Source organism: Streptantibioticus ferralitis, assembly GCF_029223525.1.
Classification (GTDB): domain Bacteria; phylum Actinomycetota; class Actinomycetes; order Streptomycetales; family Streptomycetaceae; genus Streptantibioticus_A; species Streptantibioticus_A ferralitis.
In genome coordinates, this window is sequence record NZ_JARHTQ010000001.1 from 572169 (window position 1) to 622548 (window position 50380).

Sequence of the window (50380 nt, forward strand, 5' to 3'; positions counted from 1 at the left end):
CCAGCACTTCCCGGGCAAGCTGGAGCTCTACCTGGCCCTGCTCGACCAGCACTGCGAGGCCCTGGTGCAGGCCGTACGGGCCGCACTCGCCTCGACCACGGACAACAAGAAGCGCGTCGAGGCGACCATGCACGCCTACTTCGCCTACGTCGAGGACGAGGGCGGCGCCTTCCGGCTGGTCTTCGAGTCCGACCTGACCAACGAGCCGGCCGTACGGGAGCGCGTGGACAAGGTGGCGCTGGACTGCGCCGAGGCGATCAGCGAGGTGATCGCCGAGGACACCGGTCTCGCTGAGGAGCAGTCGATGCTGCTGGCGGTGGGCCTCGGCGGCGTCTCGCAGGTCGTCGCCCGCTACTGGCTGTCCAGCGGCAGCCCCATCCCGCGCGACCAGGCGGTGCAGCTGCTGACCTCGCTGGCCTGGCGCGGCATCGCGGGCTTCCCGCTGCACGGGGCCGAGGGCCAGCACTGACACCCCGTTCCGGGCAGTAATGTTGGCCGCGTACGGCGCGGTTGTCGCGCACACCGCCAGACCATCGGAGGGAAAAAGCCGTGGAGGTCAAGATCGGCGTGCAGAACGCGCCGCGCGAGATCAACATCGAGAGCGCGCAGTCTCCCGAGGAGATCGAGAAGGCCGTAGCCGCGGCCCTGGGCGGCACCGAGAAGCTGCTGGTGCTGTCCGACGAGCACGGCCGGAAGGTCCTCGTACCGGCCGAGCGGCTGGCATACGTGGAGATCGGCGAGCCCTCGAAGCACAAGGTGGGATTCGGCGCACTGTAACAGCGCGTCTCGCGGTCTGACGGCGGCCGACCCGGCGATGTGACCGGGTCGGCCGCCGTTCGTTTGGGCACCCCGTCCCCGTGGGTAGTACCGGAAGCGTCTGATTTACGACTGGTTACGACGTTGTGCCGGACGTAAGGGCCGCGGGAGGACGCATGGTCTGGGAAGCACTGGGCAGCGCGATCGTCGGGCTGGGCGCGGGCTGGGCGGCGCTCCGGCTGTTCCCGCTGCGCTTCCCGTCCCGCGCCCTCACCCTGGTGACCGGCCTGGTGGCTGCCCTGCTCGGCTGTCTGATCACGCGCTTCGTGGTCGGGCCCGACAACGCCGCGGTGACCCTGCTGGCCGCCCTCGGTGTAGCCGTCGCCCTGCTGTCGCTACTGGTCCGCGACCCCCGGCAACGCCGATCAGCCATTCCGCGGGCGGCGTGACGGCGGTTCCGGCCGCCACGCGACCCCGACGAAGATCCCGCCCAGCGTGCCGCTAGGCGGCCAGGCCGAGCGCCGCCATGCGCTTGGTGTGCGCCTCCGTGATCCGGGTGAACATCCGGCCCACCTCCGCGAGGTCGAAGCCGTCCGCCACACCGCCCACCAGCATCGTCGACAGCGCGTCGCGCTCGGCGACCACCCGCTGCGCCTGCGACAGGGCCTCGCCCATCAGCCGCCGCGCCCACAGCGCCAGTCGGCCGCCCACCCGCGGTTCGGCCTCGATGGCGGCCCGTACCTTCTCCACCGCGAAACTGGCGTGCCCGGTGTCGTCCAGCACACCCAGAACCAGGCCGCGGGTGTCGGAATCGAGCCGGGCGGCGACCTCACGGTAGAAGTCACTGGCGATCGAGTCGCCCACATACGCCTTGACCAGGCCCTCCAGCCAGTCCGAGGGGGCGGTCTGCCGGTGGAAGCCGTCCAGCGCGGCGGCGAACGGCTCCATCGCGCCCGTCGGGTCCTCGCCAATCTCCGCGAGGCGGTTGCGCAGCCGTTCGAAATGGCCGAACTCGGCCGACGCCATTTTCGCCAGCTCCGCCTTGTCCGCGAGGGTCGGCGCGAGTTTGGCGTCCTCCGCAAGCCGTTCGAACGCGGCCAGCTCGCCGTAGGCCAGGGCGCCCAGCAGGTCGACGACCGCGGCCCGGTACTGCGGGTCGGCGGCGGCGGTGGCCCAGTCCTGGGCGGCGATCCCGGTGGCGGGGGTCTGGGCGGTTGTGGTGCTCTCGTCAGGCGTCTCCATGATGGGCACAATAGTCCGCCTGCGGGAACGAGAAACCCCCTGTCAGGCGCGTTCCGGCCGGACCGCGCCGGTCGGATCCGCCAGTCGCGCCGGTCGGCCGGGGCCGTGCGGCATGGGCTGGGCGGCGGTGCTGGGCGCGGCAGGACCGGTCGCGGCGAACGTTTTCCCGAATCCGAGCCAAATCCGTCCTCGGCGGCTGGGCGTTTCCCGGGGTACAGTGGTAGTGGCCCGCCGAGTCTTCGCGGATACGGCAGGCTTTCGCATGAATGCGGATGCCCGGTCGGTGGCCCGATCGGCTCCGAACCGACCGTCCTGCCCACCTCCCGGTGGGAGGGGCCCGCTCGCGGCACGTGTGAGGGCCGCGGTCCCGCGCTCCCGGCCATCTAGGGCCAGTCCTTCGGCCCTGAGGCCGTACGACAGCTCCGGCGCGGTCAGCATCCGATGGACGGATGCTCGACCCCCCTCACCGCACAGTGCCGCGCTCATAGAAGAGGCAAGCATCCTGTCCACCACGACTTTCCGTGATCTGGGGATTCTCCCCGAAACCGCCGAGGCGCTCGAAGCCGTCGGCATCACCACTCCGTTCCCCATCCAAGAGATGACGCTCCCGGTCGCGCTGGCCGGCAACGACGTCATCGGCCAGGCCAAGACCGGTACCGGCAAGACGCTCGGCTTCGGCCTGCCGCTGCTTGAGCGCGTCACCGTGCCCGTCGATGTCGAGGCCGGCCGGGCGAAGCCCGAGGCGCTGTCCGACAGCCCGCAGGCGCTGGTCGTCGTCCCCACCCGCGAGTTGTGCACGCAGGTCACCAACGACCTGCTGACCGCGGGCAAGGTCCGCAACGTCCGGGTGCTGGCGATCTACGGCGGCCGGGCCTACGAGCCGCAGGTCGAGGCGCTCAGGAACGGTGTCGACGTGGTCGTCGGCACCCCTGGCCGACTGCTGGACCTCGCGGGCCAGCGCAAGCTCGACCTCGCGTCGGTCCGGGCGCTGGTGCTCGACGAGGCCGACGAGATGCTCGACCTGGGCTTCCTGCCCGATGTCGAGAAGATCATGGACATGCTGCCGAAGAAGCGGCAGACCATGCTGTTCTCGGCCACCATGCCCGGTCAGGTCATCTCGCTCGCCCGCCGCTACATGTCGCAGCCCACGCACATCCGCGCCACCGCGCCGGACGACGAGGGCGCGACCGTGGCCAACATCACCCAGCACGTCTTCCGTGCGCACTCGCTCGACAAGCCCGAGCTGGTGGCCCGCGTGCTGCAGGCCGAAGGTCGCGGGCTGGCGATGATCTTCTGCCGCACCAAGCGCACCGCCGCTGACATCGCCGAGCAGTTGTCCCGCCGCGGCTTCGCCTCCGGCGCCGTGCACGGCGACCTCGGGCAGGGCGCGCGCGAGCAGGCGCTGCGCGCGTTCCGCAACGGCAAGGTCGACGTGCTGGTGTGTACGGACGTCGCGGCGCGCGGTATCGACGTCGACGGCGTGACGCATGTCATCAACTACCAGACGCCCGAGGATGAGAAAACGTACCTGCACCGGGTCGGCCGCACCGGCCGCGCGGGCGCGTCCGGTACCGCGATCACCCTGGTCGACTGGGATGACATCCCGCGCTGGCAGCTGATCAACAAGGCGCTTGACCTGCCGTTCAACGAGCCGGAGGAGACGTACTCCACCTCCCCGCACCTGTACGAGGCGCTGGGCATCCCGGCCGGAACCACCGGCGTGCTGCCGCGCTCCTCGCGCACCCGGGCCGGACTGGCCGCCGAGGAGCTCGAGGACCTCGGCGAGACCGGCGGTCGCACCCGCGGCCGTAAGCCCAACGCCGACACCGACCGCCCGAAGCGCGAGCGCACCCCCCGCCAGCGCCGCCGTACCCGCGGCGGCCAGCCGGCGGAGGCGGCGGTGGCCACCACCGAGGCCGCCACTCCGGCGGCCGAGGAGTCGCGCCCGGCCCCGCGCCGTCGTCGCCGCACCCGCGTCGGCGCGGCCGTCGCGACGGCCGCGCCGACGGTGGAGTCGACGCTGTCCGACGCCGAGCCGGCCGAAGCGGCGAGCGTCGCGGCGCAGACGCCCGTCGAGGAGGCCGCACCGGCACCCCGCCGCCGCACCCGCAAGGCCGCAGCCGCCCCCGAAGCGACCACCGTCGAAACCGTCACCGAGGAAGCGGCACCGGCACCCCGCCGCCGCACCCGCAAGGCCACCGCAGCCCCCGAAGCGACCACCGTCGAGACGGTCACCGAGGAGGCCGCACCGGCACCCCGCCGCCGCACCCGCAAGGCCGCAGCCGCCCCCGAGGTGACGGACGCGACCGAAACCGTCACCGAGGAAGCCGCACCGGCACCCCGCCGCCGCACCCGCAAGACCGCGGCAGTCAAGGTGACGGACGCAGCCGAAGCCGTCGCCGAGGAAGCCGCACCGGCGGCCCGGCGCGCCCGCAAGGCGACCGCGGCCAAGGCGGTCGACGGCGAGGAGGCCGCGCCCCGGCGCCGTACCCGCAAGGCCGCGGCCGTCGTGGTGGAGGCTGCCGCGGAGGACGCCGCACCGGCGCCCCGGCGTCGTACCCGCAAGGCGACCGAGGCCACCGAGGCGGCCGCTGAGGTGTGACGTTCACTCATGACGTGTGCCGGTTCCCGCAAGGGAGCCGGCACACGTCTTTCGGCTCGTTCGGCACCGGCGTGGCCGTTGGCTCACTCAGTGTTTTTCCGCACGCCGTCTGCCCCACGTAGTCTCGCCGCATGAGTCGACCGCCCATGCTCGAACTGCCGCAATCCGTGCGCGCGTACCGTCTTCCGACCGCCCGTGGGTCGTTCGCCGTGTTGGACGCGGGGGACGCGCGGCGTGGCACGGCCTTGCTGGTGCCGGGGTTCACCGGCAGCAAGGAGGACTTCAACGGGCTGCTTGAGCCACTGGCCGATGCGGGCTGGCGAGTTGTCGCGGTGGACGGCCGTGGCCAGCACGAGACCGGCGGGCCGGGCGACGAAAGCGCCTACGCACTGCGGGAGTTGGCGGCCGATGTGGTCGCGCAGGCCGAGGCGCTGGGCACGGGCCGGGTGCATCTGGTGGGGCATTCGTTCGGCGGGCTGGTGAGCCGGGCGGCCGTGCTCGGCGGGGCCGGGCCATGGGCATCGCTGACGCTGATGAGCTCCGGACCGGCCGCGATCGACACCGGCCAGCAGGAGCGGACGAAGATGCTGCTCGACGCGCTCGCGGTGATGGACATGGAGGGCATCTGGCGGGCCATGCAGGAGCTCGACGTCCAGGAGGCGGGCCCGGCCGGAGCCACTGCCACCGACCCGACCGCGGGCCCGGCCGCCACCGCACCGCGCACCGTGCAGCCGGGTCTCGATGAGTTCCTGCACCGGCGCTGGCTGGCGAACGTTCCGGAACTGCTGCTCGTGACCGGCCGCCAGATGCTGTCTGAGCCGGACCGGGTGGCGGAGCTGGCGGCGGTGGAGCTGCCGAAGCTGGTGGTCTCCGGTGAGGTCGACTACGCCTGGCCCACCGCGTGGCTGGACGCGATGGCGGAACGGCTCGGTGCCCGCCGCGAGGTGATCGCGGGCGCCGAACACTCCCCCAACGCCGAGCAGCCCGCGGCGACCGCGGCCGTGCTCGATGACTTCTGGGGCTCCGTCGAGCGCCCGTAGCAACCGGTAGAGCGGCGCTGACCAGGCATAATCCGCTGTCGCCCGTGCTGTCGTTAGGCCGGGAAAAAATTTCGTTAGCGTAGGGAATGTTTTCCCCAGTACATTCGTTGTACCCAGATGTAACGGGCACGACATCGCGTCGAAGCAGCCGCGACCTTCAATGAGGGAGTGTCCGCTTGTCAGAACCCCGTGGTCGACGCGGGACGGACGAAAGGGAGAAGCCCATGCGCTTCGAGATCATGCGACTCGACGATGCGAACGGCACCGCCGTGGACAGCACCGTGGTGGACGCCGCCTCCGTCAAGACGATTGTGCAACAGGCCGCCGCTACCGGCCAGCGCCTCTACATCCGCCCCGCGGAATAGGACGAACGACGAGCGCCCCGTACATCGCGGTACGGGGCGCTCTCGCGTATCTGCCGGCGGGTCAGCTTCCGCCGTGTACGAAGCCCATCACACCGTTGGCTACCTGCTGCACCGCGATCGCGGACAGCAGCATGCCGGACAGCCGGGTCACCAGCACCACACCGCCGTCCTTGATCAGCCGGATGATCGCCAGCGAGTAGCGCATCGTCAGCCAGAGCACCAGGTGCATGGCGATGATCGCCGCCCACACCGACAGCTGCTGGCCCGCGCCCTTGGCGTGCTGCACGGCGAGGATCACCGTGACGATGGCGCCGGGGCCGGCCAGCAGCGGCATGCCGAGCGGCACCAGCGCGACGTTCACGTCCTTGGTCTGGGTCGGCTCGTCCGCCTTGCCGGTCAGCAGGTCCAAGGCGATCAGCAGCAGCAGCAGTCCGCCGGAGATCCGCAGCGCGGGCACCGAGACATGCAGATAGTTGAGGATCTGCTGACCGCAGACGGCGAAGACCGCGATCACACCGAAGGCCACCAGCACGGCCTGCAGTGCCATCCGGCGCTGGACCTTGACGGCGCGCCCGCCGGTGAGGGCGATGAAGATCGGAGTGATTCCGGGTGGGTCCATGATCACGAATAGCGTGACAAATACTGACCCGAAGAGGGTGACGTCGAACATGTTGAGTGGTGCTTTCCGCGATCGGAGGTTGTGCGGCGGCGCGGCAGGACGCGACGGGACGCTTCGGGTACGGGGAAGAGAGGAGCCGAGGTCAGGTAAGCGGCGCTAGATGGCGCTGATGGGAACGGCGCCGGTCGCCCGGCGGAAGATCTCCCGGTAGACCTCGGGGTCCGTGGTGTACTCGCCCAGGCGACAGCTCTTGCGGCTGCCGTGGTAGTCGCTCGACCCGGTGATCAGCAGATCCAGCTCGTCGGCGAGCGAGCGGAGCCGGGCGCGGGTGGGTTCGTCGTGGTCCATGTGGTCGACTTCAAGGCCGTCGAGACCGGCCGCGGCGAGTTCGGCTATGACGCTCTCGGGCACGGTCTGCCCCCGCTTCGCGGCGCCGGGGTGCGCGAACACCGCGACTCCGCCCGCGCCCTTGACCAGCCGGATGGCGTCGAACGGGTCGAACTCGTGCTTCTCGACGTACGCCCGTCCGCCGTTCGCCAGCCACTCGTCGGTGAAGGCGTCGCTGACGGTGGGTACGACGCCGAGTTCGACCATCGCGGTCGCCACATGCGGCCGCCCCACGGCGCCGTCACCGGCGATCTCGGCGACCCGCTCCCAGGTCACCGGCACGCCGAGTTCGCGCAGCTTGGCGACCATGCCCTGGGCGCGCGGTACCCGGTCGTCACGGACCAGTTCACGCTCGCGGGCCAACTCGGGCTCAGCGCGGTCGAACAGGTAGGCCAGCATGTGCATGCTGACGCCACCGATCCGGCAGGACAACTCGGCGCCGGTGACCAGGGTGAAGGGCGTGTCCAGCGCGCGTACCGCGGCCGTCGCCTCGTCGTGTCCGCCGACCGTGTCGTGATCGGTCAGCGCGACGACGTCAAGACCGGTCGCTACGGCGTTGCGTACCAGCTCAGTGGGGGTGTCCGTACCGTCTGAGGCGGTGGAGTGGGTGTGCAGGTCGATGCGCACGGCGCTGACTCCTTACTGCCTCGATCACGGACACGGCCGCCGCGGACTTCAGTCGGCCTAGGTCACCTTGAAAAGCCAAGGATAACGGCCATGGCAACCCTTGAATCCCAGGAGTCCAAGCAGTGGGACAGACTCAGTCCAGCAGCCGCGGCGACAGCGCTCCGCAGGGCAGCAGATCGATCTCCGCTCCCGCCTCGCGTAGATCGGTCAGTATCAGCTCGTCGTACATCAGCAGCCCCGACTGTTCGGGCCAGACGATCGCCCACAGCCACAGGCCGAACGCCTCGCCCGCGAAGACCGCGCGGTCGGCGGGCGAGTTGGCGACATGCCACAGCGGCGTCGGGCGGCCCGCGGCCAGCACCTTGGCGTGCGGCGGCTGGTCCACCGGCATCCCCGGCCCCGGATCGGGCCCGGGAATGCCCGCGTAGCGGGCGCCGAGCCCGACCCCCAGTTCCTCCGCCACGAGCAGCAGTTCTCCCGGGCCCCCGAGCGGCCCGGGCCCTGAGCACGCGACGGCGGTGGCCCGGCCGCCGCTGCGGTCGTCCCCGGCGCAGGCGACCCCGGTGAACAGCCAGCCGACGGGCAGCGGCCACGGCATCCACACCGGCACCCGCGCACGGCGCACCACCACACTGAGCGCCTCGACGCTCGGCGGTACGACAGGTTGCAGCGGGTGCACACTGCCGTGAACGTCACACTGCCAGGAATCCGCGAAGAGGCCGGGCGCCCGCACCCGGCGCCCGCACTTTGGGCAACTGGGTTCGCCCCTCATAGCGCCCCACGGTCCTCTTCCCTTCGGCCTCGCGTCAAGGACGATCACCCGTCCGCAGCGGGTCGCCGGGAATCCGGGCCGGGTACCCGGGCGCTAATCCCCCAACTGGACGGTCCCGCGCACCGGGTCGCGTAGATCCGTACCGGCGGACAGCCAGCGGTCGTGCAGAGCGGCCGCGCCGTGCACGCGCTTCCACGCGGCCTCGTTCGGGGTCATCGGAAGCAACGGGAAGAAACGCACCGGATCCATGGGCGGATCCAGCGGCAGGTCTTCGACCAGGCCGCCGGGCTCGGCGACCAGCACGGCGGAGAACGGCGCGCCCGGCCAGAGGGGGTCACCGACGTCCAGGGACGCGCCCGGTGCCACCACGATGCCCTCGACCTGCGGGGAGGCGGCCAGTGTCGCAAGCGGGCGGAGCAGCTTGTCGGTGTCTGCGTATCCCGTCCGCACCGTCAGGATCAGCTCGGCGCGCGGGCCGCGTACCGGGTCTGAGGTGACGGATGTGGGGTCGCTCATCGGCTGCCGGGACATCCCGAGGGTCGCGTAACGCACCACGCCCGTCTCCGCGTCGGAGAACCGCAGCACCTCGATGCGCTCGGTGCCGAGGAAGGTCACCGCCGCCCGGGCGTCCGGCTCGCCGAACGCCGTACGCAGTCGTGCCTCCGTCAACTCCAGCACATCAGACATACCGCGAGCATAGATCGCGGTGCGGGCGCACCGGCCCCAGGCCCTGGCGGACACCGGCCGGAAGGGCCGCTTGGTAGTGTTTGGGCGCTTGTCGCCGGGAAACCTGACGGCGGCGCGATCGCTGGACAGCGGTGCCCCCATGGGGACCGGCCGGAGGAGGTGGGGCTGCGATGGATCCCGGTCGACCGTGCAGTACCAGCAGCCCTTCCGCACAGCGCCCGGCGTACCCGCGCGTCAACACGTCCGCGCACGCACTCATCTGACGGCCGCTCCCCGGCCGCGTACCGCTCCCCCGCCGTCCGCGGGGCGGCGGTCCCGCTGTTCCGGAAGGGCTGCGATCCGGTAGCCGATCGGAACAGCCTCGGGCGGTCCGCCCGTGAAGGAGCCCCAGATGCCGATGATCCGCGACCTGCGTTCGGCGGTACGTCCCAGCACCCGCGAGAGCGCCGACCGCGCACCGCTGAGCGCACCCGGCGCGGCCAGCCCGGTGGTCGACTGCGCGGTGTACCGAGCGGGCCGCCGCCGCACCGGGCAGGTCACCCCGCGCGAGGCGCTGGACCTGGTGCGCGAGACCGGCGAGGGGTTCGTATGGATCGGGCTGCACGAGCCCGGCGAGCGGGAACTCGCCGGAATCGCGGGCGAGTTCGGGCTGCACCCGCTGGCCGTCGAGGACGCGGTGCACGCCCACCAGCGGCCGAAGCTGGAGCGCTACGACGAGACGCTGTTCACCGTCTTCAAGACCATCGACTACGTCGAGCACGCCGAGCTCACCGCGACCAGCGACATCGTGCGGACCGGTGAGGTGATGGCCTTCACCGGCCAGGACTTCGTGATCACCGTCCGGCACGGGGGCCACGGCGCCCTGGGTTCGCTGCGCCAGCGGCTGGAGTCCGAGCCCGAGTTGCTGGCCAAAGGTCCGGGGACGGTGCTGCACGCGATCGCCGACCAGGTGGTGGACGACTACCTCCTGGTCGCCGAATCCCTACGGCAGGACATCGACGACATGGAGATCGACGTCTTCTCCGACCCCGGCACCCGACCCGCGAACCGCGGCGGCGGCGACCCGGCCGGGCGGATCTACCAGCTCAAGCGCGAGGTACTGGAGTTCAAGCGCGCCGTCACCCCGCTGCTGCGCCCCCTGCGGCTGCTGTGCGAGCGGCCGATGCCGTCGATCGCCCCGGACGCCCGGGAGTACTTCCGTGATGTGGCCGACCACTTGGCGCGCGTACATGAGCAGGTGACCGCCTTCGACGATCTGCTCAACTCGATCCTGCAGGCGAACCTGGCGCAGGCGACCGTCGCGCAGAACGAGGACATGCGCAAGATCACCGCCTGGGCGGCCATCCTCGCCGTTCCGACGATGATCACCGGTGTGTACGGCATGAACTTCGAGCACATGCCGGAACTGCGCACCCGCTACGGCTACTACGTGGTACTCGCCGCCACCGTGCTGATCTGCGCGGTCGTCCACCGCGGCTTCCGGCGCAACGGCTGGCTGTGACCGTCCGCCTCAGACCCCCGGCTCCGGCGGCAGCGGCGCCGGGGTGCTCCGCTCGGACCGGATGACCAGCGCGAGCCCGGCGAGGATCACCAGCAGCGCCGGATACGCGGCCGCGGGCGGCGTCTGGCCGAGCCACAGCGCGGCGATCAGCGCCGCGCCGGGCGTCTCCAGCAGGATCGCGGTGGAGGTGACGGAGGGTCCGAGGCCGCGCACCACCCGGTTGATCAGCGAATGCCCGAGCAGTTGCGCGGCGATGGTCAGCGCGGCCAGCTTCAGCCAGGTCTGCGCGCCGTATCCGCTGCCCAGCGACGCCCCCGACACCAGACACACCACCAGCAGCACCACCGCGGTCGTGGCGTAGCAGACGAAGGTGTACGCGGAGGTGCTGACGGTACGCCGCACTTCCGCGCCGAGCAGTACGTACCCGGCCGCCGCGATGCCGCCGCCGAGCGCGAGCGCGTCGCCCGCGAGCGCCCGTGTCGACAGCGACAGGTCCACCCCGGAGACCATCAGCACACCGGTGAACGCCAGCGCCGCCCCCGCCCACACCAGGCCCGGCTGGTGCCGCCCGCGCAGCCTGAGGATCACTGTGGTCCAGATCGGGGTGGTGGTGGCCAGTGCGGTGGACGACGCCACCGAGGTCATCGACAGACTCGGCAGCCACAGCCCGAAGTGCAGCGCCAGGATCACTCCGGCCGCCATCGACATGAGCACCGCCCGCCGTCCCATGCGCCGCAACTCCCCGCGCCCGCGCAGCAGGACGAACGGGCTGAGCGCGCCGACGGCCATCGCGTTGCGCCAGAAGGCGATGGCGAGCGCGGGGGCGGCGGTGGCCGCGATCAGTGGCGCGGACAGCGACACCCCGGATATCGCCACCGCCAGCAGCAGTAGGTCGATCCGCCGCGCCCCGGCGGCAGTCGGGGCCACGTCCTGCCGAACCGACGAGCGATCGGGCGTGACACGGGATCCAGCGGACACGAGGCGTGACTCTCTTCGGAGGAAGTGGATGCGCGGAACCGTTTCAGATTAGGGCCTGTCCTGCGGATCCGCCGATCCCCAGCGGGACGTCGGCTGGTTCTCGCAGCCGCCGGTCCGAGCCGGACGGCTGCCGCAGTACCGGGGCCGACAGGCATACTTCTGGCATGACGGAGACGGGACAGACCGGGCAGCCGGGTGAGCACCTCCTGCTGGATCGGGCGTTGATCGAGGAGGCCGCCAAGAAGTCCGGGCTGCTCTGGGTGCGCGGCACCGAGGGCGCCGTGGCGCTGTGGCACCTGTGGCACGACGGCGCCGTGTGCCTGGTCGGCGGCGGCCCCGGAGAGCAGCCGCTGCCCGGGCTCGCCGAGGGCGGTACGGCCACCGTGACCGTCCGCAGCAAGGACAAGGGCGGCCGGCTCGTCTCCTTCGACGCGCACGTCAGCGAACTGGCACCGCACAGCGAGGCCTGGCAGTCGGCCGTGGAGGAGCTGAAGGGCAAGCGGCTCAACGCACCGGACGCCGACACCATGACGGAGCGCTGGGCACGGGAGTGCCGGGTGCTGCGGCTGGAACCGTCCGGGTCGGCCACCGAACGGCCCGGCGCGATGCCGGACGACAGCGGCGCCGCCGCGCCGGTACCCACCCCGGCGACCACCCGCCGACCGATCCCGGCCGCGCTGCCCCGGCTGCTGTTCGGCAGGCGGGGGCCCAAGCGGGCACTCAGGAACCGTTGACCTTCCCGTAGTCCAGCACCCGGCCGCTGTCCGGCGCCCGCAGGGTGAACTCCTCGCCCCAGCCGGTGAGCTGGAGCGATCCCGCCCCGCCGGACCGCTCGTACCGCAGCGGGTACGGGCGGCCTCTGAGTGAAACGTCCAGCGTTCCACCGGGCGAGGTGACGGCGATGGTGGGAGTGCCGCCGACCGAACGGTGCGCGCCGCGGGCCGGGTTCGGCCCCAGCGCGAACAGTCCGTCGAGCAGCTCCCTTTTGTCGGTGAAGCAGGACAGCCGCTGGTACGCGGGATCGCCGGTGGGCACCTTGACGTACTTGTCGCCCAGCTTGCCGGTCAGCCGTGCGTCCTTGAGGTAGAGGTCGGTGCCGACCCGCAGCAGCTCGTAGTGGTCGCGGTCGGTGCTGACCTGGCCGCTTCCGGCGTCGGTGGCGAGGCGCATGTCGAGCCGGTAGGTCTGGCCGCCGCTGCTGACGGAGCCGGACAGACGCACGGTGTCCGCCTGTTCCGCGGCGCCCCGCGCCTCGGAGACTATGACGGTGGGTGCCAGTCTGCCGACGCCGTTGGTCCCCTGATCGGCGTCGCCGCACCCCATCAGCAGCGACCCGGCCAGCACACACAGGGCCGTCCGGCGGGCGGCAGTCACTTAGCGTCCCCCTCCGTTGCATTGAGTAGTGACCGGACCGTACAGCCCACGCCATGCCCTCCACCACCCCTGCCGCACGCCGCGCCCTCCACCACCGCAGCTCAGGCCGTTACTCTTGCCTCTGGTCATTTGATCCTTCCCCCAGTGGCACGTATCGGAGGCTCGGCATGGTCGCAGGAGCCCCGCGGGTATTCATCTCTCACCTGTCGGGTGTCGCCGTCTTCGACCCCAACGGCGATCAGGTCGGACGGGTCCGGGACGTCGTCGTCATGCTCCGGGTCGGCGGACGGCCGCCCCGGGTACTCGGCCTGGTGGTGGAGGTGGTCAGCCGCCACCGGATCTTCCTGCCCATGACGCGGGTCACCAGCCTGGAGTCCGGCCAGGTCATCACCACGGGCGTGGTGAACATGCGGCGCTTCGAGCAGCGCGCCGCGGAAACGCTTGTCCTCGGCGAACTGCTGGACCGGCGGGTGCGGCTGGTGGAGAACGACGAGGAGGTGACCGTCCTCGACGTGGCGATGAGCCAGCTCACGGCCCGCCGCGACTGGGAGATCGACAAGGTCTTCGTCCGCCGCGGCAAGGGCGGTGCGCTGCGTCGGCGCGGGGAGGCGCGGACCGTCGAGTGGTCGGCGGTCACCGGTTTCTCGGTGGAGGAACACGATCAGGGCGCGGCGAACCTGCTGGCCACCTTCGAGCAGCTGCGCCCGGCCGACCTGGCCAACGTGCTGCACCATCTGTCGGCCAAGCGGCGCTCCGAGGTCGCCGCCGCCCTCGACGACGACCGGCTCGCCGACGTGCTGGAGGAGCTGCCGGACGACGACCAGGTGGAGATCCTGGGCAAGCTGGCCGAGGAGCGCGCCGCCGACGTGCTGGAGGCGATGGATCCGGACGACGCCGCCGACCTGCTGTCCGAGCTGCCCGAGGACGACCAGGAACGGCTGCTGAAGCTGATGCAGCCGCAGGACGCGGCCGACATGCGGCGGCTGATGTCGTACGAGGAGCGCACCGCGGGCGGTCTGATGACCACCGAGCCGATCGTGCTGCGCCCGGACGCCTCGGTCGCCGACGCGCTCGCCCGGGTCCGCAACAAGGACCTGACCCCGGCACTCGCCGCCCAGGTGTACGTGTGCCGGCCGCCGGACGAGACGCCGACCGGCAAGTACCTCGGTGTGGTGCACTTCCAACGGCTGCTGCGCGAACCGCCGTTCACCCTCGTCGGCTCGATAGTGGACACCGATCTGCAGCCGCTGCCGCCGGACACCCCGCTGCCCGGGGTGACCAGCTATCTCGCGACGTACAACATGGTGGCGGCGCCGGTCGTCGACGAGAGCGGATCGCTGCTGGGCGCGGTCACCGTGGATGACGTACTGGACCATCTGCTGCCGGACGACTGGCGTGAGGTGTCGGTCGTCGAGATGCCGCAGGAGCTGACGCCCGCAAGCGAAGACGGAGGAGGTCGCGCATGACCATGGAACGGACCAAGGCGACTGCCTCTGGAACGGCCCGCTCCAGGGTCCGTCTGGACGTACCGCGCGAGGCGCGGATCAGCGTGCTGCCCGCCTACGATCCGGAGACCTTCGGACGGCTGTCGGAGCGCGTCGCCCGCTTCCTCGGAACCGGACGGTTCCTGATCTGGATGAGCGTCCTGCTCATCCTGTGGGTGCTGTGGAACACCTCGGCCCCCGACAGTCTGCGGTTCGACAGCTACCCGTTCATCTTCATGAACCTGGCGCTCTCCCTGCAGGCGGCCTACGCGGCCCCGCTGATCCTGCTCGCGCAGAACCGGCAGGACGACCGCGACCGGGTCAACCTGGAGCAGGACCGCAGGCGCAACGAGCGCAGCATCGCGGACACCGAGTACCTCAGCCGCGAGATCGCCGCGCTGCGGATGAACATGGGCGAGGTCGCCACCCGCGACTGGATCCGCTCCGAGTTGCAGGACATGCTCAAGGAGCTGGAGGAACGCCGGTTGGCGGACGCGGTGCAGCCCGCGCACCGGAGTGACGAAGCCGACGGGACACCCCGCCCGTAGGACCGTTCCGTCGCCGTACCATCAGTCGTATGGCTACCGACACGTACGGCGCCCACCCGTCGCCCGATCACCACCCCTCATCGAAGCCCTCCGGGCTGCCGCCCCGTCCTGCCACGGACGCGGTGCGCGCCGCGCTGGCGACGGTGAACGACCCCGAGATCAACAAGCCCATCACCGATCTCGGCATGGTGAAATCCGTGGACATCGCCGACAGCGGTGTGGTCCGGGTCGGTGTCTACCTGACGGTGTCCGGCTGCCCGCTGCGCGACAAGATCACCAGCCTGGTGACCGACGCGGTCTCCAAGGTGGCGGGCGTGGCCGGGGTCGAGGTCGAGCTGGACGTGATGAGCGACGAGCAGCGCCGCGAGCTCACGGCGTCGCTGCGCGGCGGCCAGGCCGAGCGGGAGATCCCGTTCGCCAGGCCGGGGTCGCTGACCCGGGTCTACGCGGTGGCCTCCGGCAAGGGTGGCGTCGGCAAGTCCTCGGTGACCGTCAACCTGGCCGCCGCGATGGCCGCCGACGGCCTCAAGGTGGGCGTGGTCGACGCCGACATCTACGGCCACTCGGTGCCGCGCATGCTGGGCGCGGAGGGCCGTCCGACCCAGGTGGAGAACATGATCATGCCGCCGTCGGCGAACGGCGTGAAGGTCATCTCCATCGGCATGTTCACCCCGGGCAACGCACCGGTGGTATGGCGCGGCCCGATGCTGCACCGGGCACTGCAGCAGTTCCTCGCCGACGTCTACTGGGGCGATCTGGACGTGCTGCTGCTCGACCTGCCGCCCGGCACCGGCGACATCGCGATCTCGGTGGCACAGCTGATCCCGAACGCCGAGATCCTGGTGGTGACGACGCCTCAGCAGGCGGCCGCCGAGGTGGCCGAGCGAGCGGGCAGCATCGCCGTGCAGACCCATCAGAAGATCGTCGGCGTGATCGAGAACATGTCCGGCATGCCGTGCCCGCACTGCGGCGAGATCGTCGACGTCTTCGGCACCGGCGGCGGCCAGCGGGTCGCCGAGGGCCTCACCAAGGTCACCGGCACCAACGTGCCGGTGCTCGGCGCGATCCCGATCGACGTACGGCTGCGTGAGGGCTCGGACGACGGCCGCCCCGTCGTGCTCTGCGACGGGGAGTCCCCGGCCGGATCCGCGCTGCGCACCATCGCGGGCAAGCTCGGTGGCCGCCAGCGCGGTCTCTCCGGGATGTCGCTGGGCATCACGCCGCGCAACAAGTTCTGACCCTTCGGGCGTCACCGCCTGCCCGGGCTACCCCTGGTAGGCGGTGATGTCCCGTACGACGGCGAACGCCAGCCCGTAGGCGCTCATACCGCGCCCGTAGGCGCCCAGGTGCGCCCCCTGCGCCGAACCGGCCAGCACCCAGCCGTACTCCGACTCGCGGTAGCGGAACGGCGTCGGCACGCCGTCGACCGGCAGCGTCAGCGTCGACCAGGCGGGCCCGGACAGATCGTCCGCCAGTTCCCAGGCGATCGCTGTCTGCTGCTCCAACCAGTCCTGCCGCAGTGACCGCTCCATCCGCTGCGGCCACGTACACGACAACAGCCCGGAACCGGCGAGCCAGGCCGCTGACGACTCCGAGGTGGCATCCAGTACGCCGGTGCCGTCCGCGCTGCTCCGCACCGGCCGGTGCGCGAGGGTGACGACCACGGCGAACCGCTGGGCGTCGGGTGCCGGATCCGCCATGGGCAGCGAGGCCTTCAGCGTCGGCGCGTCGCCGTGACCGAGCGCACCGTGCTCCACCGTGCCGTCCGCGCTGGTGCCCACCTGCATCAGCCAGCGCGGCCCGGCGAAGGACTGGTCCAGCCCGTACCAGGGAAAGGACGCCAGCAGGTAGCCGTCCACCGGACGGCTGCCGTCCAGCGCCTTGCCGCCTACCACCCCCGGTTCCCGCCCGTCCCTCGATGCCGTCGCCCCCGCACGACCCGTGGTTTCCACCGCGGCGCCTCCTCCATGCCCTGACGTCTCATCGGCCGACGCGGGATGCGCCGGCCGATGCGCCCCACCCCTCGGGCGAATCCCAAAACCAATCCAAAGGTTGTGGACAACCTAAGGGAGAATAGCCACCCTTAGGTGGCGATCCGGGCAGGTGGTCGACTCAGGTGGCATCCGCGTCGAACGGCGGGTGCTCGCCGGGGCGCAGCGGCTCGCTCTTGTGGAGGCGGTCGGAGCCGTTGACGGGCGCGGCGGCGGAACCGCTGTCGCGATCCCCCGCGGAGCGCACCGTGCGGCCGCCCTCCTGGACGGCGTCCTTCACCGTCGCCATCTCGTCCTTGAGGTCGAAGCTGTTGCGGATCTCCTTCAGCCCCAGGTTGTCGTTGTCCAGCAGGTTCTTGCGGACGAACGTCTTGGGGTTGAGGTCCTCGAACTCGAAGTCCTTGAACTCCGGGCCCAGCTCATTGCGGATGTCCTCCTTGGCGCTGTCGGAGAACTCACGGAGCTTGCGGATCATCCGGCTGGCGTCCTGGATCAGTTTGGGCAGCTTGTCCGGCCCGAAAATGATCACAGCGAGGAGCGCGATAGCAACAAAATCCAAAGGACTTATGTTGAAGAACACCGTTGCAGCTCCTTGGGACGTCTTTGAACACCAACGGTACCCGTCCGCGACGGCGGCTCGGGAGGGTGCCCGGTGAACGTCGGGTGCGTCGGGGGCGACGAGCGGCCGTGCTCGGCGCCGTCGCCCCCGGGCCGGTCATCCGCTGGTCGAGCCGCCCAGCACCAGGTCGACCGTGCGGGGCGCCGCGTCACCGCTCTTGACCGTCAGCTGGACGTGGTCGCCGGGCCGGTGGCTGCGGGTCCGCACGATCAACTCCGCACCGGTGTGCACCGGTTGGCCGTCCACCTGCGTGACGACGTCACCGGGCTTGAGTCCGGCGTTGGCGCCGGGGCCGCCGGGGGTGACGGCGGGCGCGCCGTTGGTGCCCTTGTCGGCGATCCGCGCGCCGTCGCCGTTGTAGCGCATGTCGACGGTCACCCCGATCACCGGGTGGGTGGCCTTACCGGTGTTGATCAGCTCCTCGGCGACGCGCTTCGCCTGGTTGATGGGAATGGCGAAACCCAGCCCTATGCTGCCGCCCTGGCTTGCCGCACCGTCCGGGGAGCCGTTGCCCGACGAGCGGATCGCGCTGTTGATGCCGATGACCTGGCCCTGGGAGTTCACCAGCGGGCCGCCGGAGTTGCCGGGATTGATCGGTGCGTCGGTCTGGAGCGCGTTGACGTAGCTGACGTCGCTGCTGCCGGCCGACCCGCCGCCTGCGGTGATCGGGCGGTCCTTGGCGCTGATGATGCCCGAGGTGACCGTGCCCTCCAGGTCGTACGGGGCACCGATGGCGACTACCGGGTCGCCGACCCGTACCGACTCGGAGTTGCCGAGGGTGAGCGGTTTGAGGCCGGACACACCGCTGACCTTGATGACGGCGAGGTCGTCCCCGGTGTCCCGGCCGACGATCGTCGCCTTGTGCACGCCACCGCCGCTCAATGTCACCGAGATGTCGCCGCTGGAGGCCGCCGGTGCCACCACGTGGTTGTTGGTGAGGATGTGTCCGTCGGCGTCCAGGACGAACCCGGTGCCGGTGCCTTCCTCGCTGTTGCCCATGACGTGGATGTAGACCACCCCCGGCAGCGTGGCGGCGGCGATCCCGGCCACCGTCCCGGGCGCCCGGCCTCCGTGGTCGGCGGGAGCCTGCGGCAGGCTGACGGCCGTTCCGGTGCCCCGCCGTTCCAGGTACGCGCCGGTGATCCCGCCGAAGGCACCGGCCAGCAGGGCGACCAGCACGGCGGCGACCACCAGTCGGCCGCGCCGCTTGGGCGCGCCCGGCCCCGCCGGTGCCGGTGGGACGGGCGGGGCCCAGGGGTCATACCGGTGCCAGCCGCCCTGGCCCGTATGCACCGGGTCCGCGCTCGGCGGGGGCGCGACCGGCGGCGGCGCGGCGGGATGCTGCACCGGCGGCGCCGGTGCCCAGGGGCCGGGGCGGCCGTAGGGCGGCGTTCCGTACGGATCGGCCGGGTGCTGCGGCCCGGCGGCCGCCACCGGGCCGACGCTCACGCCGTGTGCGGGGGTCGCGTAGGGGTTCCCCGCAACGGGTTCGGACGGCGGGACCTCGGGCGCTGGGCCGTGCGGGTGCGGCTGGTCGGCGGGGGCGGCGCCGGACGCCGGGACGGCCGGGGAGTCGGTGGGCGCCGCCGGGCCCGTGGACGCGGCGGTCTCGGCGGCCCCGGCCGGGGACACGGTCCCACCCGGTTCGCCCTTCGCCAGCGACGGCCCGGGCTCAGCGGCGGGCGGGGCGTCGGCGGGCGCCGCGCTCTCCTCGGGCACGGCCTCCGCGCCCGGAGCGGGCGGCTTCGGCGGCTCCGGCCGGTCGGCGGTCGATTGCTCCGTTCGGGGGGCCGGGGCGGGCGCGTCGGGCCCGGTGGCTGACGGCTGCGGCGTTGGATCCGCAGCCTCCTGTGACCGCGGCGTCGGGCCCTTGGCGCCGTCCCCCCGCGGGCGACTCCACCAGTGCGGCCGGGCGGCCTTCCCCTCGTCCATGTTCTCCCCTGTTTCTGCGGGCCCCCGGTCACGGGAAGACTCAGCAGGCCTCTCCCACCTCACAGCCCACACCCGCGCCCCCGAAGGCGCAACGCGGCAGGCCACCCCTGGATTCAACCAGGTGCGCGGAAAGCAGGTCAGCGCGCGGGGCCGGTGCCCAGCAGCGGCAACGGAGACGGCGCCACCGACTGGGCGGTCAGCGGCATGGGAGGCTGCGGAACGGCCTCGGGGGTCGTCGAGGCCAGCTCCGAAACGACGGGGTGCGAAACCGGCCCGCGGCCACCCTGCGACCGCAGCAGCGGCGCGGAGGCCGACAACGGTGTCGCATGGGCCGCCGGTGCGCTGAGCACACCACCCGGCCGCTGGCGGCCGTCCAGCAGCGCGCCGTTGCTCCCGCCACTGAGCGGGGTCACCGCCGAGCCCGCGCCCGCGTCGGCCGCACCGCCGCCCTCGACGGCGGCGTCCAGCGGCAGCGCGCCACCCAGCGCGATCGCCGCCAGCGAGAACGCCCCGGCCGCCGCGAAGGCGAACCGCCGTCCACGCGAGGCCGACCGGTTGACCTCATGTATCCGGAACCGGAAGCTGTCCAGTCGCTCGCCGGAGGGCGTCAGCGCACTCGCCCCGCTCGGCGGAAGATACGCCTTGGCACCGTCCCTGCGGCCGAATGGCCGGTACTCGTCCCGAGTCCCCGACTCCTCCGGCGTGCCGAAGTCGTCCTCGGCCCCGAACAGGCCCCCGCCGAAGAACGGGCCGTCATCGCTTCCCGGGCCGCTGGCAGGCAGCCCCTGCAACCGGGCCAGCAGCCCCGCGGACAGCGCGGGGGGCATCGCCTCGGCGACCGCGTTCTTCAACCGCCGCTGCTCGTCGGCCTCGGCCTTGCACAGGTCGCAGGTGGCCAGATGGGCCGCCACACGCTCGCGGGTGTCGTCGCGCAGCTCACCGTCGACGAACGCCGCCAGGCGATCGCCCAGGTGCTCCTCCGCCGGTGAGCGTGAAGCGCCGGTACGCGCACCGCTCGCACCACTACGGAATGGGCCTGTGCCGCTCACGTTCTCCCCCGCGTCGCCGGTCCGCCGCTGCTCTGAGCGCCTGCCGTCACCTCGGCCATCGCGCGCCCGGGGCGGGCGGCGGGCGCACGGTGCTGCAGGGCGCTGCGCAGGTGGGAGCGGCCGCGGTGAATACGGCTGCGAACGGTGCCCAACTTGACCCCGAGGGTGGCCGCGATCTCCTCGTACGACAGGCCCTCGATGTCGCACAGCACCACCGCCGCCCGGAACTCCGGCGCGAGGGTGTCCAGCGCCTGCTGGACGTCCGCGTCGAAGTGGGTGTCGTTGAAGTGCTGCGCGGGCGACGGCTCTCGGCTGGGCAGTCGCTCAGCCGCGTCGTCACCGAGGGCGTCGAAACGGATTCGCTGGCGGCGCCGCACCATGTCCAGGAACAGGTTGGTGGTGATGCGGTGCAGCCAGCCCTCGAAAGTGCCGGGCGTGTAGGTGGAAAGCGACCGGAAGACACGGACGAAGACCTCCTGGGTGAGGTCCTCTGCGTCGTGCTGGTTGCCGGTCAGGCGGTAGGCGAGGCGGTAGACCCGTGCACTGTGCGTGCTGACGATCTCCTCCCAGGTGGGCGGAGTCCACGTTTCACCATCGGTTCCGAAGGAGGCCGTGGTCGCGAACGACGCGGTGGCGTTCACGGGCGCGGTCTCGGAACCTGCGGTGGCGGCGGTGGGACGGTCAGCGGTCTCGTTCACGGATCTCGGCTGGCCGGCCGACCGACGGAAACGCCGAAGCACTCCCCGGTCACCGTCGACAGCCGCACCTCCCCTGTCGGCTCTGGTGGTGTCCAGTAGAGCCCCTACCATATCCACCTCGCCCGTTAGCTCCGGATAAGCAACTTTGTCCCGGCTCTGGTCTGTTGGAACCGTTGACGGATACGGAAGTCCTGCGCGTCCTTCCTTACCCATCCCACCAGCGTCAACGCACGGTCCCCTCCACAGGTTCCCATCGGCAGCGGATACAGTCGCCGAGCGACTTACGCACGACCGCGGGGACATACGGGGACAGGAGAGGGCCATTACCGGCAACCGGCAGGCGAGCTGGGCGTTCGCGGACGCCTTCGTCGCCGAGGACGAGGCGCTGCTACGGGCCCGGGAGCGCGCCCGTGAGATCGGCGTGCGCTCGGTCTCACCCGGCACCGGTGCCGCCCTGCGGATGCTGGCCGCGGCCGCGGCCGCCCGGGTCGTCGCCGAGATCGGCACCGGAGTCGGGGTGTCGGGCATCCATCTGCTGCACGGGATGCGCGCGGACGGTGTGCTGACCACGGTGGACACCGAGCCGGACCGCCAGCAGCTGGCCCGCGAGGCCTACCGGGAGGCGGGCTTCGCGGCGAACCGGGCCCGGTTCATCCCCGGCCCCGCCCTGGACGTCCTGCCCAGGCTCGCGGACGGCGGCTACGACCTGGTCTTCTGCGACGGCGACCGGCTGGAGTACACGCAGTATCTGGCTGAATCGTTGCGCCTGCTGCGACCAGGGGGATTGGTCTGCTTCGAGGGGGTCTTCGCCCAGGGCCGGGCGATGGACGCCTCCCACCAGGAGACCGAGGTGCACGGGTTGCGCGAGGTGATGCGCGCGGTCCGGGACAGCACGGCCCTGGTGCCCGTACTGCTGCCCACCGACGACGGGCTGCTGTGCGCGGTGAAGAAGGGATAGAAGGACAACCGACGAACACGGCTCCGGGCTTTCGCGAACACATCACGGTGTCCACAAAAGCCCGGAGCCGAAAAATTTGAAGGTCCGAGCCGCTCGCACGACTCATGACGCCGTATTTCAGACGGTTACCTTCTCCAGGGCCTCGCCCAGGGCCTTGGCCTCATCGGGTGTCAGCTCGACGACGAGTCGCCCGCCGCCTTCGAGCGGAACGCGCATGACGATGCCCCGCCCCTCCTTTGTCACCTCGAGCGGGCCATCACCCGTCCGCGGCTTCATGGCCGCCATGCTCGTTCCCCTTCCTGAAACCAGCTCCTCGCAACCGGCGGCCCAGGCGCCGCCGGACTCGAACACATTGGTTCCAGGCCATTATCCCGCATGCCAGTCCCCTATGACCAACATCGGGGACAGGCCACGCGACGACACCCTCTCGCAAAACCACCCAATCCGGCGAGGCTGCTGCGATACTCCCGCCCCGCGTTCCGCTTCTCGGCGAGCGGAACGACGAGGATTCTTTGATCCAGGTCACATGTTCGCCTGTGCGATCTCCGGCATGCTGACCGATGCGCACACCGCGCGACAGCCGCGATGGAGGGGACTGACTGCCATGGCCGACACCGTGCTCTACGAGGTGACCGAAGGGCTCGCGACCATCACCTTGAACCGGCCCGAGGCGATGAACGCCCTCAATACCGAGACCAAGGTCGCACTGCGGGACACCCTGCGGGAAGCGGGCGCGGACCAGTCCGTACGGGCGGTACTGCTCACGGCGACCGGGCGGGCGTTCTGCGTCGGCCAGGATCTCAAGGAGCATGTGAGCTCACTGCAGCAGCCGACCGCGGGCGGCAAGACGATGAGCACGGTCCACGAGCACTACAACCCGATCGTCACGGCGATCGCGACCATGCCCAAGCCGGTCGTCGCCGGGGTCAACGGGGTCGCGGCGGGCGCGGGCGCGGGCTTCGCCTTCGCCGCCGACTACCGGGTGGTGGCGGACTCCGCCAGCTTCAACACGTCCTTCGCCGGGGTCGCGCTGACCGCGGACTCGGGAGCGTCCTGGACCCTGCCGCGCCTCATCGGCCCGGCGCGCGCCGCCGACCTGCTGATGTTCCCGCGCACGATCGGCGCCCAGGAGGCGTTTGAACTGGGCGTCGCGCAGAAGGTGGTCCCGGCCGAGGAACTGGCCGCCACCGCACTGGCGGTGGCCCGCGAGCTGGCCCAGGGCCCGACGGTCGCCTACGCGGCGATCAAGGAGTCGCTCGCCTACGCGGCCGCCCACTCCCTGATCGAGACCCTGGCCAAGGAGGACGAGCTCCAGGAGCGGGCCGGAACCTCCGCGGACCACAAGATCGCGGTCGAGGCCTTCCTGAAGAAGGAGCGGCCCACGTACGTGGGCCGCTAGCGGTTCGCCCGCGCTGGCGGTCAGCCGGTTTCCCTCCGGGGGGTTGTGGTTGCGGTGAGGGGAATTGCCCTCCCTCCCTCCCACCCGTTGGCGCGATCGTCTGGGCACCGTTGCGCGAGGCGGGTTCGTGGGTCGGGAACGTGCCGGGGTGTCCCCGCAGCGACCCCATGAAGCACCGTCACTGTGAACTCGAAGCTGGAGTGAGGAGACACCCCGGCGCGCCCCCGACCCCACGGCGGCCGTGCGCAACGGCAAGCTTGCGGACCCGGCATCGGGTGGGAGGGAGGGCAATTTCCCTCACCGCAACCACAACCGCACCCGGAGGGAAACCGGCTGGCCGCCGGCGCGGGCGAACCGTCAACGGGCGTGGCAGCCCAGCAGATGGTCGTTGACCAGCCCGCACGCTTGCATCAGGGCGTACGCCGTCGTGGGACCGACGAAGCGGAAGCCCCGCTTCTTGAGGTCCTTGGCCAGCGCGGTGGACTCCACCGTGGTGGCCGGCACATCCGCGATGGTGCGCGGCGCCGGGCGGCTGCCGGGATCCGGCGCGTAGGACCAGATCAGCGCGTCCAGACCGCCGCCGTAGGACTCCTCGACATCGAGGGCGGCGCGGGCGTTCGCTATGGCCGCGTCGATCTTGGCCCGGTTCCGGATGATTCCGGAATCGGCGAGCAGGCGCTCCCGGTCGGCGTCGGTGAACCTGGCGACCGTCTCCAGGTGGAAGTCCGCGAAGGCGGCACGGAACCCCTCCCGGCGGCGCAGGATGGTCAGCCAGGACAGACCGGACTGGAACGCCTCCAGGCACAGCCGCTCGTACAGCTGGTCGCCGCCGTGCAGCGGACGTCCCCACTCGGCGTCGTGGTACGTCCGGTAGTCCTCGTAGCCGTCGGCGTCCCGCGCCCAGGGGCAGCGGAACAGCCCGTCGGCGCCCTTGATGGTCCCGCCCTCACTCATGGGGCTGCTCCCCGCCCGACGCGGCGTCCCCCGGCTGGTCCTTCGCCAGCGACGGAGCGCCGAGCGCCGCGTCCTGGGCGCCCGCCAGCGCGGCCTCCAACTCGGCGATGCGCGCGTCCCGTTCGGCCAGTTCGGCGGCGAGCCGGTCGAGTACGTCGTCGACCGCGTCCATGCGGTAGCCGCGCAGTGTCACGGCGAGCCGCAGGTCGTCGATGTCGGCGCGGCTGACCGGCCGATCGGCGGGCAAGGGGTCCTCCAGGCGGTCAGGCTCGGCGTCGCGGAGCGTGCCCCCCTCACCGAGCACCGCGACGGCGACGGCGCCGACCACCGCGACCAGCGCGATGAGCATGAACCAGAACAAGACGATCTCTCCCGGGTCCGGCCTCAGCACGTGAAGCGTCGGTGCCTTTGGTGTCCAAGTGTCCGCCCTGATCGTGCCATGCCGCGCTGTGCGCGATGGTCCGGTGGGCGACGGGTAGGGTCGCGAGCGGGCGCATCGAGGAGTGGCGGCACCGGGTGAAGCGCCCGGCGCCGGGGTCGCCCGATCAAGGAGGGCGTAAAGGCATGCTGCGGCTGGGGAAGCGCGAGTTCGGGGACCACGAGCCGGTGATCATGGCGATCGTGAACCGGACGCCCGACTCCTTCTACGACCAGGGCGCCACCTTCGCCGACGAGGCCGCGCTCTCGCGTGTGGCCCAGGCGGTGTCAGAGGGTGCTGCCATCATCGACATCGGCGGGGTCAAGGCAGGTCCCGGGGAGGAGGTGTCGGCCGAGGAGGAGATCCGTCGTACGGCGGCGTTCGTCGCCGAGGTCCGCAAGCAGCACCCGGACGTGGTCATCAGCGTCGACACCTGGCGGCACGAGGTCGGGACGGCGGTCTGCGAGGCGGGCGCGGACCTGATCAACGACGCGTGGGGCGGGGTGGACCCCAAGCTGGCCGAGGTCGCGGCGCGCTATGGAGTGGGCCTGGTGTGCACGCACGCGGGTGGCGCCGAGCCGCGCACCCGTCCGCACCGGGTGGGATACGAGGATCTGATGGCCGACATCCTGCGGGTCACGCTGGGGTTGGCCGAACGGGCGGTGGACCTGGGTGTGCCCCGGGACGGGATCCTGATCGACCCCGGCCATGACTTCGGCAAGAACACCCGGCACTCGCTGGAGGCGACCCGGCGGCTCGGCGAGATGGTGGGCACCGGGTGGCCGGTGCTGGTCTCGCTGTCGAACAAGGACTTCGTGGGTGAGACGCTGGACAAGCCGGTCAAGGAGCGGCTCCTGGGCACACTGGCGACCACCGCCGTCTCGGCCTGGCTGGGCGCACGGGTCTACCGGGTGCACGAGATCGCGGAGACCCGGCAGGTGCTGGACATGGTGGCGTCCATCGCGGGCCACCGCACTCCGGCGGTGGCCCGTCGCGGGCTGGCGTAACCAGCGGCTCCGGCCGCGGAGTTGGAGCAACCTCGCGGCCGGTTCGGCGCCGGAAGCGGACCGGGTCTATGCGTCCGCTTCCTTGGTGGCGAGTTTGACCGCCTCGTCCACGTCGTCGGTCAGATGGAACAGCTCCAGGTCGTGGCGGGACGCCTTGCCCTCCGCGACGAGGGTGTCCCGCATCCAGTCCACCAGGCCCCGCCAGTACGCCGTGCCGAACAGCACGATCGGGAAGCGGGTGACCTTCTTGGTCTGGACCAACGTCAACGCCTCGAAGAGCTCGTCGAGCGTGCCGAAACCGCCCGGCAGGACGATGAACCCCTGCGCGTACTTGACGAACATCGTCTTGCGCACGAAGAAGTAGCGGAAGTTGATGCCTACGTCCACATACGGGTTGAGGCCCTGCTCGAAGGGCAGCTCGATGCCCAGCCCGACCGAGGCGCCGCCCGCCTCGCAGGCGCCCTTGTTGGCACCCTCCATGGCACCGGGTCCACCACCGGTGATCACCGCGTACCCGGCCCCGGCCAGGGCCCGCCCGATCCGTACCGCCGCCAGGTACTCGGGGGAGTCGACCGGGGTGCGCGCGGACCCGAACACGCTGATCGCGGGTCCGAGCTCGGCGAGCGCGCCGAAGCCCTCCACGAACTCGGACTGGATGCGCATGACCCGCCAGGGATCGCCGTGCAGCCAGTCCGTCGGCCCCTGCGAGTCCAGCAGCCGCTGGTCCGTGGTGCCTGCCTGGACCTGACCGCGGCGCCGCACCACCGGGCCGGTGTGCCGCTCCGGCCAGCTGTGGCCGTACGGGATGCTCTCGGCGGCCTCGTTCGCCGCCGCGGCCGCCTCCTGCGCCTCGCGCCAGCCGCGCTCCCGCCCCGGGTCCTCCGCGTTGCCGCCACTCTCGCCGCTGGCGCCCTTGTCCATGGCGTACTCCCTCCTGCACCCGGCCCGTACCGGGCCACCGATTGCAGCGTACGTACCCAGGAACCGCTATGCGCTCAGCCAGTGGCGCAGCCGCTCCTCGCACTCCAGGATGGCCGAGGTGACCACGTGCTCCTCGCGGGTGTGCGCGAGCTTCGGGTCGCCGGGCCCGTAGTTGACCGCCGGGATGCCCAGTGCGGAGAAGCGGGCCACATCGGTCCAGCCGTCCTTCGGCGCGGGGGTGCCCCCGATCGCCGCTACGAACGCGGCCGCGGCCGGCTGCGACAGTCCGGGCAGGGCGCCCGGCGCGGAGTCGGTGGGCACGACCGTGAAGCCGTCGAAGACCTCGCGGACGTGCGCGAGGGCCTCTTCCTCCGAACGGTTGGGCGCGAAGCGGTAGTTGACGGTCACCGCGCAGTTGTCGGGGATGACGTTGGTGGCGTGGCCGCCCTCGATCAGTACGGCGTTCAGGCCCTCGCGGTAGGTGAGCCCGTCGATCTCCACCCGCCGCGGCTGGTAGGCCGCCAGCCGCTCCAGGATCGGTGCGGCGGCGTGGATGGCGTTCTCGCCGAGCCAGCTACGCGCCGAGTGGGCGCGGCGGCCGGTGGTCTCGACGCGCACCCGCAAGGTGCCCTGGCAACCGCCCTCGACCTGCGCGTCGGTGGGTTCCATGAGCACCGCGAAGTCGCCGGTCAGCCGCTCGGGGTGGTGCTCGGCCAGCCGCTTCAGGCCGTTGAACTCGGCCGCGATCTCCTCGGCGTCGTAGAAGACGAAGGTCAGGTCGCGGTTGGGGTCCGTCAGGGTCGCGGCCAGGCGCAGCTGGACCGCGACGCCGGACTTCATGTCGCTGGTGCCGCACCCGTGCAGCACGCCGTCCACCAGCCGCGACGGCACGTTGTCGGCGATCGGCACGGTGTCGATGTGCCCGGCGAGCACCACCCGCTCGGCGCGTCCGAGGTCGGTACGGGCCACCACGGCGTCACCGTCCCGCTCGACGGTCAGGTGCGGCAGGGTACGCAGGGCCTGCTCGACGGCGTCGGCGAGCGCCTTCTCCTCGCGGCTGACCGAAGGGATGTCGACGAGCTGTGCCGTGAGGGCCGCCGCGTCCTGGCTGAGATCGAGTGCGGGTGTGCTCATGTCGGCGACCCTACCTGGGGCAGGTGTCGTCGGGTCCGGGGATTTGGGGGCTCGGCGGGCTCAAGTACGGTGTGGTCCGTGCCCCTGCCCCAGCCATCGCACCAGCCTCTCCAGGGCACTCGTGCCCCGCGCGGCCGCCGCACCCGGTGGACGGCCGCGCTGCTGGCGCTGCTCACGGTGGTGGGATACGTGGTCTTCGTGGACTGGACCGGCTCGCACGGTCTGGACTGCTTCGTCGAGGCGAACGGCACCCGGCTCGGGCTGCAGCAGCCGCAGGCGGCGAACGCGGCGACGATCGGCGCCGTGGCGTCCTCTCGCGACCTGCCGGAGCGGGCGCTGACCATAGCCCTGGCGACGGCGATGCAGGAGTCGAAGCTGCACAACATCAAGGGCGGCGACCGCGACTCGCTGGGCCTGTTCCAGCAGCGCCCCTCGCAGGGCTGGGGCACCGCGCAGCAGATCATGGACCCGGTCTACTCGGCCAGCGAGTTCTTCGACGAGTTGGTCAAGATCCCCGGCTATTCACGGCTGCCACTGACCGCCGCCGCGCAGCGGGTGCAGCACAGCGGTTTCCCGCAGGCGTACGCCAAGCACGAGGCGGATGCCTCGATGCTGGCCGCGGCGCTGTACGGACGGGCCCCGAGCCTGAGCTGCCGGGTGCCCTCGGGCGGCAGCGCGGGCGATCCGGCGGCGGTACGGCAGCGGCTGGCGCGGGAGTTCGGCGCCCAGGTGCTGGAGCGGCAGGGCACCACGGACGGGACCCCGGCCGACGTCCCCGGAGCGGCGGCCCCCAGCACCACCCCCAAGGACACCGACGGCCCCACGGTGACCGTGCCCGGCGACGCGGTCGCCGATCCGACGGACGAGGACGCGACGCAGCACGGCTGGGCGCTGGCGCAGTGGGCGGTGGCCCACGCACCGCAGTTGCGGATCGCCGAGGTCGCTTATCGGGGCCGGGTTTGGCGCGCAAAGGAATCCGGCAGCGGGTGGGTGAAGGACCCGTCACGGCCCGGACATTCGTACGGGGACGTTCGAATCACCGTCGAGCACTAGCCGCGCAAAAGTGCGGATGTTACCCCGCAAGGGGAATGCACGGCACTCCACAAGGCCCAGGGAGCACCCCCCGGCCGCATTCCCCCATACCCCCCAACCCCCTTGCGCAGCTTGCACTGTGACGTTTCTTCGACTGTCCGAGAACAAGCAGGAATGCCCTATTCTCCCGAAAGTCTATTATGCGACGCATTGCCAACTCTTTACTTCGAACGACCGCAACTTTAGGGCGTCTCACGCGGTAGTCACGGCGTCCGCCTGCGGACGTCTCATGTCCTCATCTCTCCGTAAAAGGAGCACCATGTCTCTCCCCCTCAAGCGTCGGATCGCCCGGGCCGCCCTGCTGGTGGCGGCGGCCGCCCCCGTCATCGGGATGGGCGCCAGCGCGGCACAGGCCGCCGAGCTGCCCGAGGCGGCGACCGGGCTGAGCGGACTGAGCAGCCCGGAGACCATCCACAACGCCGACGCCGCCGTGCACAAGGCCGCGGGTGTGGTCAACGAGGCGGGCTCCCACGCGGCCAAGACGGTACTGCCCACCGCCACCGACGCCGTCGGCAAGACGGGCAAGGGCGCCGGCCCGACCGCCAACCAACTGGTCGGCCAGGCCAACCAGACGGTCAGCGGCGTCGTGGGCAGCACCGCCAACTCCGCCACCAGCAACGGCCTGCCCACCGGTTCGCTGGGTTGAGCCGACCCGTCGTCGCTGTAACGCCCAACGCGTGAGGGCCCGGGGAGCGCGCGCTCCCCGGGCCCTCATGTGTGTGTGCCTTACGCGCCGCCGAGGCGCCGTACCGCCGCGGCCACCCGCTCGTCCGTGGCGGTGAACGCGATCCGTACGTTGCGCTCCCCCGCCGAACCGTAGAACTCGCCGGGCGCCACCAGGATGCCCTGCTTGGCCAGGTCGCCGACGGTGTCCCAGCACGGTTCGTCGCGCGTCGCCCACAGGTAGAGCGATGCCTCGCTGTGCTCGATGCGGAAGCCGGCGCCCTCGAAGGCGGAACGCAGTGCGCTCCGGCGGCGGGCGTAGCGCTCGCGCTGGTCGTCGGCGTGCTGCTGGTCGCCGAGAGCCGCGATCATGGCCTGCTGTACCGGCGCCGGGACGATCAGCCCGAGGTGCTTGCGCACCGCCAGCAGTTCCTTGACCACCGCCGGATCGCCGGTGAGGAACGCCCCCCGGTACCCGGCGAAGTTGGACCGCTTGGACAGCGAGTGCACGGCGACCAGGCCGTCATGGCTGCCCCCGCATACCTCGGGGTGCAGGATCGAGACCGGCTCGGTCTCCCAGCCCAGTTCGATGTAGCACTCGTCGGAGACCACCAGCACCCCGTGCTCGCGCGCCCAGGACACGATCCGGCGCAACTCGGCGGCGTCCAGAGTGCGGCCGGTCGGGTTGGAGGGGGTGTTGAGCCACAGCAGCCTGACCCGTGCGGGGTCGAGGTCCGCGACCGGGTCCGCATAGGTGACGGCCTCGGCGCGGGCGACCAACGCCCCGATCTCGTAGGTCGGATAGGCGAGCTGCGGATATCCGACCTGATCGCCCTCGCGCAGGTCGAGCAGCATCGGCAGCAGGCCGACGAGTTCCTTGGAGCCGATCAGCGGCAGCACGGCGGCGGGCTCGGCGGCGACCGCCAGCCGGCGGTGCAGCCAGCCCGCGACCGCCTCGCGCAGCGCAGCGGTGCCGTACGTCAACGGATAGCCGGGACTGTCGGCCGCGCTGCTCAGCGCCTGCTGGATGACGGCCGGGACCGGGTCGACAGGGGTACCGACCGACAGGTCCACCACACCGTCAGGGTGCGCGGCGGCCGCTGTCTTGTAGGGCTCAAGGCGGTCCCAGGGAAAGACCGGAAGGCGGTCAGTCACTCGCGCCACGTACAGCTCGCTTTCTCGCGTTCAACGGCGTCGGCCCCGTACGGCTGTGCGCTGTACGGGACCGACACCATGATCGATCGCTATGCGGACCGGTATCAGCCGTCTTACTCGTGGTCCTGGTTCTGCGGAGGCAGGGCGGCGATGAACGGGTGGTCACGCTCGATCAGGCCCAGCTTGGAGGCACCACCGGGCGAACCGAGCTCGTCGAAGAACTCGACGTTCGCCTTGTAGTAGTCCTTCCACTCCTCCGGGGTGTCGTCCTCGTAGAAGATCGCCTCCACCGGGCAGACGGGCTCACAGGCCCCACAGTCGACGCATTCGTCCGGGTGGATGTACAAGGACCGCGAGCCCTCGTAGATGCAGTCGACGGGGCACTCCTCGATGCATGCCTTGTCCTTGACGTCGACACAAGGCTGCGCGATGACGTAGGTCACGCTGTCGTTCCTCCTCGATAGGGCCGGCGGACCGATTGCGGCTCCGCCGCGTGGCGCGCGGGAGCGCGGCGTCGATGCCCACCTCCTAGTATCTCCGTTCCCGAGCTGCATACGAACAAGAGGGGTTGACCGAACTGTGGAGTTCGCTGGCGGTGGACGGCTCGAAGTCCGCATTACCCCCTCTGACGTGGGAAAACGTGTATCCGTGCGGAGAGTAGCGGAGATCGTTGGCGGCCGCCCGGTGTTCTCCGACGTCGTCGGGCTTCTCACATCGTGGGCCAACGGTGTGCTGATCGTCACACGACGGAACGGCGGGGCCGTCCACATCGCGGAACAGACGCTGGCGGCGGGCAAGATCGTCCCCGACCGCCCGGCCCGCCCGCGCCGCGCGACCCCGCCCGTCGCCACCGCGCACGAGCTGCAGGAACTCGCCTCGCGCGGCTGGCCCGCGCTGGACACCGAGCGGCTCGGCGACTGGACGCTCCGGGCCTCCGCGGGGTTCACCAGGCGGGCCAACTCCGTGCTGCCGCTGGGCGATCCGGGGCTGCCCCTCGACGCGGCGATCCAGCGGGTCCGCGACTGGTACGGCGAGCGCGGGCTGGTGCCCTACGTCCAGGTAGCCACCGGAACGATGGATTCCGATGAGCGGCTTGACGCGGAGTTGGCCCGGGACGGCTGGACCGCGGAGGCGTTCACCCTGGTCTGCACCGGCCCGATCGCGCCGGTCGCGGACGGTCCCGGCGCCGAGCGGGTGACGCTCAGCCGGGTGCCGGACGCCGCCTGGCTGAGCCGCTACCACCGCACCGGCGAGCTGGCCGCGACGGCCGTGCGGGTACTGACCGGGGGACCGTCGGTGTGGTTCGCGACGATCCCCGGTGGCGCGCAGGGACCGGCCGCGATCGGTCGCTGCGTGGCGGACGGGCGCTGGGCGCAGTTCGGCGCGGTGGAGGTCGATCCGCAGTACCGGCGTGCCGGGCTGGCGACCGCTGTGATGGCGGCACTGGCGCGCAGGGCATTGGATGAAGGCGCCACAGGCGGGTATCTCCAAGTGGAAGAGGAGAACGAGGGAGCCCGCGCGCTCTACGAGCGCATGGGCTTCACCACCCACCACGGGTACCACTACCGCCGCGCCGCGCAGGGTGGCACCAGGTAGGCGGCTCGTATGGACAACATCCTCGACAGGCGGCGCCGGTTCGCTGAGGCCGCGCGCGGGGACCGACCCGACCTCGCGCTGCTGTGCCTGCTGCTCGGCGCGGAGGCCGGACCGGGCGTCGACGACGCCGCGATCGCCGGCGCGCTGAGCGAACTGGACCGGCTGGCCGACGAGGTCGCCTGCCACCGCACCGGTTACGGACCCGGTGCCTGGGCCGGGGCGCTGGCAGAGGTGCTCGGCGGGCGGCATGGATTCCGTGGCCTGCCCTCGGACTACCAGCGGCTGGAGTCCTCACTCCTGCACCATGTGCTGCGGCGCAGGCGTGGGCTGCCGATCCTGCTGTCGGTGGTGTGGATCGAGGTCGGGCGACGGCTGGACGCCCCGGTGTACGGGGTCGGGCTGCCCGGCCACTTCGTGGTCGGGATCGGCGACCCGGACGGCGGGCACGTACTGGTCGACCCGTTCAGCGGCGGGCGTCAACTGACCGCCGAGGACGCCGAACTCCTGGTGGCCGGCGCCATCGGCACGCCCGGCGCGACGCTGTCCGCCGCCATGTTCGCTCCCACGGAACCGTTGGACATCGTCGCCCGGGTGCTCAACAACATCCGGGCGTGGGCCGCCGCCCGCCCTGAGCACAGCGGGGTGCAGCTGTGGGCGATCGACCTGGCCCTGCTGCTGCCCCACCATCCCGCCGGACTGCGCCTGGAACGCGCCCAACTACTGGTGCAGCGCGGCGAGTTCGCCATCGGCGCGACCGAGATGGAGGCCTACGCGGAGTTGGTGGCCGCCATGGATCCGGCGGTGGCCGAAACCATCCGCTTGCGAGCCCGCTCGGCACGCGCCCTGCTCAACTGACCTGCCGGCACAGCTGGTCAGAGCCAGCCCTTCTCACGGGCGATGCGGACCGCCTCGGAGCGGTTGCGGGCCCTGGTCTTCTGGATGGCGGTGGACAGATAGTTGCGCACGGTGCCCTCCGACAGGTGCAGGGCCCTGGCGATCTCGGAGTTGACCGCGCCATCGGCTGCCGCGCGCAGCACATCGCGCTCCCGGGCGGTCAGCGGATCGGCGCCTTCGGCGAGTGCCGCGGCCGCCAGCGTGGGGTCTATGACCTTCTCGCCACGCAGCACCACCCGCCGTACCGCGTCGGCGAGTTGGGCCGCCGGGGCGTCCTTGACGAGGAAGGCGTCCGCGCCCTGCTCCATGGCGCGGCGCAGATAGCCCGGCCGTCCGAACGTCGTGACGATGACGACCTTGACCTGCGGCAGTTCCTTGCGGAGCAGCGCGGCGGCGTCAATGCCGGTGAGTCCCGGCATCTCGATGTCGAGCAACGCCACATCCACCGCGTGCTCGCGGGCCGCGGCGACCACCTCATCGCCGCGCGCGACCTGCGCGACCACGTCGATGTCCTCCTCCAGTCCGAGCAACGTCGCCAACGCCTCTCGAACCATTGACTGGTCCTCGGCCAGCAGCACCCTGATCATTGCTGCAGCCTAGCGAGTGGCCAGAACACCCGGCAGGGCTGTGGATCAGGCCTGTGGATAACCCGTTCCCCCGGGGGCGGCCGCCGAGCCCTCGGCCGAGCCGGGCCGCTCCTGACGCACCGCACGCAGGGGTACATAGGCGCTCAGTGCGAAGCCGCCGCGCTTCGAGGTGCCGGTGTGCAGTCGTCCGCCGGAGAGCATCAGCCGCTCCTCAAGGCCGTTCAGGCCGTTGCCCGCGTGGCGGCCACGGCCGGGTCCGCGGCCGTCGTCGCCGATCTCCAGACGCAGATACCGGCCCTCATCGGCCTCCCAGACCTCGTCCAGGACCAGCGAGCAGCGGCTGGCGCCGCTGTGCCGGATCACATTGGTCACCGCCTCGCGCAACGCCCAGGCCAGCGCTCCCTGCTCCTCGACGCCGAGCCCCGGGTACTGGTCCTCCAACGGCAGGTCGAGCGAGGGGGAGACCTCCACCTCCACCCCCGCGGTGCGCAGGGCGGTGCGTGCCCCGGCGAGCTCGACGCCGACGTTCGGCCGGCGATAGCCGCTGACCGCCTCCCGTACGTCGACCAGCGCCTGCCTGCTGACCTGCTCGATATCGGCGACCTGCTTGGCCGCGTCCTGCGGCTTGTCCGGCAGCATCCGCCCGGCCAGCTCGCTCTTGAGCGTGATCAGGGAGAGCGAGTGCCCCAGCAGATCGTGGAGATCGCGGGCCAGCCGCAACCGCTCCTCGGCCGCCGCGAGCCGGGCGACGGTCTCCCGCGCCTCCCGCAGCTCACGCACCATCCGGCCCATCTGGCCCACGCCCATCATCGCCGCACCGCCCAGCAACGCGGGGAAGAACAGCGAATAGACCTCCCATTGCCTGGTGCCGAGCCCCGTACCGACCAGCAGGATCGTCACCGCGCAGAACGGCACCGCCCACAGAGCCTGCCGTGGCGGCAGCATCACGCCGGCGCTGATCGTCACATAGGTGAACATCACCAACCACGGCGGACCGAGGGTGAGGGACAGGGTCAGCGCGAGCGCGAACAGCCAGCAGGCGATGGCCAGTTGCCACCAGCTGAGCGGGTGGCGGCGCCGCTGGTTCAGCAGCAGGTACAGATACGGCCCGACGAACAGTGCCAGCCCCAGCCAGCCCAGTGTGACCGCCACCGCCGTGTGCCGTCCGGAGGTCAGATCGCCCACCGCCGACCCCAGGTAGAGCAGGTAGACGAGCGCCCAGCACAGCTTGCTCCACTGCTGCAAGCGGTTCTCCGGGGCGCGCCCCATGGTTGCGAGCGGCAGGTCCCGGACCGCACTCGTGTCCATACGCTCGTCCACCGTCATCTCCTGCCCCTTATGCCTCAAGGGTGTCCTCTTACGCCTTAAGGGTGTCCTTGCGGTACAGCCAGGCCGCCCCACCAGCGAAGATCAGCAGGTAGGCGACGAGCAGCGAGACGTCTCGCAGATGCGGGGCGTCGCCCTGCTCGATCGCGTGGCCGAGACCGGCGTACGCGTAGGTGGGCAGCCACTTGGCTATGTTCTGCAGCCACTGCGGGAAGACCGTGGACGGCATCCACAGGCCCCCGAGGATCGACAGCCCGAAGTAGGTGATCATCGTGATCGGACGGACCGCGTCGCCGGTGGCTATGTAGCCGATGGCCACACCGAGGGCGGCGAACACCATGCTGCCGGCCCAGATGGAGAAGGTGAGGGCGGCCCACTGCCAGGCGTCCAAACGGACGCCCTTGGCCGTGGCCGCGACCAGTTCCACGATCACGATCGACGGCAGCGTGACGGTCGCGGCCGAGGCGATCTTGGAGATCACATACCCGCGGCCGGGCAGCGAGGTCAGCCGCAGCTGGCGGACCCAGCCCTTCTCCCGCTCCTTGGCGATCCGCTCGCTGTTGCCCATCAGTACGGCGGTGAGCGCACCGAAGGAGGCCATCGCCACCATGTAGTACAGCTGCATCGTCAGGTGGCTGTGCGGGATCACGTCCGACTTGCCGGACGAGCCGGAGATCAGCAGGAAGAGCGTGGTCGGGTAGATCACCGTGAAGAACATGAACTTCTTGTTGCGCAGCGTGCGCGTGATCTCCAACTTGATCAGAGCACCGGAGGCGAAGGTGTTCATCGTGCCGCCTCCTCAGCGGTCGCAGCGTCGGTGATCGCGATGAAGGCCTGCTCAAGGCCGAGCCCGGCGACCTCCAGATTGCGGGGGTACAGGCCCAGGCCGTAGATGGCGTGCGTGGTCGCGTCCGCGTCGGTCGACTGGATGCGCACCGTGCGCCCGGAGACGCTGAGCGAGGTCAGGAACGGCAGACCGCGCAGCGCGGCCTCGTCGACCTGGCCGTCGATGTCGAAGACGATCCGGCGGGCACCGGCCTTCGCCTTGATCTCGGCGGCGGAGCCGTCGGCGAGTATCCGGCCGCGGTGCAAGACGATCACCCGGTCGGCGATCGCGTCCGCCTCCTCCAGGTAATGGGTGGCGAACAGGACCGTACGGCCCTGCGCCGCCTGCTCGCGCATCGTGGCCCAGAAGCTCTGCCGCACGGTGACGTCCATCCCCGTGGTGGGCTCGTCCAGGATGATCAGATCGTTGGCTCCGGCGGTGGCGATCGCGAACCGCACTCGCTGCTCCTGGCCGCCGGACAGCTTGTTGACCATCCGGTCGGCGATCTCGGTGATCCCGGCGTTCTGCAGCACCCGCTGCACCGGGTAGGCCTTCGGGTGCAGGTCACAGGCGAGCTTCACCAGTTCGCGGACCTTCACCTCCTCCATGAGGCCGCCGCTTTGCAGCATCGCACCGACCCTGCCCTGGGCGATCGCCCGCGCCGGAGTGGTGCCGAAGACCTCGACGGTCCCGGAGTCCGCGTTGCGCAGGCCGAGCAGCAGGTCGAGGGTGGTGGACTTGCCCGCGCCGTTCGGCCCGAGCAGCGCGACCGTCTCGCCTGCGTGCAGATCGAGGTTGACGTCGTTGACGGCCTTCACCTGGCCGAAGGTCTTGTTCACCTGCGAGAAGCGGACGGCCGGGGTGGCCGTGTCCCGCTTCTGCGTCGTCGGTGCGGCTGTTGCGCTCATGGTGACAAGCTTCGCGGCTTCCGCGATCCGCTGGCAGTGCCGCGCATCGTGTCCTGGGGATGACAGATGTCATACCCGCACCACGACAATGCTCCGACGGCCGCACCCCCGCCGGGCCGGACGCCTCGGCGGGGGCGGTGAACACCGCTGGGCGGGCGCTAGTTCGCCACGTTCTGGATCACCGCGGTCTTGTCCGGCGCGGTCTTGCCGAGCGCGGGCAGCATCGCCGACGCCACGTCCTGCGGGGTGACCGGCGTCTTGGTGCCGATGCCCCGCTCAAGGAGCACACCGTCGAAGGCGTTGCCGTAAAGCTCCTTCAGGACCGCGAGGTCGATATGGAGCGTCAACTTCCCATTGCCCGGCGCGGGGATGATCGTGAGGATCTTGCTCAGCGACTTCTGCGGGCTGAACAGCACCGACTTCGTCCCGGCGGTCACCGTGATCTTCCCGGACATGGCCGGATCGCCGATGGCCTTGATCGCCTCGTTGATCGCGTCCTGGGTGACCCGCGGCTGATGTGTGGTGACGGCCAGCCCGACCGGGTCGTCCTTGCCGGTCTCGGCGCGCTGGGTGTAGGCGGCGGTGATCTTCTGTACGGAGGCGTCCGGGTCAACGGCCTGGTACGGGGTGCCCGGTACGCCGACCGGCTTGCCGTCGACGAACTTCACCATGCCGTCGGAACCGCCGGTGCCGTTCCCCGAGCCGGACGACAGCGTCTGCAGTTGGCTGCGCAGCTTCTCCTGGTCGACGGTGACGGCGGGCGCCACCTGGTGCTTGCCGCCGAAGAGCGAACCGATCACCGAGATCGGGTTGTAGTCGCGGTGCGCGACATCGCGGACCGACGCCTGGGTGTCGATCGAGAGCCCGGCCAGTTGCGGTTTGAGTTCCTTGTCCTGGTTTCCGATGTGCACCTTGATCGGCGCGGTACCCCGGTCGCCCACGGCCGCGTCCAGCGCCTTGACCGCTTCGTCCTTGGTCTTGCCGCCGATGTCGACGCCCAGCACGGTCGTACCGTTCGGTACGTCGGCGTGGTCCATCAGCAGTCCGGCCGCGTAGGCGACGCCGACCACGGCCAGCACTCCGACCCCGGCGAGCACACGCTTGGAGCGGCCCTTCCGTGCGGGCCTGGCCTTGGACTTGGCCCCGGGCCCGGCGCCGTCGTCCGACGAACGGCCGGCCGGCTCCTTCGGCACCGAGGGCGGACCCGCCGCGGTCACCGCGGGGATCCCGCTGACCAGGGTGTCACCGGAGACGTGGTCGGCCAGGTCGTCCGACGGCCCGGCCGCACCGGTGCCGCCGCCCGTCCGGCCGAAGCCGCCGGGCGCCTCGGCGGAGCCCGACTGCGGCATATACATGCCGCCCGTCATCGGTCCGGTGGTGGGCCCACTGGGCACCTCGGGAATGTCGGGCGTCGCGCCGACACCGCTCTGCGCCGACGGGAAGCCGGGGAACGGCACGCTGCCCGGCGGCGGTCCGGACTCGCCAGCCGCGGAACCCGGACTTCCGGGGGGCGGACCGCTCAGCCGCCCGCCGAACGGCTCCGACTGCGACCCCGCGCCAGGGAACGCCGGCTCGCCCGACGCCGGGGGACGCGGACCGGCTGGACTCCCGTTGAGATAGGGGATGTTCGGCTGCCCGGCGCCTGGCGCACCCGTCCCCGCGCCGCCGGCGGCCGAAGTCGACGCACCGGTCGGCGTCGGCGGCTGCGGCCGGGCCGCGGACTGGCCGGAGGAGGCGGGCGGCTTGCGTGGCGCGAACCAGTCGCTGGTACCCGGCCCGCCCTTGTCCGTACCGCTCGCGCTGGCCGTCGCCGACTCCGCACCGCGGCCGGTGCCGGCGTCGTCCGCGCCCGGTGCGGTTCCGGAGGCACCCGGCGGCGTCGCGCTGGGCTTCGCGCGCAGCGCACCGGCCCGCTCCGAAACGGAAGCGGAACCGTCCTCGGCGCCCTCGCTGTCGGCCCCCTCGCCGACCGGGGTACGCATCACAACCGGAGGAATCGGGCGCGAACCCGGAATGTTGATCCGGATCCGGGTGGTCAGCGTGGTCTCGGTCTTCGGCTCTTCGGGCGTGGGCTCGGACGCCTCCTGGCCGCCCGTGCTCCCGGGGGCTCCCGGGATGCCCGCGGGTCCGCCGACGCGCGGCTCCTCCTGCGGATGCAGCGACGGATACTGGCGGGTTCCGTACGGCGGTGTCCCGGACGGGTACGCGGCGCCGCCGCGACCCTGGGGTCCTGAGGACGAACTGTCAGTTTCACGGCTCAAAGCAGGTTCTCCCGGTTAGCTTCGCCACCCGTCACGGCCATCCGCAGGCGGCTCGCCGGCGCGCACCACCATACTGGGCAGCGTCAGGCGCGGCCCGGCGACTGCCGATCCGACCACTGTCGACACGTCACACAGGGGTCATCGGGTACCAAGTCGGGCGCCCGGGACGCCTGGAGGGGTATGACGCGGTAGGGTGGCGCAGATCACGCCTGTCGCCATCCCGCCCAACAGGTAGATGTACGGGCCGAGGCCCGCAGCGAACAGGAAGTCGCCTTCCGGGCGGGTGATGCTCAAGTACATGACCGTGATGAACCACAGCACGGTCGGTACCGCCGCACCCAGCCGGTTGCGGGTGAGTTGGGCACCACCGTAGAAGAGTCCCGCGCTGCCCGCCAGCGCGAGGATCAAACCCCCTGGGAACCAACCGTCCTGGACCAGCGCCCCGGCGGTGGCGACCAGTACCCCGAGGGCCCCCAGGACCACGTACGACACAAAGCGCACGGCCGCGTTCACACCTCCGTTCCGGCGAAGAGGTCGTCAGCGCGCCCCGCGGGCTGCTGGCCTCGCACCATACGGTAGTACTCCATGGCGAACACCGGCTGACCAAGGTCGTTGGAAAGCGCGAAGAACGGACCGTCCACAGCGATCTGGGTCACGTGCGCCCGCATCGCCGCCGCCTTCCGCTGCGCGTACCGGGTGCCGTCGACGGCCACGGTCGCCTCGGCGTCGTCCACCACTCCCGGTACGTCATCGGCCGAGGCGATGCCCTCGAACGGGATGTTCCCGCCCGCCGCCCGCAGCCGGGCGAAGCCCTCCTCGACGACGGAGCGCGGTACGCAGTTCCAGTAGACCCTGGCGATCGCGTGCGGCTCGCCGAGGTCCGGCCGGAAACCGGGTTCCGCCGCCAGATCCGCGGCGAGCATGGCGACCCGGTGGGCCTGGATGTGATCGGGATGCCCGTATCCGCCATTCGGGTCATAGGCCACCATCACCTGCGGCCGTACCTCGCGGATCACGGCGACCAGATGCCCGGCCGCCTCCTCCACGTCCGCCTGCCAGAAGCAGCCGGGACGCTCGTTCTGTGCGGCGCCCATCATCCCGGAGTCGCGGTAGAGGCCGGGGCCGCCGAGGAAGCGGTGGTCGGTGACCCCGAGCTCACGCATGGCGGCGGCCAGCTCGCCGATCCGGTGCTCACCGAGAGTGTTGTCCCGGTCGGCCGCGAGATGCGCGAGCTCGGGCGGGATGACCTCGCCCTCCTCGCCCAGGGTGCACGTCACCAACGTGACCTGGGCACCCTCTGCGGCGTACTTGGCCATGGTGGCGCCGTTGTTGATCGACTCGTCGTCCGGGTGAGCATGCACGAGGAGCAGTCGTCGCGCGGGCAGCCCATCCGGGCCAGCGGGTTCGGTCATACCTGCAGGGTATGGCCTGAGCCGATCAGAACTTGAAGTTGCCAATCATGCTCGCCACGTTCGTGGTCAACTGCCGGATGGTCGGGGCCACCGAGGAGCTGGCGAGGAAGAACCCGAGCAGTACGCAGACGAGCGCGTGCAGGCCCTTCAGACCGGACTTGTTGACCAGCAGGACCACGATGATCAGCAGCAGCAGCACCGCCGAAATCGAGAGTGCCACAGCGGCTCACCTCCAGGTACGCACCGACGGGACCTTGCCAACCGGGTATTACAACCTACGGCGACTGATCATAACTTTCCGTGAGTCCGCATACCTCGGTGCACAGAAGCACGTGGGGGCGCACGCTTGTGCGCACCTTCGGTGCGAGCGTCGTTCTCCTGGCTCGGCGACCCCGGTCTGCCTGGGTTGATGGCGTTTCGCCCGCAACCCCGGTGCTGCGCAGGCGGATTGGTGCCGTCACGGCGAGGGTTCCATCACCGTTGCGATGTGTTCGGGCTGGTGTTCAGGGAAGTGCCTCACCCTCCAACCGGCCACCACCTGCCACAGGCTGACGGTGACGGATGACCGGGAGGACAAAACCCCCAAACGCACCGGCTAGCGTCAGCGCATGAGCTTCCCCAAACAACACGCCAGAACCCAGCGCTTCACGCTGGGCGCCCCCCGCACCTTCTCCCCTTCACCTGACGGCGAGCGCGTCGCCTTCCTGCGTTCACCGTCCGGCACCGAGCGGACCAATCTGCTGTGGGTACTCGACACCGCCAGCGGCGAGTCGCGGATCGCCGCGGATCCGCGGGCCCTGCTCGCCGGGGCAGAAGAGGAGTTGAGCCCCGAGGAGCGCGCGCGGCGCGAGCGCAGTCGGGAGGGGTCGGCCGGAATCGTCGGCTACGCGGTGGACCGGGCCGTCGAGTTGGCCGCGTTCGCCCTCTCCGGGCGGCTGTTCGTCGCCGAGTTGCGCGCCGGCACCACCCGCGAACTCCTCGTCCCGGGACCGGTGGTCGACCCCCGCCCCTCCCCCGACGGCCGCCTTCTCGCCTACGTCGCACACAACGCCCTGCGGATCGTCGGCGCGGACGGCACCCACGACCGTGCGGTCGCGGAGCCGTCGGGCGCGGATCACAGCTGGGGGCTCGCGGAGTTCATCGCCGCCGAGGAGATGGGACGTACCCGCGGCTTCTGGTGGTCGCCCGACGGCGACCGGCTGCTGGTCGCGCACGTCGACACCTCGCCGGTGCTGCGGTGGTGGATCGCTGACCCGGCGCAGCCGTCCCGCCCCCCGGCCGAGGTCGGCTATCCGGCCGCCGGTACCCCGAACGCCGCGGTCACGCTGGCGTTGATCGGGCTCGACGGTTCCCGTACCGAGGTGACCTGGGACCGTGAGCGCTACCCGTACCTGGCCCATGTGCACTGGTCCGCGGCCGGTCCACCACTGCTGCTGGCGCAGTCCCGCGACCAGCGCACACAGGTGTATCTGACGGTGGACCCGGCGACGGGTGAGACCACGACCGTGCTGAGCGAGACGGATCCGGTATGGCTGGAGCTCTTCACCGGTGCTCCGGCGTGGAGTTCGGAGGGCGCGCTGGTCCGGATCGCCGACCAGGCGGACGCCCGGGTGCTCATGGTGGCGGACCGGGCGCTGAGCGATGCGCGGTTGCACGTACGGGCCGTACTGGACGTGAGTGAGGACGACATCCTGGTGTCGGCTTCCGCCGGAGCGGGGGCGGCCGACCCGGAGATCGGCCAGGTGCATGTCTACCGGATCGGCGACGACGGGCCGCGGCGGCTGTCGCGGCCACCGGGTGTGCATTCGGCGGTGCGGGGCGGCCCGTTGACCGTTGTGTCCTCGGCGGCCATGGAGCGTCCCGGCGCGCTGGTGCGGGTGCTGCGGGACGGCGAGGAGATCGCCCGGATCGCGTCGTACGCGGAGCAGCCGGTTCTGACGGCGCGGCCGACGCTGGTCGAGGCGGGCGACCGCCGCATCCCGGCCGCCGTGGTGCTGCCGACCGGGTACCGCGCGTCGGACGGCCCGCTTCCGGTGCTGATGGATCCGTACGGCGGTCCGCACGGTCAGCGGGTGGTCGCCGCTCACAACCCGCATCTGACCTCGCAGTGGTTCGCCGACCAGGGCTTCGCGGTGATCGTCGCGGACGGCCGTGGCACGCCGGGCCGCTCACCGGAGTGGGAGAAGTCGATCGCCGGTGACTTCGCGGGGGCGACGCTGGACGACCAGATCGACGCACTGCGGGCGCTGGCCGCCACCCACCCGCTGGACCTGGGCCGGGTCGGCATCCGCGGCTGGTCGTACGGCGGCTATCTGGCGGCGCTCGCGGTGCTGCGCCGTCCCGATGTGTTCCACGCGGGCGTCGCGGGTGCGCCGGTCACCGACTGGCGGCTGTACGACACCCACTACACCGAACGCTACCTGGGGCACCCGGCCGAGTCTCCGCAGGTTTACGACGCCAACTCGCTTGTTACGGAAGGCGGTTTGTCGGCACCAGCGGAACCGGTGAGGCCATTGATGATCATTCACGGTCTGGCCGATGACAACGTAGTCGCCGCACATACCCTGCGGTTTTCCTCGGCGCTGCTGGCCGCGGGCCGCCCACATGAAGTGCTGCCCTTGTCCGGCGTGACGCACATGACCCCGCAGGAGCAGGTGGCGGAGAACTTGCTGCTGCTCCAGGTGGACTTCCTCAGGAAGTCTTTGGGCATGGCGTAACAACCGGCGAGGAATGGTTCAGGAGCCCTCCCGGGAATTCCGAACATTAGGACACCACTGGTGGTGGTGTCACTACCCGTAACGAAATTCTTCGGCGGCCTCGCGATGACCGCGGACCGACCAGGACACGGACGATCGACCGGGGCATAAGTGATCACCCCGGTCGATCTACGACACCCGCACGGCCGTACGTTGTTCAACGTGGAGCGTCCGTATATCGGTGATGCGACAGTCAAGTTGCCGGAATGTTAAGTCAGTTGGTGCCCGTTTAGGCGTGTTCGCGCCAATGAATTGATCATTGTCAAGCACGCGTGCGCAGCAATCCGCAAAATCTTCGCTCAAGAAGCTGAAGAACGTCACTTTCCCAGGGTTCTCCCTCTTGACTCCGCGATGAATCCATTGCGAAAGTCCGCACAACCCGCGGCATTCACTCAAAGCCGCGTCGACCCACTGCGCGGGGATGGAAGCCCAATGACCAGTCCTACTCAGGCAGCGACGGAGCCGGAGCCCGTTCCTGAGGACGCCACAGCGAGCAGTTCCGGTTCCAAGATCGCCCCGGAACTCATAGGGCGCTCCCCCAGGCAACTGGCCTGGCTCCGTTTCAAACGGGACCGGACCGGCATCATCTGCGCCGTCATCGTCGGTGTCTTCATTCTGATCGCGATCTTCGCGCCGGTGATCACCATGGTCACCGGCAAGGACCCCTACAAGCTCTACGGGCAGGACGACAACCTGCTCAACTCCTACGGGTACCCGCTCAAGCCCAACGGCGGCATCGACGGCACCCACTGGTTCGGCATCGAGCCCGGCCTGGGCCGGGACATCTTCGCACTGCTGGTGTACGGCATCCGCACCTCGTTGGGTATCGCGCTGTGCGTGACGATCCTGTCCGTCGTGGTGGGCGTGGCCTTCGGCCTGATCCAGGGGTACACCAGCGGCCGGACCGACTACTTCCTGGGTCGGTTCTCCGACCTGATGATGTCCTTCCCCCAGCAGTTGTTCTTCATCGCCTTCACCCCGGTCATCGCGGCGCTGTTCGTCAAACCCGGCAGCCAGGAGTCGACGACCATCCGCTTCATGGCCCTGGTACTGGTCCAGTTCGTACTGGGTTGGATGAGCCTGGGGCGTCTGGTGCGGGCTCAGGTGCTGAGCCTGCGCGAGCGCGAGTACATCGAGGCGGCCAAGCTCAGCGGCGCGTCGTCATGGCGCATCATCCGCAAGGAGCTGCTGCCCAACGTCTGGAGCACCATCCTGGTCCAGTCGACCCTGCTGCTCCCGATCAACGTCACCGCGGAGGCGGGGCTTTCGTACCTCGGCGTCGGCATGCAGAACCCGACGCCGGACTGGGGCCTGATGTTCCAGAGCGCGGCGCAGTACTACCAGTCCGACATCACCTACATGTTCTTCCCGGGCATCGCGATGGCCGTGTTCGTCATCGCCTTCAACCTGCTCGGGGACTCGGTCCGGGACGCTCTCGATCCCAAGACCATCCGTTGAGTGTCCAAGGTCGCCGCAGCCGGGTCCCGGCAGGCCGACTTCCAGGCAGTCGCAGATCAGTGACAGGCAGGAATCCATGAGAATGCGTAAGAGTCATTACGCCGCGATGCTGGCGGTGGGCGCGCTGAGCCTGAGCGCATGCAGCAGCGGGGGTGGCGGCGGTGGCGCCGGCGGTACGGCCGACGTCGCGAAGCCCACCGTCCAGCAGATCACGCTGGGCACCGCAGCCGACTCGCAGGGCCCGGCACCGGCGGTCGACGGGGCGAAGAAGGGCGGCACGGTCAACGACCTGGAGCAGTCCGACTTCAACCACCTCGACCCGGGCCAGCTCTACGTCAGCAACCAGCAGGCGATCGCCCCGCTGTACAGCCGTACGCTGACCAACTACAAGGTCGACCCGAAGTCCGGCAAGACCACCCTGGTCGGCGACCTGGCCACCGACACCGGTGAGGCGTCGGCGGACAAGAAGACCTGGACGTACCACCTCAAGGACGGCCTCAAGTACGAGGACGGCTCCGCGATCACGTCCCAGGACATCAAGTACGGCATCGAGCGGCTCTACGCGGACTTCGAGACCGAGGGCCCGATCTACGTCCAGACCTGGCTGTCCGGCACCGACTACCGCAAGGCCTACCAGGGCCCGTACAGCGGCAAGGACCTGCCGGATTCGGTGATCTCCACTCCGGACGACAAGACCATCGTCTTCCACTTCCAGGCCCCGCACGCGGACACCCCGTACGCGATGCAGATGCCGAACATCTCGCCGATCCCGAAGGCCAAGGACACCAAGCAGAAGTACGACCTGCACCCGGTCTCCACCGGTCCGTACAAGATCGAGACCTACAACCCGGGCAAGTCGCTGGTCCTCGCCCGCAACACCAACTGGGACCCGAAGACCGACCCGATCCGGGACGCCTACCCGGACAAGTGGAACTTCGAGATCAGCATCCCCGACCCGGGTCTGACCCAGCGCCTGATGGCCGAGTCCGGTCAGGACAAGTACTCCCTCACGCTCTCCCAGTCCGCCAACCCGACGCAGATGGCGACGATCCTCGGCGACCCGAAGTACAAGTCCCGTACGGTCAACCAGTACCAGCCGTTCGTCGACGTGCTCAGCATCAACACCTCGCGGGTCAAGGACGCGCGGGTGCGGCAGGCCATCGAGTACGCCTTCCCGATGAAGCAGATCCAGCAGACCCTGGGCGGCGAGGCGCAGGGCGAGATCGGCACCAACCTGATGAGCCCGACCATCGGCGGCTACAAGTCGTACGACCCGTTCGACAAGGTGACCCACCCCAACGGCGACCCGGAGAAGGCCAAGGCGCTGCTGAAGGAGGCCGGGGTCTCCAACCTGAAGCTGACCCTCGCCTTCGCCAACAACGAGAAGTGGCAGAACTTCGCCACCACGCTGAAGAACGGCCTCGCCAAGGCGGGCATCGACCTGCAGCTCCAGGCGCTCGACCTGACCTCGTACTACACGCTGGTCGGCAAGGTGAACAACCCGTACGACCTGTACCGCACCGGATGGGGCGCGGACTGGTCCAACGGCTCCACCGTGCTCCCGCCGACCGAGGACGGCCGACAGGTCGCCGACGGTCTGCCCAACTACTCGCACCTGAACGACTCGCACGTCAACTCCGAGATCGACCGCATCAACGCGATCACCGACCTGAAGCAGCAGCAGGCCGCGTGGGAGCAGCTGTCGGAGTACATCGTCAAGAACGACGTCCCGTCCATCCCGTACTTCTACGACAAGTTCTTCCAGATCTACGGTGACGGCCTCGGTGGCGTGACCTACAACCAGAACATCGGCGTGATCAACGCCAACACCGTGTACGTGAAGTAGGAACCGCACCAGCCCGGTTCGCGAGCCGGTCCCGCCCCGTCCAGGCGGGACCGGCCGCGGACCGGCCGGGTCGGTCCGGAACCACTTCCCCCTGACCGTGCCGCCGACGCCGACGGCGCCCCCTACGGAAGATCCCGACCATGCTCCGCTTTCTCGTACGCCGGGCGCTCGGCGCCATCGTCATCCTCGTTCTGATCAGCGCCGTCACCTACTTCCTCTTCTTCGCGCTGCCGGCCGACCCGGCACTGCTGTCCTGCGGCAAGAACTGCGGTCCGCAGGAGGTCGCGCTCATCCACCACAACCTCGGGCTCGACCAACCGATCCCGGTGCAGTACTGGCACTACATGGTGGGCCTGTTCGTCGGCCGGGACATGCCGATAGGCCACTGCGACGCCCCCTGCTTCGGCTTCTCGTTCGCCAACCAGCAGCCGGTGTGGGACATCATCAAGGACCGCTACCCCGACACCCTGACGCTCGCCATCATGGGCGCCGCCATCTTCCTGACCATCGGCGTCGGGCTCGGTCTGATCTCGGCGGCCAAGCAGGGCAAGCTGTTCGACAAGATCGCCAGCGGTGTCTCGCTGACCGGCCAGTCGGTGCAGATCTACTTCATCGGCCCGCTCGCCATCTACGTACTGGCCGACCAGCTGGGCTGGCTGGACCACGGCCATGACGTGGACTGGGCGCACAACCCGGTCGGCTCCATCACCGGCATGCTCCTGCCCGCGCTCGTCATGTCCGTCATCTTCTGGTCCAACTACAGCCGCCAGACCAGGTCGTTGATGGTCGAGCAGCTGTCCGAGGAGCACGTCCGCACCGCCCGGGCCAAGGGCATGAGCTCCCGCTATGTGTTCTTCCGCTATGCGCTGCGCGGCGCGATGGGCCCGATCGTCACCATCTTCGGCATCGACCTGGGCTCGGTGTTCGGCGGGGCGATCATCACCGAGACCACGTTCGGCCTGCACGGCATCGGACAGCTGGCGGTCCAGGCGGTGCTGCAGACCGATCTGCCGCTGGAGATGGGCGTCATGCTGTTCGGCGCCACCGCCATCGTGATCTTCAACGTCCTGATCGACGCCTCCTACGCCTTCATCGACCCGCGGGTCCGGCTCGCATGAGCGCCGCGAACCCCGCCGCCGACGCCGCCCCGCCCCCCGCACCGCTTCCGAGGAGACCCCTCACATGACCACCCTCACCAGGCCCGAAGGGCAGGCATCGTCCCAGGACGCGGGCGCTCCGTTCCTCTCCGTGCGGGATCTGTACGTCCAGTTCGCCACCGAGGACGGAACCGTCAAGGCGGTGGACGGTCTCTCCTTCGACCTGGAGCGCGGCAGGACGCTCGGCATCGTCGGCGAGTCCGGATCGGGCAAGTCCGTCACCAACCTCGCCGTACTCGGACTGCACAACCCGCGCAACACCACCATCAGTGGTGAAATCGTGCTGGACGGCCAGGAGTTGACCGGGGCCTCAAGCAGGACGCTGGAGAAGCTGCGCGGCAACAAGATGGCGATGATCTTCCAGGACTCGCTGACCGCCCTCTCCCCGTACTACACCGTCGGACGGCAGATCTCCGAGCCGTTCCGCAAGCACACCGGGGCGAGCAAGAAGGAGGGGCGGGACCGGGCGATCGAGATGCTGCGCAAGGTCGGCATCCCACAGCCGCAGACCCGGGTGGACGACTACCCGCACCAGTTCTCCGGCGGTATGCGGCAGCGCGCGATGATCGCGCTCGCGCTGGTCTGCGACCCGGAGCTGCTGATCGCCGACGAGCCGACCACCGCGCTCGACGTGACGGTGCAGGCGCAGATCCTCGACCTGCTCAAGGACCTGCAGCAGGAGACCGGTACCGCGATCATCTTCATCACCCACGACCTGGGCGTGGTGGCCAACGTCTGCGACGACGTACTGGTGATGTACGCCGGGCGGTGCGTGGAGCGGGGCAGCGTCCGGGAGATCCTCAAGACTCCGCAGCACCCCTACGCCTGGGGGCTGTTGAGCTCCATCCCGCGGTTGTCCGCCTCGGTGGACGTGCCGTTGCAACCGATCAAGGGCACACCGCCGAGTCTGCTCAACCCGCCGTCCGGCTGCCCGTTCCATCCGCGCTGCGCGTTCCGTGACCAGGTGGGCGGTACCCGTTGTCAGGACGAGCGTCCGCCGCTCGCGCTGGAGCATGGCAGGGGTTCCGCCTGCCACCTCCCGGCCGAGCAGAAGCAGTCCATCTTCGCCGAGCGGATCCAGCCGTTGCTGGGCCAAGCAGGCTGATCAGGAGCCGAGGAAAGACTGATGAGCGACCCCACAATGTCCCGGGCGGCGACCCCCGGACCCCCGAGCCCGACGACCCTGGAGAAGCCCGCCGCCGAACCGCGCGCCGGTGAAGCACTGCTGGAGGTGTCCGGGGTCACCAAGCACTTCCCGGTACTGGACGGCTTCCTGTTCAAGCGGCAGGTCGGTGCCGTCCAGGCGGTGGACGGGGTGGACTTCCACGTCCGGGCCGGTGAGGCACTCGGTCTGGTCGGCGAGTCGGGGTGCGGCAAGTCCACCACCGGGCGGTTGGTCACCCGGCTGCTGGAGCCGACCAGCGGCAGGATCACCTACCGCGGCCAGGACATCACCCACGCCAACCGCAAGCAGCTCGCGCCGATCCGCTCCGAGATCCAGATGATCTTCCAGGATCCGTACGCGTCGCTCAACCCGCGGCAGACCGTCGGCAACATCATCTCCGGTCCGATGGAGATCAACGGGATCAATCCGACCGGTGGCCGGGAGAAGCGGGTCCGCGAGCTGCTGGAGACCGTGGGCCTCAACCCCGAGCACTACAACCGCTTTCCGCACGAGTTCTCCGGCGGTCAGCGGCAACGCATCGGAGTGGCCAGGGCGTTGGCGCTGGAGCCCAAGCTGATCGTCGCCGACGAACCGGTCTCCGCACTCGATGTGTCCATCCAGGCCCAGGTGGTCAACCTACTGCAGGACCTGCAGAACGAGCTGGGCATCGCGTTCTTGTTCATCGCCCATGACCTGGCCATCGTGCGGCACTTCTCGCAGCGGGTCGCGGTGATGTACCTGGGCAAGATCGTGGAGATCGGCGACCGTACGGACATCTACGAGGGACCGCGTCACCCCTACACCCATGCGCTGCTGTCCGCCGCGCCCGAGGCCGACCCCGATGACGACAGCCGGGAACGGATCCGGCTCGCCGGTGACGTGCCGTCGCCGATCAACCCGCCGTCCGGCTGCCGGTTCCGCACCCGGTGCTGGAAGGCGCAGGAGAAGTGCGCTTCCGAGGAACCGCCCCTGGTCCGTGTCCGGGGCAACAGGGAAGGACACCTGACGGCGTGCCACTTCCCGGAGGAGCCGACGATCACGGCGCGGGAAGAGGACGTGATCCTCGACCCCGCACTGGCCGCGATCGAGGAGGCGACTGACGCCCATTGACCCGAGTTCAGTGGCCTCCGCTCGGACCCACCGCCCGCGTCCGTACACCCCGGCTCCGCCTACGGACGCGGGCCGGTGGTTTGCCTCGGGCCCGGCTGGGCCTGGC

The 50380-nt window shown here is 70.4% G+C and carries 50 protein-coding genes and 1 pseudogene (1 of these 51 running past the window's edge); 24 read left to right on the plus strand and 27 right to left on the minus strand.

What is annotated here, in order from left to right; translation table 11 throughout:
* The 3 genes from P2L57_RS02570 to P2L57_RS02580 form a co-directional block, all read left to right on the plus strand.
* Window positions 1-469, plus strand: the 3' portion of a protein-coding gene (locus P2L57_RS02570; protein WP_275807413.1) for a TetR/AcrR family transcriptional regulator. 173 nt of this gene lie to the left of the window's left edge; 469 of the gene's 642 nt are visible here — the last part of the coding sequence; its start codon lies beyond the left edge, outside the window; the stop codon is at window positions 467-469.
* Between the two features lie 80 nt (window positions 470-549).
* Window positions 550-777, plus strand: coding sequence for a DUF3107 domain-containing protein (locus P2L57_RS02575; protein ID WP_275807414.1), 228 nt, complete (start codon window positions 550-552; stop codon window positions 775-777).
* Between the two features lie 155 nt (window positions 778-932).
* Window positions 933-1205, plus strand: coding sequence for a hypothetical protein (locus tag P2L57_RS02580; protein ID WP_275807416.1), 273 nt, complete (start codon window positions 933-935; stop codon window positions 1203-1205).
* A gap of 52 nt (window positions 1206-1257) precedes the next feature.
* Here the strand turns inward: P2L57_RS02580 and P2L57_RS02585 are convergent, their stop codons facing one another.
* Window positions 1258-1998 carry a ferritin-like fold-containing protein gene (locus tag P2L57_RS02585; protein ID WP_275807419.1) on the minus strand — a complete coding sequence of 247 codons (741 nt, stop codon included), beginning with the start codon at window positions 1996-1998 and terminating at the stop codon, window positions 1258-1260.
* A gap of 441 nt (window positions 1999-2439) precedes the next feature.
* Here P2L57_RS02585 and P2L57_RS02590 point away from each other — a divergent pair.
* From P2L57_RS02590 to P2L57_RS02600, 3 genes and pseudogenes are all read left to right on the plus strand, one after another.
* Window positions 2440-4600: pseudogene (locus P2L57_RS02590) on the plus strand (DEAD/DEAH box helicase).
* Window positions 4601-4731: 131 nt separating this feature from the next.
* On the plus strand, window positions 4732-5640 hold the full coding sequence (locus P2L57_RS02595; RefSeq protein ID WP_275807421.1) for an alpha/beta fold hydrolase: 909 nt from the start codon (window positions 4732-4734) through the stop codon (window positions 5638-5640).
* A 224-nt stretch (window positions 5641-5864) separates the two neighbouring features.
* Window positions 5865-6005 (plus strand): DUF8834 family protein, encoded by a 141-nt coding sequence (locus P2L57_RS02600; protein WP_275807423.1) that lies wholly within the window; start codon window positions 5865-5867, stop codon window positions 6003-6005.
* 61 nt (window positions 6006-6066) lie between these two features.
* Here P2L57_RS02600 and P2L57_RS02605 read toward each other — a convergent pair whose 3' ends face one another.
* The 4 genes from P2L57_RS02605 to P2L57_RS02620 all read right to left on the minus strand — a co-directional run bounded on the left by P2L57_RS02605 (window position 6067) and on the right by P2L57_RS02620 (window position 9097).
* Complete coding sequence (locus P2L57_RS02605) at window positions 6067-6675, minus strand: MarC family protein (RefSeq protein WP_275807425.1); 609 nt, start codon at window positions 6673-6675, stop codon at window positions 6067-6069.
* A 105-nt stretch (window positions 6676-6780) separates the two neighbouring features.
* The gene (locus P2L57_RS02610) at window positions 6781-7638 is read right to left on the minus strand and encodes a PHP domain-containing protein (RefSeq protein ID WP_275807427.1); all 858 of its coding nucleotides are present in this window, start codon (window positions 7636-7638) and stop codon (window positions 6781-6783) included.
* Between the two features lie 133 nt (window positions 7639-7771).
* On the minus strand, window positions 7772-8410 hold the full coding sequence (locus P2L57_RS02615; RefSeq protein ID WP_275807429.1) for a DUF6758 family protein: 639 nt from the start codon (window positions 8408-8410) through the stop codon (window positions 7772-7774).
* Window positions 8411-8503: 93 nt separating this feature from the next.
* A complete protein-coding gene (locus P2L57_RS02620; protein WP_275807431.1) occupies window positions 8504-9097 on the minus strand; it encodes a suppressor of fused domain protein in 594 nt (197 codons plus the stop codon).
* 391 nt (window positions 9098-9488) lie between these two features.
* Between P2L57_RS02620 and P2L57_RS02625 the strand changes: the two genes are divergently transcribed.
* On the plus strand, window positions 9489-10598 hold the full coding sequence (locus P2L57_RS02625; protein WP_275807433.1) for a magnesium and cobalt transport protein CorA: 1110 nt from the start codon (window positions 9489-9491) through the stop codon (window positions 10596-10598).
* Between the two features lie 9 nt (window positions 10599-10607).
* On the opposite strand, the gene P2L57_RS02630 is transcribed toward P2L57_RS02625, so the two are convergent.
* Entirely contained in the window at window positions 10608-11525 is a 918-nt protein-coding gene (locus P2L57_RS02630; RefSeq protein ID WP_275807435.1) for a DMT family transporter, read from the minus strand.
* Window positions 11526-11740: 215 nt separating this feature from the next.
* Here P2L57_RS02630 and P2L57_RS02635 point away from each other — a divergent pair, with 215 nt between their 5' ends.
* On the plus strand, window positions 11741-12310 hold the full coding sequence (locus P2L57_RS02635; RefSeq protein ID WP_275807437.1) for a hypothetical protein: 570 nt from the start codon (window positions 11741-11743) through the stop codon (window positions 12308-12310).
* Here P2L57_RS02635 and P2L57_RS02640 read toward each other — a convergent pair.
* Entirely contained in the window at window positions 12297-12950 is a 654-nt protein-coding gene (locus tag P2L57_RS02640) for a hypothetical protein (RefSeq protein ID WP_275807439.1), read from the minus strand. The two genes, P2L57_RS02635 and P2L57_RS02640, sit on opposite strands and share 14 nt — an antisense overlap.
* A gap of 167 nt (window positions 12951-13117) precedes the next feature.
* On the opposite strand from P2L57_RS02640, the gene P2L57_RS02645 reads away from it, so the two are divergent.
* The 3 genes from P2L57_RS02645 to P2L57_RS02655 are packed head-to-tail and all read left to right on the plus strand — an operon-like array spanning window position 13118 to window position 16220.
* Window positions 13118-14416 carry a magnesium transporter MgtE N-terminal domain-containing protein gene (locus P2L57_RS02645; protein ID WP_275807441.1) on the plus strand — a complete coding sequence of 433 codons (1299 nt, stop codon included), beginning with the start codon at window positions 13118-13120 and terminating at the stop codon, window positions 14414-14416.
* On the plus strand, window positions 14413-14982 hold the full coding sequence (locus P2L57_RS02650) for a DUF1003 domain-containing protein (protein WP_275807443.1): 570 nt from the start codon (window positions 14413-14415) through the stop codon (window positions 14980-14982). The genes P2L57_RS02645 and P2L57_RS02650 overlap by 4 nt, the downstream gene beginning before the upstream one ends.
* A 29-nt stretch (window positions 14983-15011) precedes the next feature.
* Complete coding sequence (locus tag P2L57_RS02655; RefSeq protein ID WP_303655809.1) at window positions 15012-16220, plus strand: Mrp/NBP35 family ATP-binding protein; 1209 nt, start codon at window positions 15012-15014, stop codon at window positions 16218-16220.
* Window positions 16221-16247: 27 nt separating this feature from the next.
* Here P2L57_RS02655 and P2L57_RS02660 read toward each other — a convergent pair whose 3' ends face one another.
* From P2L57_RS02660 to sigE, 5 genes are all read right to left on the minus strand, one after another.
* Complete coding sequence (locus P2L57_RS02660; RefSeq protein WP_372515576.1) at window positions 16248-16934, minus strand: hypothetical protein; 687 nt, start codon at window positions 16932-16934, stop codon at window positions 16248-16250.
* Between the two features lie 160 nt (window positions 16935-17094).
* Window positions 17095-17553, minus strand: coding sequence for a sec-independent translocase (locus P2L57_RS02665; protein ID WP_275807445.1), 459 nt, complete (start codon window positions 17551-17553; stop codon window positions 17095-17097).
* Between the two features lie 135 nt (window positions 17554-17688).
* Window positions 17689-19524, minus strand: a complete 1836-nt coding sequence (locus P2L57_RS02670) for a trypsin-like peptidase domain-containing protein (RefSeq protein WP_275807447.1) — start codon at window positions 19522-19524, stop codon at window positions 17689-17691.
* Between the two features lie 137 nt (window positions 19525-19661).
* Window positions 19662-20573 carry an anti-sigma factor family protein gene (locus tag P2L57_RS02675; protein ID WP_275807449.1) on the minus strand — a complete coding sequence of 304 codons (912 nt, stop codon included), beginning with the start codon at window positions 20571-20573 and terminating at the stop codon, window positions 19662-19664.
* Window positions 20570-21382: an RNA polymerase sigma factor SigE gene (sigE, locus tag P2L57_RS02680; protein ID WP_275807644.1), complete on the minus strand. Its 813-nt coding sequence runs from the start codon at window positions 21380-21382 to the stop codon at window positions 20570-20572. The genes P2L57_RS02675 and sigE overlap by 4 nt, the downstream gene beginning before the upstream one ends.
* 190 nt (window positions 21383-21572) lie before the next feature.
* Between sigE and P2L57_RS02685 the strand changes: the two genes are divergently transcribed.
* On the plus strand, window positions 21573-22229 hold the full coding sequence (locus P2L57_RS02685; RefSeq protein ID WP_275807647.1) for an O-methyltransferase: 657 nt from the start codon (window positions 21573-21575) through the stop codon (window positions 22227-22229).
* Window positions 22230-22346: 117 nt separating this feature from the next.
* Here P2L57_RS02685 and P2L57_RS02690 read toward each other — a convergent pair whose 3' ends face one another.
* Window positions 22347-22514: a DUF3117 domain-containing protein gene (locus P2L57_RS02690; RefSeq protein WP_003985072.1), complete on the minus strand. Its 168-nt coding sequence runs from the start codon at window positions 22512-22514 to the stop codon at window positions 22347-22349.
* A 319-nt stretch (window positions 22515-22833) separates the two neighbouring features.
* Here P2L57_RS02690 and chcB point away from each other — a divergent pair, with 319 nt between their 5' ends.
* Window positions 22834-23628, plus strand: coding sequence for a 2-cyclohexenylcarbonyl CoA isomerase (gene chcB, locus P2L57_RS02695; RefSeq protein ID WP_275807465.1), 795 nt, complete (start codon window positions 22834-22836; stop codon window positions 23626-23628).
* A 357-nt stretch (window positions 23629-23985) separates the two neighbouring features.
* Here chcB and P2L57_RS02700 read toward each other — a convergent pair whose 3' ends face one another.
* Both P2L57_RS02700 and P2L57_RS02705 read right to left on the minus strand, forming a co-directional pair.
* Window positions 23986-24582 carry a DNA-3-methyladenine glycosylase I gene (locus tag P2L57_RS02700; protein ID WP_275807467.1) on the minus strand — a complete coding sequence of 199 codons (597 nt, stop codon included), beginning with the start codon at window positions 24580-24582 and terminating at the stop codon, window positions 23986-23988.
* Window positions 24575-24943, minus strand: coding sequence for a DivIVA domain-containing protein (locus P2L57_RS02705; protein ID WP_275807652.1), 369 nt, complete (start codon window positions 24941-24943; stop codon window positions 24575-24577). The genes P2L57_RS02700 and P2L57_RS02705 overlap by 8 nt, the downstream gene beginning before the upstream one ends.
* 203 nt (window positions 24944-25146) lie before the next feature.
* Here P2L57_RS02705 and folP point away from each other — a divergent pair, with 203 nt between their 5' ends.
* The gene (folP, locus tag P2L57_RS02710; protein WP_275807469.1) at window positions 25147-26007 is read left to right on the plus strand and encodes a dihydropteroate synthase; all 861 of its coding nucleotides are present in this window, start codon (window positions 25147-25149) and stop codon (window positions 26005-26007) included.
* Window positions 26008-26073: 66 nt separating this feature from the next.
* Here folP and P2L57_RS02715 read toward each other — a convergent pair whose 3' ends face one another.
* Complete coding sequence (locus P2L57_RS02715; protein ID WP_275807471.1) at window positions 26074-26928, minus strand: LOG family protein; 855 nt, start codon at window positions 26926-26928, stop codon at window positions 26074-26076.
* Between the two features lie 66 nt (window positions 26929-26994).
* A complete protein-coding gene (dapE, locus tag P2L57_RS02720) occupies window positions 26995-28062 on the minus strand; it encodes a succinyl-diaminopimelate desuccinylase (protein ID WP_275807474.1) in 1068 nt (355 codons plus the stop codon).
* Window positions 28063-28146: 84 nt separating this feature from the next.
* On the opposite strand from dapE, the gene P2L57_RS02725 reads away from it, so the two are divergent.
* Complete coding sequence (locus P2L57_RS02725; RefSeq protein WP_275807655.1) at window positions 28147-29115, plus strand: VldE C-terminal domain-containing protein; 969 nt, start codon at window positions 28147-28149, stop codon at window positions 29113-29115.
* Window positions 29116-29413: 298 nt separating this feature from the next.
* Entirely contained in the window at window positions 29414-29800 is a 387-nt protein-coding gene (locus P2L57_RS02730) for an ATP-binding protein (protein ID WP_275807477.1), read from the plus strand.
* Window positions 29801-29880: 80 nt separating this feature from the next.
* On the opposite strand, the gene dapC is transcribed toward P2L57_RS02730, so the two are convergent.
* Entirely contained in the window at window positions 29881-30981 is a 1101-nt protein-coding gene (gene dapC, locus P2L57_RS02735) for a succinyldiaminopimelate transaminase (RefSeq protein WP_275807480.1), read from the minus strand.
* Window positions 30982-31085: 104 nt separating this feature from the next.
* Entirely contained in the window at window positions 31086-31415 is a 330-nt protein-coding gene (fdxA, locus tag P2L57_RS02740; RefSeq protein WP_275807483.1) for a ferredoxin, read from the minus strand.
* A gap of 136 nt (window positions 31416-31551) precedes the next feature.
* On the opposite strand from fdxA, the gene P2L57_RS02745 reads away from it, so the two are divergent.
* Window positions 31552-32568: a GNAT family N-acetyltransferase gene (locus P2L57_RS02745; RefSeq protein WP_275807486.1), complete on the plus strand. Its 1017-nt coding sequence runs from the start codon at window positions 31552-31554 to the stop codon at window positions 32566-32568.
* Between the two features lie 9 nt (window positions 32569-32577).
* Entirely contained in the window at window positions 32578-33423 is an 846-nt protein-coding gene (locus P2L57_RS02750) for a transglutaminase family protein (RefSeq protein ID WP_275807489.1), read from the plus strand.
* 17 nt (window positions 33424-33440) lie between these two features.
* Here the strand turns inward: P2L57_RS02750 and P2L57_RS02755 are convergent, their stop codons facing one another.
* From P2L57_RS02755 to P2L57_RS02790, 8 genes are all read right to left on the minus strand, one after another.
* A complete protein-coding gene (locus P2L57_RS02755) occupies window positions 33441-34049 on the minus strand; it encodes a response regulator transcription factor (RefSeq protein WP_275807492.1) in 609 nt (202 codons plus the stop codon).
* 45 nt (window positions 34050-34094) lie between these two features.
* Window positions 34095-35375, minus strand: a complete 1281-nt coding sequence (locus P2L57_RS02760) for a sensor histidine kinase (protein ID WP_275807496.1) — start codon at window positions 35373-35375, stop codon at window positions 34095-34097.
* Between the two features lie 31 nt (window positions 35376-35406).
* The gene (locus tag P2L57_RS02765) at window positions 35407-36162 is read right to left on the minus strand and encodes an ABC transporter permease (protein WP_275807499.1); all 756 of its coding nucleotides are present in this window, start codon (window positions 36160-36162) and stop codon (window positions 35407-35409) included.
* Window positions 36159-37109, minus strand: coding sequence for an ABC transporter ATP-binding protein (locus P2L57_RS02770; protein ID WP_275807502.1), 951 nt, complete (start codon window positions 37107-37109; stop codon window positions 36159-36161). Before P2L57_RS02770 ends, P2L57_RS02765 begins: the two co-directional genes overlap by 4 nt.
* A 158-nt stretch (window positions 37110-37267) precedes the next feature.
* Window positions 37268-39370 carry a hypothetical protein gene (locus P2L57_RS02775; protein ID WP_275807504.1) on the minus strand — a complete coding sequence of 701 codons (2103 nt, stop codon included), beginning with the start codon at window positions 39368-39370 and terminating at the stop codon, window positions 37268-37270.
* A 138-nt stretch (window positions 39371-39508) separates the two neighbouring features.
* Window positions 39509-39883, minus strand: a complete 375-nt coding sequence (locus tag P2L57_RS02780) for a DUF6113 family protein (protein WP_275807507.1) — start codon at window positions 39881-39883, stop codon at window positions 39509-39511.
* Entirely contained in the window at window positions 39880-40782 is a 903-nt protein-coding gene (mshB, locus tag P2L57_RS02785; protein ID WP_275807510.1) for an N-acetyl-1-D-myo-inositol-2-amino-2-deoxy-alpha-D-glucopyranoside deacetylase, read from the minus strand. Before mshB ends, P2L57_RS02780 begins: the two co-directional genes overlap by 4 nt.
* 25 nt (window positions 40783-40807) lie before the next feature.
* Window positions 40808-41002, minus strand: coding sequence for a hypothetical protein (locus tag P2L57_RS02790; protein ID WP_275807513.1), 195 nt, complete (start codon window positions 41000-41002; stop codon window positions 40808-40810).
* A gap of 388 nt (window positions 41003-41390) precedes the next feature.
* On the opposite strand from P2L57_RS02790, the gene P2L57_RS02795 reads away from it, so the two are divergent.
* From P2L57_RS02795 to P2L57_RS02820, 6 genes are all read left to right on the plus strand, one after another.
* Complete coding sequence (locus P2L57_RS02795; RefSeq protein WP_275807516.1) at window positions 41391-43499, plus strand: S9 family peptidase; 2109 nt, start codon at window positions 41391-41393, stop codon at window positions 43497-43499.
* Between the two features lie 471 nt (window positions 43500-43970).
* Window positions 43971-44996, plus strand: a complete 1026-nt coding sequence (locus tag P2L57_RS02800) for an ABC transporter permease (RefSeq protein WP_275807519.1) — start codon at window positions 43971-43973, stop codon at window positions 44994-44996.
* Window positions 44997-45078: 82 nt separating this feature from the next.
* A complete protein-coding gene (locus P2L57_RS02805) occupies window positions 45079-46842 on the plus strand; it encodes an ABC transporter substrate-binding protein (protein WP_275807523.1) in 1764 nt (587 codons plus the stop codon).
* A gap of 140 nt (window positions 46843-46982) precedes the next feature.
* Complete coding sequence (locus tag P2L57_RS02810) at window positions 46983-47960, plus strand: ABC transporter permease (protein WP_275807526.1); 978 nt, start codon at window positions 46983-46985, stop codon at window positions 47958-47960.
* A 64-nt stretch (window positions 47961-48024) separates the two neighbouring features.
* Window positions 48025-49104 carry an ABC transporter ATP-binding protein gene (locus P2L57_RS02815; protein ID WP_275807529.1) on the plus strand — a complete coding sequence of 360 codons (1080 nt, stop codon included), beginning with the start codon at window positions 48025-48027 and terminating at the stop codon, window positions 49102-49104.
* A gap of 36 nt (window positions 49105-49140) precedes the next feature.
* Window positions 49141-50274: an ABC transporter ATP-binding protein gene (locus tag P2L57_RS02820; RefSeq protein ID WP_372515585.1), complete on the plus strand. Its 1134-nt coding sequence runs from the start codon at window positions 49141-49143 to the stop codon at window positions 50272-50274.
* Window positions 50275-50380 lie beyond the last annotated feature (106 nt).

Coding starts and splice junctions, on each gene's coding strand:
- P2L57_RS02820 (WP_372515585.1), top strand. CDS start 49,141: ATGTCCCGGGCGGCGACCCCCGGACCCCCGAGCCCGACGACCCTGGAG.
- chcB (WP_275807465.1), top strand. CDS start 22,834: ATGGCCGACACCGTGCTCTACGAGGTGACCGAAGGGCTCGCGACCATC.
- P2L57_RS02770 (WP_275807502.1), bottom strand. CDS start 37,109: ATGAGCGCAACAGCCGCACCGACGACGCAGAAGCGGGACACGGCCACC.
- P2L57_RS02805 (WP_275807523.1), top strand. CDS start 45,079: ATGCGTAAGAGTCATTACGCCGCGATGCTGGCGGTGGGCGCGCTGAGC.
- P2L57_RS02625 (WP_275807433.1), top strand. CDS start 9,489: ATGCCGATGATCCGCGACCTGCGTTCGGCGGTACGTCCCAGCACCCGC.
- P2L57_RS02655 (WP_303655809.1), top strand. CDS start 15,012: ATGGCTACCGACACGTACGGCGCCCACCCGTCGCCCGATCACCACCCC.
- P2L57_RS02765 (WP_275807499.1), bottom strand. CDS start 36,162: ATGAACACCTTCGCCTCCGGTGCTCTGATCAAGTTGGAGATCACGCGC.
- P2L57_RS02595 (WP_275807421.1), top strand. CDS start 4,732: ATGAGTCGACCGCCCATGCTCGAACTGCCGCAATCCGTGCGCGCGTAC.
- P2L57_RS02670 (WP_275807447.1), bottom strand. CDS start 19,524: ATGGACGAGGGGAAGGCCGCCCGGCCGCACTGGTGGAGTCGCCCGCGG.
- P2L57_RS02715 (WP_275807471.1), bottom strand. CDS start 26,928: ATGGACAAGGGCGCCAGCGGCGAGAGTGGCGGCAACGCGGAGGACCCG.
- sigE (WP_275807644.1), bottom strand. CDS start 21,382: ATGGTAGGGGCTCTACTGGACACCACCAGAGCCGACAGGGGAGGTGCG.
- P2L57_RS02580 (WP_275807416.1), top strand. CDS start 933: ATGGTCTGGGAAGCACTGGGCAGCGCGATCGTCGGGCTGGGCGCGGGC.
- P2L57_RS02815 (WP_275807529.1), top strand. CDS start 48,025: ATGACCACCCTCACCAGGCCCGAAGGGCAGGCATCGTCCCAGGACGCG.
- dapE (WP_275807474.1), bottom strand. CDS start 28,062: ATGAGCACACCCGCACTCGATCTCAGCCAGGACGCGGCGGCCCTCACG.
- P2L57_RS02810 (WP_275807526.1), top strand. CDS start 46,983: ATGCTCCGCTTTCTCGTACGCCGGGCGCTCGGCGCCATCGTCATCCTC.
- P2L57_RS02690 (WP_003985072.1), bottom strand. CDS start 22,514: ATGGCGGCCATGAAGCCGCGGACGGGTGATGGCCCGCTCGAGGTGACA.
- P2L57_RS02760 (WP_275807496.1), bottom strand. CDS start 35,375: ATGACGGTGGACGAGCGTATGGACACGAGTGCGGTCCGGGACCTGCCG.
- P2L57_RS02620 (WP_275807431.1), bottom strand. CDS start 9,097: ATGTCTGATGTGCTGGAGTTGACGGAGGCACGACTGCGTACGGCGTTC.
- P2L57_RS02700 (WP_275807467.1), bottom strand. CDS start 24,582: ATGAGTGAGGGCGGGACCATCAAGGGCGCCGACGGGCTGTTCCGCTGC.
- P2L57_RS02635 (WP_275807437.1), top strand. CDS start 11,741: ATGACGGAGACGGGACAGACCGGGCAGCCGGGTGAGCACCTCCTGCTG.
- P2L57_RS02600 (WP_275807423.1), top strand. CDS start 5,865: ATGCGCTTCGAGATCATGCGACTCGACGATGCGAACGGCACCGCCGTG.
- P2L57_RS02615 (WP_275807429.1), bottom strand. CDS start 8,410: ATGAGGGGCGAACCCAGTTGCCCAAAGTGCGGGCGCCGGGTGCGGGCG.
- P2L57_RS02750 (WP_275807489.1), top strand. CDS start 32,578: ATGGACAACATCCTCGACAGGCGGCGCCGGTTCGCTGAGGCCGCGCGC.
- mshB (WP_275807510.1), bottom strand. CDS start 40,782: ATGACCGAACCCGCTGGCCCGGATGGGCTGCCCGCGCGACGACTGCTC.
- P2L57_RS02650 (WP_275807443.1), top strand. CDS start 14,413: ATGACCATGGAACGGACCAAGGCGACTGCCTCTGGAACGGCCCGCTCC.
- P2L57_RS02800 (WP_275807519.1), top strand. CDS start 43,971: ATGACCAGTCCTACTCAGGCAGCGACGGAGCCGGAGCCCGTTCCTGAG.
- P2L57_RS02605 (WP_275807425.1), bottom strand. CDS start 6,675: ATGTTCGACGTCACCCTCTTCGGGTCAGTATTTGTCACGCTATTCGTG.
- P2L57_RS02585 (WP_275807419.1), bottom strand. CDS start 1,998: ATGGAGACGCCTGACGAGAGCACCACAACCGCCCAGACCCCCGCCACC.
- P2L57_RS02755 (WP_275807492.1), bottom strand. CDS start 34,049: ATGATCAGGGTGCTGCTGGCCGAGGACCAGTCAATGGTTCGAGAGGCG.
- P2L57_RS02645 (WP_275807441.1), top strand. CDS start 13,118: ATGGTCGCAGGAGCCCCGCGGGTATTCATCTCTCACCTGTCGGGTGTC.
- P2L57_RS02730 (WP_275807477.1), top strand. CDS start 29,414: ATGTCTCTCCCCCTCAAGCGTCGGATCGCCCGGGCCGCCCTGCTGGTG.
- folP (WP_275807469.1), top strand. CDS start 25,147: ATGCTGCGGCTGGGGAAGCGCGAGTTCGGGGACCACGAGCCGGTGATC.
- P2L57_RS02795 (WP_275807516.1), top strand. CDS start 41,391: ATGAGCTTCCCCAAACAACACGCCAGAACCCAGCGCTTCACGCTGGGC.